Origin of the sequence: Acinetobacter pittii (assembly GCF_034064985.1) — a bacterium.
GTDB classification, from domain to species: Bacteria; Pseudomonadota; Gammaproteobacteria; order Pseudomonadales; family Moraxellaceae; genus Acinetobacter; species Acinetobacter pittii_H.
This window is the reverse complement of record NZ_CP139249.1, coordinates 747621-805291: the sequence shown is the minus strand read 5'-3', so window position 1 is coordinate 805291 and position 57671 is coordinate 747621. Positions and strand designations below refer to the sequence as shown.

Sequence of the window (57671 nt, the reverse complement as noted above, 5' to 3'; positions counted from 1 at the left end):
AGCTGTCGGCATTGATCCAACAAAAACGACCATTTGTGTTCAATCTTGCTTGCCAGCACTGAATGAGCTCACAATGCTCTATCTTAACTTCGTAACTGTTGCTCGCTTAGAACGTAACCCAACCATTAAATCTGAAATTCAAATGCGTGGTTTCGAGCGTGATATTCCAGCTGGTTTCCTCTGCTACCCTGTTGCACAAGCGGCTGATATTACTGCTTTCAAAGCGACTGTCGTTCCGGTAGGTGAAGATCAGATTCCAATGATTGAACAAACGAATGAAGTGGTACGCCGTGTAAACCGTCAAATTGGTCAAGATCTTTTGCCTGAATGTAAAGCTTTGCTTTCTAACATGGCACGTTTACCTGGCTTTGACGGTAAAGCAAAAATGTCTAAATCATTAGGCAATACCATCGTTTTAAATGCTTCTGATAAAGACATCAAAAAAGCTGTAAATGCGATGTACACCGATCCAAATCACCTTCGCATCGAAGATCCAGGTCAAGTTGAAGGAAATATTGTATTTACTTATTTAGATGCATTTGATCCAAATAAAGAAGAAGTTGAAGAGTTAAAAGCTCATTATCGTCGTGGTGGTCTTGGTGATGGTACGGTTAAAAAGCGTCTTGAAGGTGTGTTAAAAGAGTTAATTACGCCTATTCGTGAACGTCGCGAAGAACTTGCTAAAGATCCTGACTATATTATGGATGTTTTACGTCAAGGTACAGATAAGTGCCGTCTTATTACTCAACAGACTTTAGACGAAGTTAAAGATGGTTTAGGTTTATTTAAATTTTAATCCTTTTTGAAAACTAAAAGCCCTGCGGGGCTTTTTTTATTTATTAGATTCATAATATTCATTTTTTAGAATTACTAATGTATTGATAGCCATTCACAGGCTTTTACCCTATTAACGTGAAGTAACACTTATTAACGCTAATAGCGATGAAGGATATCTTAACTTTATCTATTATTCTCTATGTAGGTTACATCATATGAGCCTCACGACATTTCTCCTTAAACCGAAACTGTTTTTACAGATTCGTTGTTCTACGCAATGATCACCCCAATCATTGCGTATTTTTTTGCCTAAAAATTTTATTTATGAATTAGCTATACTTATAAAAACTCTTATTTTTCTTTAATAAATAAAAAAGCACCGCATCATTTTTCAGATGCGGTGCTTTTTAAGATTCAGGGTAAAGCGATTAAGCTAAACCTTTCTCTTTTAAAACTTGCAACATAGTTGAACCAAGCTCAGCTGGGCTACGAGTGTAAGCCATACCTGCTTTTTCAAATGCAGCGAATTTCTCTTCAGCAGTACCTTGACCACCAGAAATGATCGCACCAGCGTGACCCATACGCTTACCTTTAGGAGCAGTTACACCAGCAATGTAACCTACTACAGGCTTAGTCACGTTAGATTTGATGAATTCAGCAGCTTCTTCTTCCGCTGTACCACCGATCTCACCGATCATGATGATTGCATCAGTATCTGGATCGTCTTGGAACAATTGAAGCGCTTCGATTTGGTTCATACCTGGGATTGGATCACCACCGATACCGATACAAGTAGACTGACCTAAACCAAGCTTAGTTGTTTGAGCAACAGCTTCATAAGTCAATGTACCTGAACGTGAGATGATACCAATACGACCTGGTTGGTGAATGTGACCAGGCATAATACCAATCTTACATTCGCCTGGAGTGATCACGCCTGGACAGTTAGGACCAACTAAACGAGTACCGTTACCGTTAGTTTCTAAATAGCGTTTTGCTTTAAGCATGTCGATTGTTGGAACACCTTCAGTGATCACAACGATTAGGCCAACACCTGAATCAACTGCTTCAACGATTGAGTCTAAAACGAATGGAGCTGGTACATAGATTACAGATGCATCTGCATTTGTTTCACGTACAGCTTCTTTCATTGTGTTAAATACTGGTAAGTCAAGGTGAGTAGTACCACCTTTACCTGGAGTAACACCACCAACAACTTTTGTACCGTAGTCTAAAGCTTGTGCAGAGTGGAAAGTACCGTTTTTACCAGTAAAACCTTGTACCAATACTTTAGTGTCTTTATTAATTAATACGCTCATGATTGATACTCCCCTTACGCTTTAACTGCAGCTACAACTTTTTCTGCGGCATCAGACAAGCCGTTTGCAGAAATTAATTTCAAACCAGATTCATCAAGTAATTTAGCACCTAACTCAGCGTTGTTACCTTCTAAACGAACAACAACTGGAACAGTTACGTTTACTTCTTGAACCGCTGCAATAATCGCTTCAGCAATCATGTCACAACGTACGATACCACCGAAGATGTTGATTAAAACACCTTGTACAGACGTATCAGCAAGGATGATTTTGAACGCTTCGATTACGCGCTCTTTAGTTGCGCCGCCACCAACGTCAAGGAAGTTTGCAGGCTGACCACCATAAAGTTTAATGATGTCCATAGTTGCCATTGCAAGACCAGCACCGTTAACCATACAACCGATGTTACCTTCTAAAGCAACATAGTTAAGATCAAATTCAGATGCTTTTAATTCACGCTCATTCTCTTGAGATTTGTCACGTAAAGCAGCAACTTTAGGTAAACGGTAAAGCGCGTTAGAGTCGATACCTACTTTCGCGTCTACACATAAAATTTCGCCATTTTCACGAACTGAAAGTGGGTTAATTTCAAATAAAGCAAAATCATTTTCAACAAATGCTTGGTAAGCAGCTGTCATGATTTTTACGAATTTACCGATTTGCTTGTCTTTCAAACCTAAAGCAAACGCAACTTCACGTGCTTGGAATGGTTGTAAGCCAACTAATGGATCAACTTCAACTTTGATAATTTTTTCTGGAGTTTCTTCTGCAACTTTCTCGATTTCTACACCACCTTCTGTAGAAGCCATGAAAGTAATACGACGGCTAGAACGGTCTACAACCGCACCTAAGTAAAGCTCACGCTCAACTGGGTATACGTCTTCAGCAACAATAATGCTGTTTACTGGTTGACCATTTGCATCTGTTTGATACGTTACAAGACGAGTACCAATGATATTGTTTGCAAATTCGATAACGTCTTCTTTAGATTTTGCAACTTTAACGCCACCAGCCTTACCACGACCACCAGCATGAACTTGCGCTTTCATTACCGCGAATTTACCACCAAGCTGTTCAAATGCAGCAACTGCTTCGTCTGCATTGGTAGCCAAGATACCTTCTTGTACTGGCATACCATATTCTTTCAATAACGCTTTAGCTTGATACTCATGTAAGTTCATTTAGTTACCTACTTAACTTTGTTTGTTGTCTTCAATTTGCGCAACATTCTCATGTTGCATATGCAAATTGCTGTCTACGTCTTTCACCTTGATGCTTTTTTAATCACACCATCGAATGTGAAAAAGAGCGGAGAACCGCTCTTTATTTTATTTACGCTTACGTTGAATCGCGTGAATTGCACGACCATCTACAGCAAGTGCAGCTTCATGAACAACTTCAGAGAATGTTGGATGACCAAATGTCATTAACTGAAGATCTTCAACAGAAGATACAAATTCAAGAGCGATCATACCTTGGTGTACGATATCAGATGCTGCAGGTCCAATAACATGCATACCTAATAAACGGTCAGTTTTTGCATCAGCAACAAACTTAACAAAACCAGCGCCTTCACCCGCCGCTAAAGCACGACCATTTACAGCAAAACCGAATTGACCAGTTTTAACTTCATGACCTTTTTCTTTAGCTTGTTCTTCAGTTAAACCAACCCAAGCCGCTTCCGGATGTGTATAGATAACAGAAATGATTGTGTCATAGTTCACTTGAGCTGCATGACCGTGGATACGTTCAACAGCCATTACACCTTCTTCCATTGCTTTATGAGCAAGCATTGGACCGCGAACCAAGTCACCAATCGCATATACACCTTCTACAGAAGTTGCACAGTGATCGTTTACTTCAACTAGACCGCGTTCAGTCAATTTAATGCCTGAATCATCTGCCAATAAACCTTCTGCATAAGCTTTACGGCCTACACAAACGATTAATTTGTCAAAAGTCTGAGTTTTTTCTTCGCCGCCTTGAGTGTATTTAACAGTCACTTCACGACCATTAATTTCAGTACCAGAAACTTTAGCACCGATACGAATATCAAGACCTTGCTTAGTTAAAAGTTTTTGGTAGTCTTTTGCCAAAGCTTTATCAGCCATTGGTAAGAATGCATCCATTGCTTCAAAAACAACAACTTCAGCACCAAGACGACGCCAAACAGAACCAAGCTCTAAACCGATTACACCAGCACCAATAACACCTAAACGCTTAGGTACTTCTGGGAAGTTCAATGCACCAGTTGAATCAACAATAATATCTTGATCTACAGGAGCTACAGGAATATTTACAGGTACAGAACCAGACGCAAGAATAACGTATTTAGGTTCTAAAACTTGAGTTTCACCTTCATGAGAAACAAACTCAACTTTTTTACCAGCAAGTAATTTACCAGTACCTTTTAACCACTCAATACCATTGCCTTTAAGCAATTGATCGATACCACCAGTTAATTGGTCAACAATTTTGTCTTTACGAGCAAGAAGCTTAGCAAGATCAAAATTCACTTCACCTGTAGTGATACCGTGATCAGCTAAGTGATGTACTGTATCTTCATAACGGTGAGAAGAGTCAAGTAATGCTTTAGAAGGAATACAACCCACGTTTAAGCATGTACCACCTAAAGATGGTTTACCGTTGTGAATACGTTTTTCGATACAAGCGACTTTAAAACCTAGTTGAGCAGCGCGAATCGCAGCTTCATAACCACCAGGACCACCACCAATAACAACAAGATCAAATTGTTGAGACATTGTTTATCTCCATGGTCCGAGATAGAGGATCACTCTACCTCGGTAATATTATTCGAAGAAATTAAAGATCAAGGATGAGTTTAGCTGGTTCTTCTAACAATTCTTTGATTGCTACCAAGAAACCTACAGCTTCTTTACCATCGATCATACGGTGGTCATAAGAAAGTGCTAAATACATCATTGGCAAGATTTCAACTTGACCATTTACAGCCATAGGACGCTCTTGGATTTTGTGCATACCCAAGATACCAGTTTGTGGCTGATTCAAAATAGGAGTTGAAAGTAATGAACCGAAAGTACCACCGTTAGTGATTGTGAAAGTACCACCAGTCATTTCTTCGATAGATAATTTACCATCACGTGCTTTACCAGCATAAGCAGCAATACCTGCTTCAACTTCTGCGTAGCTCATACGGTCAGTATCACGCAATACTGGTACAACAAGACCACGATCAGAAGATACTGCAACACCGATGTCATAGTAACCGTGATAAACAATATCATCACCATCAATTGAAGCATTTACCGCTGGGTAGCGTTTAAGTGCTTCAGTAGCAGCTTTAACAAAGAATGACATGAAGCCTAAACGAGCACCATGGCGTTTTTCAAACGCATCTTTATATTGCTTACGTAATTCCATGATTGGCTTCATGTTAACTTCGTTGAATGTAGTTAACATTGCTGTTTCTTGAGTAGCAGCAAGAAGACGCTCAGCTACACGCTTACGTAAACGAGTCATTGGAACACGTTTTTCGATACGCTCACCAACAGCTACGCTTAACGGAGTAACGTTAGCAGCTGGTTTAGCTTGGTGGTTTGCCACATCTTCTTTAGTGATACGACCACCACGACCAGTACCTTGTACGTCAGCAGCAGCAATACCAGATTCAGTTAACGCTTTACGAACTGCAGGAGCTTGGTCAGATACAGTTTCTGTACGCTCAACAACAGGAGCCGCACCAGCTTGAGTTTGAGCAGCCGCTTGCTCTACTGCAGGAGCAGCCGTCGCTGCACCAGCACCAGCTTCAAACTGAGCAATCACTTCGTCAGAAAGAACTGTATCGCCTTCATCTTTAATGATCGCAACTAAGCTACCATCAGCAGGAGCAACAACTTCTAAAACAACTTTGTCGGTTTCAATATCACAGATCACTTCGTCACGTGATACAGGTTCACCCACCTTTTTATGCCAAGTTGCGATGGTTCCATCTGCAACAGACTCTGGGAATACCGGCGCTTTAATTTCGGTTGCCATTATTGAGAATCTCCTGATTGTTCAGCTTCGATTGCCAATGCATCATTAATTAGCTGAGCTTGTTGTTTTGCATGCAAGTACGGTGAGCCACAAGCTGGTGCAGCAGAAGCTTCACGACCTGCAAAACTGATACGGATTTGTTTGCCAGATTTTAAGATATCGTCATATAAACGCGGTGCAATAAATAACCATGCGCCTTGGTTCTTCGGCTCTTCTTGTGCCCAAACAAGTTCTTTCACGTTTGGATATGCAGCCAAGATTTCTGCAAGACGTTGCTCTGGATATGGATACAACTGTTCAATACGCACAATTGCGACATTAGTTAAGTTTTGTTCACGACGTTTTTCGAGTAAGTCGTAATAAACTTTACCGCCACAAAGTACAAGACGAGTTACATCTGACTTGTTAATTTGATCGATTTCGTCAATTACAGTTTGGAATGAACCATTTGCAAGCTCTTCTAAAGTAGAAGTCGCAAGTTTATGACGAAGTAAAGATTTTGGTGACATTACAATCAATGGCTTACGAATTGGGCGTACAGCTTGACGACGTAATGCGTGGAAAATCTGTGCAGGTGTCGTTGGAGTGATCACTTGCATGTTGTCTTCAGCACATAACTGTAAGAAACGTTCTAAACGAGCTGATGAGTGTTCTGGACCTTGGCCTTCGAAACCGTGTGGTAACAACATTGTTAAACCACAAACACGCTCCCACTTAGTCTCACCAGAAGCAATGAACTGGTCAATTACAACCTGAGCACAGTTTACGAAGTCACCAAATTGTGCTTCCCAAATAATTAAGCTCTTAGGAATTGTGGTTGCATAACCATATTCGAATGCAAGGACAGCTTCTTCAGATAATAAAGAATCGTAAATTGCAAAACGTGGTTGGTTCTCTTTAACATGACAAAGAGGAATGTAAGTTGAACCATCAGCTTGGTTATGCAATTTCGCATGACGGTGTGAGAAGGTACCACGACCCACGTCTTCACCAGTAATACGAACTAGATAGTCTTCATCTAATAAAGTTGCATAAGCTAAAGTTTCTGCTGCACCCCAGTTTAAAGGAGTTTCACCGGTTTGCATTTTTACGCGATCTTCAATTACTTTTTGAACCTGACGCTGCATTACAAACCCTTCAGGAAGTTTGCTCATGCCCTCGCCTAATTCTTTTAAGCGATTTAAGTCAAATGAAGTATCCCAATCGTCTGTGTAGTCATGGCCCAAATATGGAGTCCAATCTACAAACATTTTGGTATTTGGTTCAAGAATTAACGCATTTGCTACATGATTACCCGCTTCTAAATCAGAACGATAATCTTCAACCATTTGGTCTGCTTCAGCACGATCAATTACTTTTTGTTGAACAAGTTGATCAGCATAAAGTGTACGAGTAGTTGCCTTCTTAGCAATTACTTGATACATCAATGGTTGTGTACCAGATGGCTCATCTGCTTCGTTATGGCCACGACGGCGATAACAGAACAAATCGATAACAACATCTTTACGGAATTCGTGACGGAAATCATGTGCTAATTGAGTAGCAAAGATAACAGCTTCAGGATCATCACCATTTACATGGAAAATTGGTGCCTGAATCATTTTAGCAACGTCTGTACAGTATTCCGTAGAACGTGCATCACGAGGGTCAGAAGTTGTGAAACCTACTTGGTTGTTCACAATAATATGAACTGTACCACCAACCGTATAGCCACGAGTTTGTGACATTTGGAAGGTTTCCATGTTCACGCCTTGACCTGCAAATGCCGCATCACCATGAACAATCACTGGTAAAACGTCATCACCGCCAATGTCTCTACGACGTACTTGACGTGCACGTACAGAACCTTCAACTACAGGCCCAACAATTTCCAAGTGAGATGGGTTAAATGCCAATGCCAAGTGAACTTCGCCACCTGGAGTCATTACATTACTTGAGAAACCTTGGTGGTATTTAACGTCACCTGAACCTTTTTTATGAATTGATTTACCTTCGAACTCACCAAATAAGTCCGCAGGGTTTTTACCCATAATATTCACAAGAAGGTTTAAGCGGCCACGGTGTGGCATACCAATAACAACTTCTTTACATCCTACAGCACCAGCACGCTGGATAATCTCGTTTACCATAGGAATAAAAGACTCGCCGCCTTCAACACCAAAGCGTTTAGCACCGACGTATTTATTACCAAGATATTTTTCAAGACCTTCTGCAGCAGTTAAACGCTCTAAGAAGCCTTTCTTTTGATCATTTGTGTAATTGAATTTACCACGAGCACTTTCAAGACGCTGTTGAATCCAACGCTTTTCTTTTGTGTCCACGATATGCATGTATTCAACACCGATTGAACCACAATAGATTGCCTCCATTGCTTCAATCATTTCAGCAAGCGTTGCTTCACTTTTGCCGATTTCAAGATTGCCGGTATTGAATACAGTATCTAAATCTGATTTGGTTAAACCGTGAGCTGAAAGATCTAAATCTGGAATCTCTTCACGCTTAGCAAGACCTAATGGATCTAATTTAGCTTTTTGATGTCCGCGATTACGATAAGCAGCAATAAGTTGTAAAACGCCAATTTGACGACGCTCATGCTCAGTACTTACCGTACTTTGTACAACAGGTTGAACACGATTAGCATTACGTCCTAGTAATAGGAATTGCTCACGCACAGCGCTGTGTGGTTGGTCACCCTTTGGATATTTATCGAAATATTGGCGCCAGTCCTCAGCTACAGAGGTTGGGGAAGTCAGGTACTGCTCGTAAAGTTCTTCAATATACGCTGCACTATCAGCGGAAAGTTCAGTGTCAAGACGCAATGCGTCAGCAACTTCTTGCATTTGTGGACCCATTTCCTATTGCAAAAAATATTACAGGCTGCCTTTTAAGCATACCCATGATGCATAATGCCAAATTGGTAAAAAAGGCATTACTTACCCAACAGGTCTTTAAGACCATGGGGCGTCATACTACCTAGAGAGAAAACTCCATAGGTAATTAATGAATCACAACGCCCTCAATGGCATCATCACTCACCTTATACTCGATTAAAACCGAGCAATTTTTTGCAAATCTTTTTAGAAAAATTAACTTTAAAATTAACTTTTCTAAAATGACTTTAACCATAAAAATTAAGCACAGATCCAAGATCGTGCCGCTTAAATTAATTCTACTAGTATACGCTTTTTTCACCTATAACTTTGTGGCAAATCGTATCATGTTCTTAAACAACGATTGATTTTTTTGACACATACCACCTATAAATTGGCGAAATACATAAGCGATTTTATCTTTTAATATATGGTGCAATATATAAAATCCTCGCTCTTTTCGACCAAAGTCTAAAGTTTACATTATAAAATTAAAAAAAAACGCACATCAAGGATGCGCGTTTTCCATTTGTGCAGAATTAACCCGCTTGATCTAATAGCATATTACGGATGTGACCGATTGCTTTTGTAGGGTTTAGACCTTTAGGACATACTGACACACAGTTCATAATACCTTTACAACGGAACAAACTGAACGGATCGTCAAGACGAGCCAAACGGTCTGCAGTAGCAGTATCACGAGAGTCGATAATAAAACGGTATGCATTCAACAATGCTGAAGGACCCAAGAATTTATCAGGGTTCCACCAGAATGATGGGCATGAAGTTGAACAACATGCACAAAGAATACACTCATACAGACCATTTAAGTGTTCACGCTCCTCAGGAGACTGCAAACGCTCTTTAGGTGGAGCTGGCTGGTTATTGATCAAGAATGGCTGAATTTTGTCATATTGATCATAGAATTGGTTCATATCAACAACCAAATCTTTAATAACCGGCAAACCTGGTAATGGACGAATTACAATTTTCTCAGGCAGGTCGTTTAAATTCCATAAACAAGCCAAACCATTTTTGCCATTAATATTCACACCATCCGAACCACAAATACCTTCACGGCAAGAACGACGGAATGTTAATGTTTCGTCTTGAACTTTCAATGCAAGCAATGCATCAAGCAACATACGGTGCTTATCAGTCAATTCAAGCTTGAAAGTTTGCATGTACGGCGCTTTATCCTTATCAGGATCATAGCGGTAGATTTCGAATGTACGAGTACCTCTACTCATCTTTATACTCCCGATTAGAATGTACGTGGCGCTGGTGGAATTGCATCAACAGTCAACGGTTTGAAGCGCACTGGCTTATATTCCAAACGGTTGTCTGATGAATACCATAAAGTATGCTTCATCCACTCATCATCACGGCGACCGTATGAATAAGTTGGGTGATCAGCTGGTAATTCATAATCAACTACCGTATGCGCACCACGACATTCTTTACGCGCAGCAGCTGAAATTAATGTAGCTTTCGCAACTTCATATAAGTTTTCAACTTCAAGCGCTTCAACACGTGCAGTGTTAAATACTTTAGATTTATCTTTCAAGTGAATATTACGTACACGTGGCTCAAGAGCAAGAATCTCTTTTACACCTTTATCAAGCAAAGCTTGAGTACGGAATACACCAGCGTGGTCTTGAACGATATCACGAATTGCATCAGCAACTTCTTGAGCATTTTCACCAGAAGTTGACTCATCCAACTTACGTACGCGATCTAATGTTTGCTCTAATACGTTTGTTGGAAGCGGTGCATATTCATCACCATGATGCTTAGTTACGTAGTCGATAATGTGCTCACCAGCAGCTTTACCAAATACAACCAAGTCAAGAAGTGAGTTAGTACCTAAACGGTTTGCACCATGTACTGATACACAAGAACATTCACCAATTGCATAGAAACCTTTTACAGGTTTAGTGTAGTTGTCTGTACCTGCTTCAGGTAAGCACACTTGACCATGCATATTCGTAGGAATACCACCCATTTGATAATGGATTGTTGGTACTACAGGAATTGGTTCTTTAGTGATGTCAACGTTTGCGAATTTTTTACCGATCTCAAATACAGATGGTAAACGCTTCATGATTGTATCAGCACCCAAGTGAGTCATATCAAGTAAGATATAATCACCTTTTGGACCACAACCACGACCTTCTTTAATTTCTTGGTCCATAGAGCGTGATACGAAGTCACGTGGAGCCAAGTCTTTTAAAGTCGGTGCATAACGTTCCATGAATGGTTCGCCGTCTTTATTACGAAGGATTGCACCTTCACCACGACAACCTTCAGTCAACAATACACCAGCGCCCGCAACACCTGTCGGGTGGAATTGCCAGAATTCCATATCTTGTAATGGAATACCAGCACGAGCAGCCATACCAAGACCGTCACCAGTATTGATATAAGCATTTGTTGATGCACGGTAAACACGACCAGCACCACCGGTCGCAAACAATGTCGCTTTTGCTTGGAATACTGCGATATTACCAGTTTCTTGGTCAATCGCTGTTACACCAAGAACATCACCTGCTTCGTTACGGATCAAATCAAGCGCGATCCATTCAACGAAGAACTGAGTACCCATTTTCACGTTGCTTTGATAAAGCGTGTGCAATAATGCGTGACCAGTACGGTCAGCAGCAGCACAAGCACGTGGAACTGGTTTATCACCATAGTTCGCAGAGTGACCACCGAACGGACGTTGGTAAATTGTACCATCAGCGTTACGGTCAAACGGCATACCCATGTGTTCAAGTTCATACACAACTTTTGGTGCTTCACGACACATAAATTCAATTGCGTCTTGGTCACCTAACCAGTCAGAACCTTTTACCGTATCGTAAAAGTGGAAATGCCAGTTATCTTCTTGCATGTTACCTAACGACGCACCAATACCGCCCTGAGCAGCAACTGTATGTGAACGTGTTGGGAAAACTTTAGTAAGTACTGCAACTTTCAAACCTGCTTGAGCAAGTTGGTAAGATGCACGCATACCAGAACCGCCACCACCAACGATAACTGCATCGAAAGTGAGGTTTTGAATATTTGAATAATCTTCTTTAGGGGTTATCGCGCCCATGATATCTTCCTATCAATTCGCCCAGAAAATCTGGATACCCCAGATTGCGTACACAAACACTGCAATAATGACAGCCGTCGTCAGTACAAGGCGTAAACCTTTCGCTGAAGGACCCATTTGACGAGTAGTGACATAGTCAGTGAAAACTTGCCACATACCAATCCATGCGTGTGCGATAAGCGATAAAATTGCCAATAAAGAAAAAATCTTCATTGGTAATGTCATCATGAAACCAGCCCACTGTTGATAGTCAAATCCACCTTTGCAGAGAATCCAACCAAAAAGAACAACAGTATAAGCTGCTAATACAACCGCACTTACACGCTGGATAAACCAATCACGAGAACCTGAACCAGTTAAACCTGTAGCACTTTTCATTAGAACATAATCCATACAAAGGCTGCGATAATGGCTACCACAGATAAGATCAATGAAATTGTCGCTGCAATACGACCACTTTGCAGTTCTTCAGCAAAACCTAAATCTGCAAGTAAGTGCTTAACTCCAGCAATAAAGTGGAATATCAAGCCGGCTGCAAATACCCAAACAACAAAACGTACAAGGATATTTCCAAAAACGACATTTTTAACGTAGTCAAATCCTTCTGGTGAAGATAATGATTTATCTAGAATCCATAAGAGAACTGGTACTAATAAGAAAACGATGACACCTGATAAACGGTGTAAAATTGATGCAATAGCCACGGGTGAGCGTAAATTTACCGCTAACACCTGACCCATGGACAAATTGACAGGTCTGTTGCTTTTCACAGCGGGCATCCTGTAGGTAGAAACTCCGACCGGAGTTTGTTGAATTAATTCCAAGGAAAGCTGGCATTGTTAGGCAAGCACAGCTCATGCCTAACCTATAAACGACACTGAATTATAAAACGCGAAGTATCAAAATACAAACGATCCACTTTGCCTTTTCAGGAAAAAATCATTAAATAAGAATCATTCATAACAATATTCCTTCACTACTTCTATAAAAAGAAGAAGTTCCTATACATCATGTCATTGTTTAAAATAACTTTTTATTTAATTTCATTTTTTCTGAAATTTCTTTTAAATAAGTCTACTTTAGACTAAAGATAAAGTTATAAATTCCTCATATAAATAGAAAAATGATTGTCATACCTCATATTTTGTACTTAGGCCCCAATTCAAATATATATTAAAGAATCTGCCCTACTTTTTAAAAAGTTAAATTTCTTTTAAAAAACTTCCTATCATTTCAAACACGTCTGATAAGCTATTTTTTATACAATTAAACTTAAAAAAAGAACAATATTATTTGTTACAACTAAATAAAAATACATTATTTTTTGATTAGCAATTTGAAATTACATCATGAGTTTTATGATATTTTTAATTAGATTGGCATTTTCTACCGTCTTATTATTTTGAATTTCAATTTAAAAATTTGCTTACAATTGTACTCACCCTTCATTTTTTTTCTGCACGTTCCTGTTGAATTGACTTATTATACCATCCCGATGCAGTGATTTTACTGACTTTTTTGCTCGGGTCTTGATGACTAACTCTCTGTGGGAACGTCATTTTTTATCCATAAGTATAATTGACAAAATTTCAGTACTCACTAATCTTATAGCAAATTTTGACACCGTCTGATTCGCACATGAGAACATTAGGATTTCGAGTCAGATCAACATTCACCAGGACAGGAGATCTATTGAATGTCTGAAGCAAATGGCAAAAAAGCCGTATTACATCTTGATGGCAAAGAAATTGGTTTACCAATCTACAGTGGCACTTTAGGTCCAGATGTAATTGATGTCAGCAGCATACTGAAAGAAGGTCATTTTACTTTCGATCCTGGTTTTATGGCGACAGCCGCATGCGAATCTAAAATTACTTTCATTGATGGTGACAAAGGTATTTTATTACACCGCGGTTACCCAATTGACCAGTTAGCAACTCAAGCAGACTATCTTGAAACTTGTTATTTATTATTAAATGGCGAGCTCCCAACTGCTGAGCAAAAAGTTGAGTTTGATACGAAAGTTCGTGCTCATACTATGGTTCATGATCAAGTTAGCCGTTTCTTCAATGGTTTCCGTCGTGACGCTCACCCAATGGCGATCATGGTAGGTGTTGTAGGTGCATTATCTGCGTTCTATCACAACAACCTAGATATTGAAGATATCAACCACCGTGAAATTACTGCAATTCGTTTAATTGCAAAAATTCCAACACTTGCTGCTTGGAGTTACAAATACACAGTAGGTCAACCATTCATCTATCCACGTAATGATTTAAGTTATGCGGAAAACTTCTTGCACATGATGTTTGCTACCCCTGCCGACCGTGATTACAAAGTAAATCCTGTTCTTGCTCGCGCAATGGATCGTATTTTCACGCTTCATGCTGACCATGAGCAAAATGCTTCTACATCTACAGTACGTCTTGCTGGTTCTACTGGTGCAAACCCGTATGCATGTATCTCTGCTGGTATCTCTGCACTTTGGGGACCTGCTCACGGTGGTGCAAACGAAGCAGTTCTTAAGATGCTTGATGAAATCGGTAGCGTTGAAAACGTTGCAGAGTTCATGGAAAAAGTTAAACGCAAAGAAGTTAAACTTATGGGCTTCGGTCACCGCGTTTACAAAAACTTCGATCCACGCGCTAAAGTGATGAAGCAAACTTGTGATGAAGTTCTTGAAGCTTTAGGTATCAATGATCCTCAATTAGCACTTGCTATGGAACTTGAGCGTATCGCATTGAACGACCCGTACTTCGTTGAGCGTAAACTTTACCCTAACGTAGACTTCTACTCAGGTATCATCCTTAAAGCGATTGGTATCCCAACAGAAATGTTTACTGTAATCTTCGCTCTTGCTCGTACAGTTGGTTGGATCAGCCACTGGTTAGAAATGCACAGCGGTCCTTACAAAATCGGTCGTCCTCGTCAGCTTTATACTGGTGAAACTCAACGCGACATCAAACGTTAATATTCGAAAGAAAATTAATGAAAAAAGCTGCCTTCTGGCAGCTTTTTTATTTACGTCTTTTTCTACTCTAGACTTATTCTTCTTCATACATAGTTAATAAGTGATGGCTAATTCCATCTGCTCGCAACCAAGCCAACTCATAGCTCGCTTTAGCCAAAGCTAAAACACGTCTTTCAAACTCAACCCATATCGTTTTGACTTGAGACTCCGAAATACCCAAACCACTCTCGTGTGCTAGATGTTTATTTTTTTCACATATTTTTAAGGCGTGGTAAAGCTTACGGCCTTGGCTCGCCCCTTCCATTAACCGAACACGCTTACTTAAAATAAAGCCCTCAACATGCTGCAAGTCTGCATGAGGCAACATCGGCACTAAGATTTGATTCAACTGATCGTCTAAACGCTTCCACACAGCCAAACGCTGCTCTGCTGTATAAGTGTTCCATTGAATCACCTCGTGGTTAAAACGACGACAACCACGACAAACTTGATCACCAAAAACTGTTGAACAACGCCCTGCACATGGGGTGAGAGAGAGCGTTCGATGATCATTACTCAAAACAAACTCCTTAAATAAACCATATACTTTTTATGGTTTTCTCGCTTATTACAAATTTTCGCGCTAAAATATGCGCCTTAAATTTCTATCTTAATACATTTGGAGTTTTCCATGAACGCTACTGTAGAACAGCTTGCACCTGTAGAACAGCAAGCGACCGCAGGTTGGGTTGTTGCCGCACTATATCAATTTAAAGAAGTTCAAGATCCTGCCGATCTTCAACAACGTTTATTAGACTTAGTGAAAACAATTAACCTCTGTGGAACTCTGATTGTAGCAGGTGAAGGAATTAATGGTACTGTTGCTGGTGATCGCGTAGCAATCGATACATTACATCAATTTTTGCTCAATGAAGGCTTTGGCGCTATGGAATACAAAGAATCCCATAGTTCTGACAAACCTTTCCGCAAAATGAAAATTAAACTTAAAGAAGAAATTGTGACTTTAGGTGTTGAGGTTAAACCTCGTGACTTAGTCGGTCACTATCTTGACCCTAAAGAGTGGAATGATTTAATCGCACGTGATGATGTAATTTTAATCGACACACGCAACGATTATGAATACAAAGCAGGTACGTTCAAGGGTGCAATTGACCCTAAAACAGAAACATTCCGTGAGTTTCCAGAATACGTTAAGAAAGAATTAGAGCAACATAAAGACAAAAAAATTGCGATGTTCTGTACTGGCGGTATTCGCTGCGAAAAATCAACTTCTTTACTTCTTCAAGAAGGATTTAAAGAGGTTTACCATCTTAAAGGCGGTATTCTTAAGTATTTAGAAGAAACCCCAGCTGATGAAAGTTTATGGGAAGGTGAATGTTTCGTATTTGACGGCCGTACTGCTGTAACTCATGGTGTAGAGGAAGGCGTGAATATTAAATGTCATGCTTGTGGTTGGCCTTTAACTCCTGAAGAGTCTGCTCTACCAAGTTATGAACATGGTGTTTCTTGCGTTTATTGCATCGACAAGACCACCGAAAAGCAAAAAGCTGGTTTCCGCATGCGCCAATCACAAATTGCTGCTGCAAAGCGTAAACGCCTATAAAACTATAATATACTTTTTAAAGGGCATTTAGATTTCTAACTGCCCTTTTTTATTTATACCACTAATTTTTTTACAATAAAAAACGCCCTAGAAAGGACGTTATTTATTATTTCTTCTAATAAATTAATTTGGCGTATGATACATCAAGTATAATTCATTCAAATTATCTGGGATTTCTTCTGCCAGCTCATCCATTAACTGTCCATTACGACGGAAAGATTCCATCTGTGGATCTTCTTCATCAATTCCACTAAATACCATCATTGGTAAAGTTAAATCAATTAGTTGTTCTTCGTATTCAGGTGCAAACCATGCATCTTCATTTAAGAACATTGCATCAACAAATCCAACACTCCAGTCGCCTAAGCTAGACTCGACATCGGCTTCTTCAATTTCAAACGGAAATTCAATCCCATTTTCATTTGCTAAGTCTTGTCGAATAGACTCTAACCATGCTTTGATCTGCTGAATAATTTCGGCAGGAACCTTTTTATGGTTATTATCAAATAATTCATCTAACCAACGATCAAACTGAGGGCCTACTGCAATTGCACACAGAAAACCATGAGTTGCAGCGAAATCTAGACCATACTCATTGTGGTCTCCATCTAGATATTCACTTAATTGGTCTAAATCTAACGCACTCATTGTGTTACCTGACTATAAAAAAGAAATCTACGATAGCATAGCACCTAAGCTGACGATGCCCTATTCAGATTTGATTAGTCTTCATCATCAAGATCATCATCGTCTAAATCGTAATCAAAATCTTTTAACTCACGCTCTAAACGACGTTGAGCCAATAGATCATCAATTAATCTACGTTTTTCTAATGATTCTTTCGCAGTGATTTTGCCTGATGACTCATCAAAACCGACATCATCATCATCACCGTAGTTATCATCTAATTCAAAATCTGTAGAAGACACTAAAACTACCTCTAATGAAAAAATGTGAATGGGTCTAGCCGCTATTTATCTTGCTTATTTACCCGTGTCAAGTTTTATTTATATTTTTTTCATTAAACTGCATATTTGTACTTTTTTTCACCCAAAAAATTGTGTATTTATAAACCTGAACTATTTTTTTGATCAAAAAAAAATTCTATGATCTTTTCGATGATTTAAGCTTGAAAAAAATGATTTTAGCCCAATATTCAAAAAACAGACGTGAATTCAAAGATATTTTTTATTTAACGGTTACTGATCAAAGCCAAAACATTTCAAGCAAATTGTGCTATCATGCACGGTTTTTCACTGCCACAGATTCAACAAAGAGTAAGCAAAGATGAGCGATATGCATTCCCCTACTTCTCAAGTAGCGGCTCTGATTAGCCGAGGCAAAGAACAAGGTTACTTAACTTACGCTGAGGTTAACGATCATCTGCCGGACTCGATTACTGAAAGCGAACAGATTGAAGACATTATTCAAATGCTTCAAGACGTTGGTATTCCTGTACACGAGCGTGCACCTGAATCTGACGATACCATGTTCGGTGAGTCGGCTGAAGCAACTGATGAGGTTGCTGAAGAAGAAGCTGCTGCCGTACTTGCATCGGTTGAAAATGAGCCTGGACGTACGACAGACCCTGTACGTATGTACATGCGTGAAATGGGTACAGTTGAGCTGTTAACCCGTGAAGGTGAAATCAGCATTGCCAAACGTATTGAAGAAGGTATCCGTGATGTCCTTAATTCAATCGCTTACTGGCCAAATGCTGTTGAAGTTGTATTAAAAGAATATAATGATTTCTTAACTGGCGAACGTCGTCTTGCCGATATTTTATCTGGTTATCTCGATCCTGAAACTGATGAAGATATTCCAGAAGTTTTAGAAGAAGTTGAAGAGCTTGAGGAAGAAGACGAATCATCTTCAAAATCAACTAAAGAAGTTAAGCTTGATGATGACGATGAAGAAGAAGAGTCTGAAGGTGATGATGACTCTGAAGGTGATTCAGGTCCAGACCCTGAAGTAGCGAAAGTTCGTTTTACTGAACTAGAAGCTGCTTGGGCTAAAACAAAAGCTGCAGTTGAAAAACATGGTCGTAACAGTCCTGAGGCAGAAGAAGCTTTAGAAGCTTTAGCTACTGTGTTCATGATGTTTAAATTTACACCACGTTTATTCGATATCATTTCTGAAATGATTCGTGGCACACATGAGCAAATTCGTGCGAATGAACGCGAAATCATGCGTTATGCAGTACGTCGTGGTCGTATGGACCGTACTCAATTCCGTACATCTTTCCCTAAACAAGAATCTAATCCAGCTTGGTTAGATGAACAAATTGCTAAAGCTCCTGCTGAAATCAAGGCACATTTAGAAAAAGTTCGTCCTGATGTTTTAGCATTCCAGCAAAAGATTGCAGATATTGAGAAAGAGCTTAGTTTAAGCGTTGCTGAAATTAAAGATATCTCTAAACGTATGGCAATTGGCGAAGCGAAAGCACGTCGCGCCAAGAAAGAAATGGTAGAAGCCAACCTTCGTTTGGTAATCTCGATTGCGAAGAAATACACTAACCGTGGTTTACAGTTCCTTGACTTGATTCAAGAAGGGAACATTGGTTTGATGAAAGCTGTAGACAAGTTTGAATACCGTCGTGGTTATAAATTCTCGACTTATGCAACTTGGTGGATTCGTCAAGCAATTACTCGTTCGATCGCAGATCAGGCTCGTACAATTCGTATTCCAGTACACATGATCGAAACAATTAACAAGATCAACCGCGTATCTCGTCAATTGTTACAAGAAATGGGCCGTGAACCAACACCTGAAGAATTAGGTGAACGTTTAGAAATGGATGAAGTTAAGGTTCGTAAAGTACTTAAAATTGCGAAAGAACCGATCTCAATGGAGACACCTATTGGTGATGATGAAGATTCGCATCTTGGCGATTTCATTGAAGATCAAAACATCACTTCTCCAATTGATGCTGCGACTTCAGAAGGCTTAAAAGAAGCAACACGTGAAGTATTGGAAAACTTAACTGAACGTGAAGCGAAAGTATTGAAGATGCGTTTTGGTATTGATATGCCAACCGATCACACCCTTGAAGAAGTAGGTAAGCAATTTGACGTAACACGTGAACGCATTCGTCAGATTGAAGCGAAAGCATTGCGTAAATTACGCCACCCTTCTCGTTCTGAACATTTACGTTCTTTCTTGGAAAATGACTAAGTTTTGAAAACTTGAAATTTCAAAACCAAGCCCCATTTAATAGAAAGAGCTATAAACGCCTGCGATAATGCAGGCGTTTCAAATCATGAGGTAACTTATGTTAGACCGCACTCCATCTCGCGAACTACAAGAACATCTTTGGGTATTTCCGATGGATTATCCAATTAAACTTATTGGCGATGCGGGTGAAGAATTACGTGTTGCTGTAGTCGATATTTTGGTGAAACATTTCCCAGACTTCGATGACTCAACATTAAAAGTTCAAGAATCTCGCACCGGCAAGTATCATTCTTTAACAGCACAATTGCGCTTTGAAGAATTAGAACAAGTTCATGCACTTTATGCTGACTTGGCTGCTTGTCCGCAGATTAGAACTGCGCTTTAATTTTAAGTTCTTCAATCAATACCACAGTTAGACATTCTTACTGTGGTATTTTTTTTGGAAATTTTAAAGTTAACTAGCCACGAAAAGCCCAATAAATATTTAGAATTCCTTTTATAAAATCCTTTAAACTTACAAAGTTTTCGGCTTCTATCTAGTAGATATTAACTGAGTGCCGCATAAACTAACTTATAGGAAGATATTGTGATGAGCCTTGATAAACCCAACTTGATCATTCGGCAATGGAACGATTTACAAGATTATCAAAGCAAGTTTGAAAACATGAAACTCTTAACAAACGAGCGTGATCAAGATACGCCTGATGAGTTATGGTTACTTCAACATCATAATGTCTTAACCCAAGGTCAAGCTGGTAAACCTGAACACATCCTAATTTCATCAGATATCCCAGTAGTACAAACTGACCGTGGTGGGCAAGTAACTTGGCATGGACCAGGTCAACTTGTTGCCTACTTTATGTTTGATCTTAATCGTCTAAAATGGAACGTACGTACGTTGGTCAGTTTTGCTGAACAATTCATGATAGATATTTTGAAAAAATACGAAATTGAAGCATATGCCAAGCCCGATGCACCTGGGGTATATGTGGAGGACCGTAAAATTGGTTCTTTAGGTTTTAAAATTCGTCGTGGCCGTAGCTATCATGGATTAGCATTAAACTTGGACTGTGCTTTAGATGGGTTCCAAACTATTAATCCTTGCGGTTACGCAGGCTTAGAAATGGTTCGTATACAAGATTTAGTGACTCCCTATCCATCATTCACTCAACTTTGCCAAGACTTTATTGAGTATATTAAGAATACTGGGTACTTTAATGACCTAGAAGTCAAATCTGAATAAATCGCTTTGCGATGAAATAAAAATGGATTAGAGTAATTACTCTAAATTTGCTTTTGCATAATTTTAACAAGGGATACGCGAGTGATTTCGACAAAAGCTGTAAAGCCTACTCTGCAACTTGCCTACGTTAAGCTCATGATGGATGTTATTGGTCGTGGCTTAGTCATGGCGAGTCAAGTGGACAGTGAAATACAAGAGGAAGTATCTAAATTTCCTGTTCACTTTGTACTTTCAATGAATGTTTTCCCAAATGGACCAGCATTTTTTGCTCGAGTCACAGAAGACAAACAGTTAGAGCTACTCAAAAGAGCTGAAAGAAAGCCGGACTTAACCATTACCTTCAAACATGTAACTCATGCATTTTTAGTGTTTTCTTTTCAAGAAAGTACTGCTCAAGCATTTGCTAATGACCGCATGATTGCTGATGGCGATGTATCTGCTGCCATTCGCTTAGTACGCTGTCTAAATAAAATGGAATCTCTTATTTTACCTAAATTGGTTGCTTCACTTGCAGTCAAAGAATATCCAACCGAACTTACCCTAAAAGAAAAATTCAACGAAGCTGCGAATATTTACTTAAAAGTAGCTAAGTCCTATTTCAAGCGGAGCGCATAACATGGCTAAACCATACTACGAATTCTTTTGTCCTGTAAAAGTCATTGCTGGTAATGCTGCGTTAGAACATATTCCGTTTGAACTGGCGACCTTAGGTGCAAAACGCCCTCTTATTATTACAGATAAGGGTGTACGCGCAAATGGTTTACTCAACCCGATTGAAGCTGCATTCAGCACGACTGATGCTGTTATTGGTCACGTTTTTGATGATGTTCCACCAGATTCGAGTTTAGAAGTCGTTCGTCTTGCGGCAGAAGCTTATCGTGCAAATAAATGTGACGCGATTATTGCTGTCGGTGGCGGCTCAGTTATTGATACCTCTAAAGCCACTAACATTTTAGTATCTGAAGGTGGAGATGATCTGCTTCAATATGCGGGTGCGCATAACTTACCAAAACCCTTAAAACCATTTTTTGTAATTCCAACAACTTCAGGAACTGGTTCTGAAGTGACTATGGTTGCTGTGGTTTCAGATACTCAAAAGAATGTTAAGTTAGCGTTCGCTTCTTATTACTTAATGCCACATGCAGCGATTTTAGATCCACGCATGACCCTTACACTACCACCTCATTTAACTGCAATGACAGGTATGGATGCTTTAACGCATTGTGTTGAAGCCTATACATGTCTGGCTGCTAATCCATTAAGTGATGCGTATGCAAGTGCTGGCATTAAAAAAATCAGCGAAAACTTATTTAATGTCTTAGAAAATCCAAATGACTCACAAGGTCGTTTAGAACTAGCGCAAGCCTCTACAATGGCAGGTATTGCATTTTCTAATTCAATGGTAGGACTTGTACACTCTTTAGGGCATGCTTTAGGTGCTGTTGCTCACCTACCCCATGGGTTATGCATGAATTTATTCTTACCTTATGTGCTTGAATATAATAAGCAGGCAAATGGACAGAAAGTTGGTGAGTTACTATTATCATTAGCTGGTGCGGATATTTATGCTCAAACTCCAGCAACTCAACGCGCAGATAGAGCAATTGCTACGATTTTGGCAATGCGTGATCGTCTATTTACTTTAACCAAGTTACCACGCACCTTACGCGAAACAGGTAAAGTAACTGAAGCACAGCTCGATGAAATTGCAGAAAAAGCACTAAATGATGGCTCAATTATTTACAATCCTAAAGAAGCTAGCTTAAAAGATATTCGAGATATCTTACAAAAAGCATGGTAATTCGATAAGTTAAATTTAAACCCCAATTCTAAAGGTCTGATTTTTAAATGAAATCAGACCTTTTTTATAGTCATGAATTTTTGTTCATCATTTTATTTGGAAATATGGCAAAAAATTTGCTAAAAAATCGATGAAAGTACTGACAATTTGCATCAATTTAGGATAGATTGGCGCACTTTATCTTTTTCTGTAGGGGGGATCGTTCGTCTCAAACGATCCTTAACACCAAGCTGATCCTTGATCAACGATTATGAGGATAACGCCGTTGACAAATTTATCTGGGACTAAACCAACAGCTAAACTTCAAAAGAATCTTGTGCTTTGGCACATTATTATTATTGGTTTAGCTTATATTCAGCCATTAACGTTATTCGATACTTTTGGTTTAGTATCAGAGCGAAGTGGCGGTCATGTACCAACTTCCTACATCTTTGCATTAGTCGCAATCTTATTAACATCGATCAGTTATGGACATATGATTAAACGCTACCCTTCTTCTGGGTCAGCTTATACTTATGCTCAAAAATCAATTCACCCTAATGTTGGTTTTATGGTGGGTTGGTCTTCTTGGTTAGACTATTTACTGTCACCGCTTGTTAATATTATTTTGGCAGATATTTATCTAAGAGCTCTTTTTCCAGAGGTAAATAACTGGTTATGGGTAATTGGTTTAACCACCCTAATGACTGTTATTAACTTATTTGGTGCACGATTTGTCGCGCGCTTTAACAGCACGATCGTTATTATTCAGCTTGGCGTAATTTTTTATTTCGTTTATCAGGTATACATTTTACTCACTCAAGGTGTATATGCAGATGGAACTTTAAATCCGGATAAAGCTGCCTTGTGGTCATTAACTCCTTTTTGGAACGACATGACATCCGTAAGTGCTTTAATTGCTGGTGCAACTGTACTCTGCTTCTCTTTCACAGGGTTTGATGCTTTATCTTCTCTTGCTGAAGAAACAAAAGATGCAGAGAAAACGCTTCCAAAAGCTATTTTTACGACAGCATTACTTGCAGGTATTATTTTCATTGTAAGTACTTACTTCATCCAATTATATTTCCCTAGTAACCCAAATACTTACTTTAATCCTCTGGATGAATCACAGCCTGTGATGGTTGCTGCGATTGGTAGTATTGCATTTAAAACTTTGGTTTTATATTTTGCTGTAGTTGCTGTTATGGCATCAGGTATTTCTGCTCATGCAGGTGTGTCTCGTTTAATGTATGTAATGGGACGTGACGGCGTAATCAACAAGAAATTATTTGGACATATTAGTCCAAAATTGCATACTCCAACTTACAACATTCTTATTGTGGGTGTAGTTGCTTTATCTGCTGGTTTCTTAGATCTTGAGCATATTGTCAACTTGATTAGTTTTGGTGCTTTAACTGCTTTTAGTTTTGTTAACTTCTCTGTTATTTCTCGCTATGCATTAAGAGATGGCAAGAACAAAACGTTTAAAGACATCATCAACTATATTGTTATACCAACACTTGGTTTTGCCAGTGTGTTTATGATGTGGCTAGAGATTGATAAGCTTGCCTTACAAATTGGCTTAGCTTGGGCTGTTATTGGTGTAGGTTATTTGGCCTACAAAACCAAAGGTTTCAAATATAATGCTCCACAGCATAATGAACACGAATAATAAAAAAGGCGCTTAAAGCGCCTTTTTTTATGATCACATCAACCAAAAATTTTGTTCACAATATTTTGTACACGTTGAGCATAGAGTTTCGCTGTTTCAAGGTCTCCAGCAGGAACTTCCTCTACACTTGCATCAGAAGGTGATTGAACCAAAAGCCCAACTGAACCGCCTAAGTTATTTACATCTTCGCGTGTTGCATCTTTTGTATTCGCTGGTAATAAACCAAGGCTTACCCAAATTCCACCATGTTGCGATGCTAAAGTCTGTAATTGAATAAGAGTAACCTGCTTATCCCCATTTAAGCTCGCGCTGTTTGTGAAGCCTGCAAATACTTTATCTTGCCAACCCCGTGTAAACCAAACTTTTGAAGTTGCATCAGCAAACTTTTTAAACTGCCATGGTGCTGTACCCATATAAGTCGGAGCACCAAAAACAATCCCCTCCGCATCATTTAATGTCTGCCAATCTTGCTCAGTAATATTACCTTCTTGATCAATTTGGATGAGCTGAGCATTAATTTCGTTTGCAAACGTTTCAGCCACGACTTTGGTATGGCCATAACCAGAGAAATATACAACCGCGATATTAGAGTTAGACATGGGAGCAAACCTTTGTTTTATTAAATTCTACTTTATGATATATTTTAGAAACTAGGTGTCAATTAGTTACTAATTGGTAACTATGGTAATTTTTTAAGAAATTAGCAGGTAAATAGTATGAATGAATGTCTAAAATATAATGTTTTTCAACAACATTGCCCTGCTCGTTTATTTTTTGAAAAAATTGCAGATAAATGGGTTTTATTGATTTTAAATGTGCTTGAAGAGGAAACTCAGCACTTCAATTTGCTCAAAAAGAATATACAAGGCATCTCTCCTAAAGTCTTATCACAAAAACTAAAGATGTTAGAAAGAGATGGTTTTATTGAGCGTAAAATTCAGAATACGTCTCCTATTCGTGTTGATTACTCACTCACTTCTCTGGGGCAAAATGTCGCTTCAATGGCGTTCCAATTAAAGGAATGGGCTGAAACCAATATTGAACAGGTTTTAGCAGCCCAAATGACTTATGACGAAAAAGTGCTAGAGCAAGCTTAAATGAATTTATATAAAAAAATAAGGCCACAACTGTGGCCTTACTTTTATTTAAAAACTATTAACTTATCCTAAGTTTTTAAAACCCTGCTGACGCCATGCTTCATAAACAATCACAGCCGTTGCATTAGATAAATTTAAACTTCTTGAGTTTTCTGCCATCGGCAAACGAATCCACTGTTCTTGTGGAAACATCAAGCGAACATGCTCAGGCAAACCGCGTGTCTCTGGCCCCATCAGTAAAGCCACAGGTCGATTCAAATCAACCGTATGTGGAGTTGCAGAACCTTTAGTGGTGAGTGGAAAAACATGTTCGACACCTTTAGCTTTCAAGTCAGCAAGGCAAAGTTCTATGTTGTCCCAAATTTGCATACGTGCCCATTCATGATAATCAAGACCTGCACGCTTGAGCTTTTTATCATCCAATTCAAAACCTAAAGGCTTGACCAAGTGTAACTGTGCACCAGTATTAGCACATAAACGAATGATATTGCCTGTATTGGCAGGAATTTCAGGCTCGTATAGGACAACATGAATCACAAATTTTCTCGACTTTAATAACCAGCAATAAACTCAAATGAACTTATTGCCATTTTAACTGTTCACGTAAATTCACCACTTCACCAATAATGGTTAAAGTCGGTGCTACAATATGATGTTCAGACACTTTTGTTGCGATATCAGCTAATGTTCCAACTACAACTTTCTGGTCTGGTGTGGTTCCTTTAGAGATTAAAGCTACCGGCATATCAGCACGTTGACCATGAGCAATAAGTTGCTCACAAATGTGTTCCAAACCAATTAGCCCCATATATAAAACCAAAGTTTGTTTTTCATAAACCAGCTCATTCCAAGGAAGTTCAGGTGAACCTTCCTTTAAATGCCCAGTCAAGAAACGAACACTTTGTGCATAATCACGATGTGTTAGTGGAATACCCGCATAAGCTGAACAGCCTGATGCTGCTGTTATACCTGGTACAACTTGGAAAGTGACATTCGCCTCAACGAGCTCTTGAATCTCTTCACCACCACGTCCAAAGATAAACGGATCACCACCCTTTAAACGACAAACACGCTTTCCTTTTTGAGCATACTCAACCAGTAAAGCATTAATACCATCTTGGGGAACGGAGTGATTTGAACGCGCTTTACCGACATAAATTTTAGTCGCATCACGACGGCAAAGCTCTAAAATGGGCGTAGAAACAAGACGATCATAAATCACAACATCAGCTTGCTGCATAAGACGTAATGCTTTTAATGTCAGTAACTCGGGATCACCCGGACCAGCGCCTACCAAATAAACTTCACCTTTAGGTGCAGTCCATTCTGTTAAGGCTTGCTGAATCAAACCATTCGCAACTTCTAAATTGTCATTGAAAACTTGTTCTTTCAATGGGCTAGCGTAGAGATTTTCCCAAAAAATCCGACGCTCATCTGGATTAGAAATTTTTTCTTTTACCTGCTTACGCCATTGACCAGAAAACTCAGCCAACTTACCCATGCCATGCGGAACAATTGTTTCTATTTGAGTACGAAGCTGTCTTGATAAAACTGGTGATGCACCATTTGAGGCGACAGAAATAATTAACGGAGAACGATCAATAATAGCTGGAACCATAAAACGACAATGTGGAATATCATCAACACTATTGACCAATAAATTACGCGCTTCACATTGCTCAAAAACAGCTTTGTTCACTTGCGCATCATTAGTTGCAGCAATCACTAATCGATATGGTGTATTTAATATTTTTTCAGCAAAGGACTCGGCAAAATACTCTCCGCCTGTCGTTTTGACTAACTGTAAAAGCTGCTTTTCAATTGCAGGAGCAATAATATCGATTACAGCTCCTGCTTTAGCTAAAAGGTTTGCTTTGCGCAATGCAATATGCCCACCACCCACAATCAGACAATGTTGCTGTTGCAACTTTAAAGAGATTGGAAAAATATCCACCTTAAACCTCTACGTTAATCATCTGATTTGGGTTAAGCAAAAACCGTGCACAATTTAGATGCAAAGCTTAGTCAATAAACGTTGCACCACCCATATATGGGCGTAATACTTCTGGAATCTCAATAGACCCGTCTTCACGCTGGTAATTTTCCATTACAGCAAGCAAAGTACGGCCAACTGCCAGACCTGAACCATTCAAAGTATGCACCAATTCGGTCTTCTTTTGATCCATTCTGTAGCGTGCTTTCATGCGGCGTGCCTGAAAATCACCCATATTAGAGCAGCTAGAGATTTCACGATAAGTATTTTGGCTTGGAACCCAAACTTCTAAGTCGTAAGTCTTAGTTGCACCAAAGCCCATGTCACCACCACAAAGCAAAATCTTGCGGTATGGCAAACCTAGTGCCTGTAAAATGCCCTCAGCATGTGCAGTAAGCTCTTCAAGTGCTTGCATAGATGTTTCAGGTTTAACGATTTGCACCATCTCAACTTTATCAAATTGATGCTGACGAATTAAACCACGGGTATCACGACCATAAGAACCAGCTTCACTACGGAAACATGGCGTATGCGCTGCATATTTTAAAGGCAAACGTTCGGTATCAATAATCTCATCACGAACGAAGTTAGTAACAGGAACCTCTGCTGTAGGGATGAGGTAATATTCTTTTTCACCTTGAAGTTTGAACAAATCTTCTTCAAATTTTGGCAACTGACCAGTTCCACGAAGTGAATCAGCATTTACCAAATAAGGCACGTAAGCTTCTGTATAGCCATTCTTTAAAGTATGAGTATCAAGCATGAACTGCGTTAACGCACGTTGTAGGCGCGCTAAAGAACCTTTCAATACGCTAAAACGTGAACCAGTCAATTTAGTAGCAGTTTCAAACTCTAAACCACCCATCCACTCACCTAAATCAGTATGATCTTTGATTTCAAAATCAAACTGACGAGGCGTACCCCATTTTGAGATTTCAACGTTATCATCTTCATCTTTACCAGCAGGAACAGACTCATCTGGTAAGTTAGGAATGCTCAACGCTTTTTGTTCAATCTCGTTTTGTAACTCTGACAAAGCAACTTCAGCAGCTTTAATTTCATCACCAATGGCTTGCATACGCGCCATGATTTCAGAAGCATCACCACCGGATTTTTTAATCTGACCCACTTGTTTTGCACCGGCATTACGTTCTGCCTGCAATTTTTCAGTTTTTGATTGCAAGTCTTTACGGCGATTTTCTAAAGAAGCCCATTCTTGAACATCTAATTGAACACCGCGTTTTGCCAAAGCCGCATTAACGGCTTCAATATTATTTCTGAGTAACTTAGGGTCGATCATAATCAATCATAATATGGGTAAAAAACTGGCTATAGTGTAAGGCCTTAACACTAAAAAATATAGTGATCATCTTCATAACGAATAGCTTTCACACAATTCTTAGAAGAGATCACTTATTTTAAAAGTTATAGTTTGGCACACTTGGCAAATACTCAGGTTTAATGAACTTACCCGCTTCAAAATATGGCAGCGTTAATTCAGACATTCCCTCTGCATATGAAGCTAGCTCATAAATTGGATAGACAAATACAATGCCATTAGCACCATAGTAGAAATTATCGCTTAGCTGAAGTTTTTCACGGCTAATATTATGTGCTTGAAGCCAATTTGTATTTGCTTCAAAAAGAGCATCAACCAACTGTTTTTCAACATCTGACTGAATAAGTTCAGCAACAGTAATGTGCTTTTTATTTAATAAATCAAAATTTACAAATTCTTGATGAGACATGCCGTGTGCAGCACCAGCTGAGTACGAATAAGTCTGTAATGCAAAGGTGGCAAGGTTATAGTTTTGCCCCAAATAGCGAACATAAATTGCACTCTGACTTGAACTTGGTTCACCTTCAGGTACTTCAACTGGTTGATCGGCTAAATTTGCAAAAGCATTCGGATCTGCTTTCTTTATACGATTGGTGAAGTAATCATTAATCCATTTTTGATTGGTCTGTACTGTTTGAAAATCATACTCAGTACAACCATCTTCTAAGCAAACTTTTGATTTTGGCAATTTTACTGGGATTACTTTTGCTTGAATTACAGGAACACCAGCCTCTTTCGTTTCTTTAACTTTTGCAGTCGAAGCAGCCTGCTCTTCTTTGGCTGCCGACTTTGGTTGGCAACCAGTCACCATTGCCATTGCAGCCATTAATGGAAGAATACAAATAATTTTCTTATCGTAAAGTCGCATAATAATCCCCATGAATTTACCTCTAACACTATACAAAGCGTAAGAATAAGACGGGGTTAAAAAATGTATCTGTCTTTCTTATATAAAAAAAGCTACCTTTTACGGTAGCTTTTTTGAAGAGGCTTTAATTATTGGTCAATAACATCCGTACCTTTTGGCGGCGTAAAGTTAAAGACTGATGGCGGAATTGAAGCATTTACTTTAACGTTCTTAAAGCGTACATAGGTGGTTTGACCTAATGAGTCTTGTAATACCATAAGTGTAGGCGCTTTATTTGCTCCGAAGCTAATTGTTAAGCTTTGGAATGCCCCATCTTCTTTTTTAGGGAATAATGTGAAATAAAGTTTAGATTTATCGGGTTGTGTTACACGATAAGACTTCATGATTTGGTTGGTGTTACCAGAGAGTAATAATGCTGGTGTATCTGCAATCTGATCATCTAAGCTTTGGCGGACCGCTTGTTGTAAATCCGGATCATAGATCCAAACTGTTTTCCCGCTTGTTACAATGGTTTGTTTAGCAGGACTTACTGTTTCCCAATAAAATTTCCCCGGACGCTCAACTTTCATTGAGCCTTTAAATGTCTGGTTCATATGCTGTGCACTTAAACTCTTTTTCTGTGCCACAGTTTTTGTATTGGCTTTAGTTGTTTGTTCAAAGTCGGCAGTCAAACGCTGTAAACCTGATAACTGATTAACCAGGTTCCCAATTGCCTGTTGCTCCGGTGCTGCTACAGGCGCAGCAAACACTGTAGTACTCATTACAGGAGCAAGCACTGACGCGCTAAGTGTAATAGCACACATAGTTTTACGAAGCATATTCATGTCATCACCTTTTTAGTTGCTGTAAGACAACTTACTCTCTTTAAAAGTTATGAAGCTGAGTAAGCTCTTAATTCAAGACTCATATTAACCGACAAACTCTGTGCTAATCATTGAGAAAATAAGATATTTTGTTATGTTATTCATGTTGTTTGTAGAATTTCATTCATCATGATGAAGATGAATAAAAATAAATGCCATAAAAAAAGCCCACAAAATGTGGGCTTTTTTCGAGCTAAAACTTATACAGTTTCAACTTTTACGTAGCGACGGCCAAATTGACCTTTCACTTCGAATTTTACTACGCCGTCAGCAGTAGCAAATAAAGTATGGTCACGGCCCATACCAACATTTGCACCAGCGTGGAACTCTGTACCACGTTGACGAACGATGATGTTACCAGCAGTTACAGCTTGACCGCCGTAAACTTTAACACCTAACATTTTTGGGTTTGAATCACGACCGTTCTTCGTCGATCCACCGGCTTTTTTAGTTGCCATGTCTCTTACTCCTCGTGATTAGCCTGAAATACCAGTAATTTTCAACTCAGTGAACCATTGACGGTGACCTTGTTGTTTACGGTAGTGTTTACGACGACGCATTTTGATGATGCGGATTTTGTCGTGACGACCATGACCAATCACTTCTGCAGTTACTTTAGCGCCAGCTACAACTGGAGCACCGATTTGAATGTTGTCACCGTTTACAACCATTAATACATCATCAAATGTAATAGTCGCACCAGATTCAGCTTTCAATAATTCAACTTTAAGGGTTTCGCCCTCAACTACACGGTGCTGTTTACCACCGCTTTGGATTACTGCGTACATAATGTACTCCAATCAGCCCGTGTCGTCGTGTCGATAAAGGGATATATCGATCTTAAAACGATCGCCACTGGGGTTATACAAGGCGACAGATTTTAAGTGAAATTTGATCAAACGACAAGTATTTTCTATCTATCAGTAAAGCATGATCCCCTATTCTTACAAAATCAAACAGCTTGGACTGGAATTTAGCAGTTTTCATTGATTCTGAATGAAAATTAAAATACAGTTCCAAACACAAATTGCGTCAAGAACAAGTTGTATTAATGCTGATGTCATTAAATTTATTGTTTTGCCGAAAACATCGTATTTTGCTTAAATAAAGAACAAAAAACGCTTAAAAACAATAGAAATGATTAATATCAGCCACTTGTTAACCTGTGCAACACATCTTTAATTGATACACTAACGCCACTTATCTACCAATACGGGGTTTTTCTTCATATGGTCATCGATTTCAAGCAAGACATTCTTGCGCCTGTTGCTTCAGACTTCGCTGCGATGGATCACTTGATTAATGAAGGAATTAGCTCAAAAGTCGGTTTAGTCATGTCTGTCAGCAAACACGTCGTTGAAGCTGGCGGAAAGCGTATGCGCCCAATCATGTGTTTGCTTGCAGCACGTGCTTGTGGTTTAGATAACATGGCAAATGCACAGCGTTTAGCTGCAATCATTGAAATGTTACATACCGCGACACTGGTCCATGATGATGTGGTAGATGAATCTGGGCTTCGTCGTGGTCGCCCTACAGCAAATGCGACATGGAACAATCAGACAGCTGTTTTAGTCGGAGACTTCTTGATTGCTCGTGCTTTCGATTTACTAGTCGATTTAAACAACATGACTTTATTGAAAGACTTTTCAACAGGTACATGTGAAATTGCTGAAGGTGAAGTGTTACAACTTCAATCACAGCATCAACCAGATACAACTGAAGAAACTTATTTAAAAATTATTCATGGTAAAACGTCTCGCCTGTTTGAGCTGGCTACAGAAGGTGCTGCTATTTTGGCAGGGCAAGAAGCGTACCGTGAACCATTAAGATTGTTTGCTGGTCATTTTGGTAATGCATTCCAAATTATTGATGATATTTTAGACTACACCTCTGATGCTGAAACATTAGGTAAAAATATTGGTGATGATTTAATGGAAGGTAAACCAACTTTACCGTTAATTTCTGCATTAGCAAACTCAACAGGTGAAGAGCATGCGATTATTCGTCGCAGTATCGCAACCGGTGGAGTAGACCAACTATCTCAGGTCATCGAAATTGTACAGAAGTCTGGTGCTTTAGATTATTGCAACCAACGTGCCCAAGAAGAAACAGAAGCAGCACTGCAAGCTTTATTAAACCTACCCGATACACCGTATCGTCAGGCTTTGATTAACTTAACTCAGCTTGCGTTACATCGAATACAATAGATATTATTTTGCCTATGCATATAAATTTTTCAGATCTTTTTTTAAAAATAGAGAAGCAGCTTGAGGATCCTCAAGCTGTCATTGATGAAAATCTACTGATTGAACTCGTCAATGTCATCCGACCATCCAACCCACAAGATACGGATGAAATTAAGAAAAAAATACAGGCTTTTATTGAAAGTCTTTTGCGCACACCTACAGCGCCCTTCTTACTACAAACTTTTTTATTACGTTTAATTAATCGCTATAAGCAAGTTAGTTTATATGCTGATAGTGGAATTTTGTCTTTAGATGGTTTCTGGAACCAGCTTGGGCAAAGACTCGGAGCACATTTTTTACCGCTAATTGAAGACTCAAGCCAACTCAAAATATTAATTGGTAAAATTTTCTATTTAGAAAGTGACAAAATCTGGCTCAATAATATTGATGATGAAGATTGGGCAAATTTATTTAGTCTTATTGGGCAAAGCCAAAGTAATGTCGATGAGAAGTTAGTCATTCAAAATGAAATGATTAAAGCCATTACAGTCTTATCTTATCGAATTAGTGGAATTGGTCTTTATCCCGAATTTATTAATGCTCAACCAGAATTAACAGAATATGAGTCACCGTTTTTAGTTCAGAACCGTGAAATTATTGAGTTTATTGAAAAGTATAAAAAACAAGAAATTTCCGAACATGAGATTGCGGTTATTTCCCCGCCCGATGCATCACAAGCATTTGTTATGTTGGAACAGTGCCGAGATGTGGTTTTAAAGATTCGTCGTGCGACCAAAAGAATTGGTGTCAGCTTAAGTTTGACTTACTTACTGTCATTACTTGAGCAATGTCTTGATCGAATTGAGTTATTACTTTATCTGGTCGTAGATAACACTAAAGGAAAATATGTTTCTTTAGGACATCTGATTTCCGATTTAACCAAAGCACATTACAGCGAAAAAAGTGTTCGCTCATTACTCAGTACGACCAGTGAACTCATTGCTTTTCAGGTAACAGAAAATGCTAGCCGAACAGGTGAACATTACGTAAGTACAGATACCAAAGGCTTCTGGGGAATGTATAAAGCTGCCGCTGGTGCAGGTGTCATTATTGCCTTTATGGCATCTTTAAAAATTCTTGCTGCAAGAATGACAATGGCCCCGCTCATGCAAGCCTTTACTTTCAGTATGAATTATTCCCTAGGTTTCATTCTGATTCATGTTCTGCATTTTACAGTTGCGACCAAGCAACCCGCTATGACAGCGGCGGCTCTTGCTGCAACAGTACAGCAACGTAAAGGCTCTAAAACAGCTCAAATTGCAGAGTTAGCGGCGCTTATTATTAATATTATCCGAACGCAATTTATTGCTATTTTGGGCAATATTTCAATTGCGATTCCTACTGCTGCACTCATTACTTTTGCTTGGCAGTTTTACCTTGATGAACCGTTATTAACCCATACTAAAGCAACTTATCTTCTACACAGCTTAAACCCCTTTACTTCATTAGCAGTTCCACATGCAGCAATTGCTGGAGTATGTTTGTTTTTGTCAGGTCTCATTGCAGGATACTTTGACAACATGGCTGTTTACCGAAAAGTCGGCCCGCGCCTAAGAGCACATCGCCGTTTAGCTAGCTGGTTTGGGCAAGATCGCCTTAACCGTTTTGCTGAATATATTGAACGTAATTTAGGTGCGTTAGCCGGTAACTTCTTATTCGGTATTATGCTAGGAAGTATGGGGACCATAGGCTTTATCCTAGGTCTACCTTTAGATATCCGCCATATTGCCTTTGCATCCGCTAACTTTATTCAGGGTTTAATGACTATTAACGGCAGCCCAGATATCGGACTGATTATCGTGTCCTTTCTCGGTGTGTTATGTATTGGTCTCACCAACTTATTTGTGAGTTTCACCTTAACAATTATTGTGGCATTACGAGCGCGTCGAGTCCGCTTTGAACAATGGAAACCTTTAGCCAAATTGGTCATGACTCATTTTTTAACTCGTCCAAGTGATTTTTTCTGGCCACCAAAACAACCATTAGAACTTGAAGAAAACACTTCAACAAATAACGGGAAAAAAGCAGACCACTAAGAATTTTGCTTTGTACACAAAATGTGATTTTCGTCAATTTTGTTGTGATTGTTTTTCCAAATGTTAAAAAATTTTCAAAATGAATTTACGATGATCTATCAGGCTTGAAAAAAAGTGTACTGGCAAGTACACTTTTAACGGCTTTCAGTAGTAGACACTGCTTGAACAAGCAAAGGTATATACATGCCCTATTTATTGCTTTTTATTGGTTGTATTTTTTTAGGATTAGGTGTTCTTGGTCTTTTTGTACCAAGACTTCAATCTTTGGATCTTCTCACCGTTCAAATATTGAGTGAAAATCGATCAGATTATCTTAACTCTATTACGACCTTTCTAGCACGTGTAGGTGGTATGCCTTTTGTATGTTTTTTATCCTTGTTGGTGTGTATATATCAAGCATGGTATAAAAAATATATTACTGTTATTTTCATTAGCGTGGGTGTTCTTGGCAGTATCATCACGGGTTGGCTGCTCAAGTGGTGTGTTGACCGTCCAAGACCTCCACAGGTATATCATATTGTCGAAAGTTATGGTGCATCGTTCCCAAGTGCACATAGTGTTTATGCATCAACACTGGCTTGTATGGCAATGATAATGTTATGCCATAGGCCCAACATTAACTCTCCTTATATCATTTTGATCTCCTGTTTTTGGTTTATCTGCATGGGGCTTTCAAGAATATATGCTGGAGTTCATTTTCCAACAGATGTACTCGCCGGTTGGGGCATAGGTTTTATTTGGATTGCACTGCTTTGGCTCTGGTTATTACAAACACAAAGTAGGTTAAGTAGAAAACAAATATATTTTTAGATTTTATCTAAACGAGGTGGAACAATGATGTCGGCTAAGCTTTGGGCTCCTGCCCTTACTGCTTGCGCATTAGCAACAAGTATCGCACTTGTTGGTTGTAGCAAAGGCTCCGATGAGAAACAGCAAGCTGCTGCTGCTCAGAAAATGCCGCCTGCAGAAGTAGGTGTTATTGTTGCTCAACCACAAAGTGTTGAACAAAGCGTTGAGCTTTCTGGCCGTACTTCAGCATATCAAATTTCTGAAGTTCGCCCTCAAACAAGCGGTGTGATTTTAAAACGCTTGTTTGCTGAAGGAAGCTATGTTCGTGAAGGTCAGGCGCTTTATGAGCTCGACTCTAGAACGAACCGTGCAACGCTTGAAAATGCAAAAGCTGCTCTTTTACAACAACAGGCAAATCTAGCTTCACTACGTACCAAGCTAAACCGTTATAAGCAACTTGTTTCAAGTAATGCTGTATCTAGACAGGAATATGACGACTTACTTGGTCAGGTTAATGTTGCCGAAGCACAAGTTTCTGCAGCAAAAGCTCAAGTAACGAATGCAAATGTTGATCTTGGCTACTCTACAATTCGTTCACCAATTTCTGGTCAGTCTGGACGTTCTTCTGTCACAGCAGGTGCTTTAGTTACTGCAAACCAAACTGATCCTTTAGTGACGATTCAGCAGTTAGATCCGATCTACGTTGATATTAACCAGTCTAGTGCCGAGTTATTGCGTTTACGTCAACAACTCAGCAAAGGCAGTTTAAACAATAGTAACAACACAAAAGTGAAATTGAAGCTCGAAGATGGTTCAACTTACCCAATCGAAGGACAACTTGCTTTCTCTGATGCTTCGGTCAATCAGGATACAGGAACGATTACTTTACGTGCCGTATTCTCAAACCCGAATCATCTGTTACTTCCGGGCATGTATACCACTGCACAGATTGTTCAAGGTGTAGTGCCTAATGCTTACCTGATTCCTCAAGCTGCAATTACGCGTTTACCTACAGGTCAAGCTGTAGCAATGCTTGTTAATGCCAAAGGTACTGTTGAGAGTCGTCCTGTTGAAACCTCTGGTGTTCAAGGACAAAACTGGATTGTGACTAACGGTCTTAAAGTTGGTGATAAAGTGATTGTTGATGGTGTTGCCAAGGTTAAAGAAGGGCAAGAAGTTTCAGCAAAACCTTACCAAGCTCAACCAGCAAATCCACAAGGCGCAGCTCCAAATGCGACAAAACCGGCTCAATCAGGTAAACCTCAAGCAGAACAGAAAGCATCTTCAAATGCATAAGGGGTAGATTGAATGGCACAATTTTTTATTCATCGCCCCATTTTTGCGTGGGTGATTGCATTAGTCATTATGTTGGCGGGTATTCTCACGCTAACAAAAATGCCTATTGCACAGTATCCGACGATTGCACCGCCGACAGTTACGATTGCTGCAACTTATCCTGGTGCATCGGCTGAGACTGTTGAAAACACCGTAACCCAGATCATTGAACAACAAATGAATGGTCTAGATGGTTTACGTTATATTTCATCTAACAGTGCGGGTAACGGTCAAGCCTCTATTCAATTAAACTTTGAACAAGGTGTTGACCCAGATATTGCACAGGTTCAGGTTCAAAATAAACTGCAATCTGCAACTGCACTTTTACCTGAAGATGTACAACGTCAAGGTGTAACTGTTACTAAATCTGGTGCAAGCTTCTTGCAAGTTATTGCATTTTATTCACCAGATAACAACTTGTCTGACTCTGACATTAAAGACTATGTAAACTCGTCTATTAAAGAACCGCTTAGCCGTGTGGCTGGTGTTGGTGAGGTAACGGTCTTTGGTGGTTCATACGCAATGCGTATCTGGCTTGATCCAGCTAAGTTAACAAGTTACCAGCTTACACCTAGTGATATTGCGACAGCTTTACAAGCGCAAAACTCACAAGTAGCTGTAGGTCAATTAGGTGGTGCACCGGCTGTACAAGGTCAAGTGCTTAACGCAACAGTAAATGCACAAAGTTTACTGCAAACTCCTGAACAGTTTAAAAATATCTTCTTAAAGAACACTGCATCTGGTGCTGAGGTTCGATTAAAAGATGTTGCTCGCGTAGAATTAGGTTCTGATAACTATCAATTCGACTCGAAGTTTAATGGTAAACCAGCAGCTGGTCTTGCAATTAAGATTGCAACTGGTGCCAACGCACTTGATACTGCCGAAGCAGTTGAACATCGTTTATCTGAATTACGTAAAAACTATCCAGCGGGTCTTGAAGATAAACTGGCTTATGACACGACTCCATTTATTCGCCTTTCAATTGAAAGTGTTGTACACACATTAATTGAAGCGGTAATTTTGGTATTCATTGTCATGTTCTTGTTCTTACAGAACTGGCGTGCAACGATTATTCCAACACTTGCTGTACCAGTTGTTGTATTAGGTACATTCGCTGTTATTAATATCTTTGGCTTCTCAATTAACACCTTAACCATGTTCGCTATGGTGTTGGCAATTGGTCTTCTGGTCGATGATGCCATCGTTGTCGTCGAGAACGTCGAACGTGTTATGAGTGAAGAGCATACCGATCCGGTCACGGCGACTTCACGATCAATGCAACAGATTTCTGGCGCGTTAGTTGGTATTACGAGTGTATTAACAGCTGTATTCGTACCAATGGCATTCTTTGGTGGTACAACTGGTGTAATTTACCGTCAGTTCTCGATTACCCTTGTAACAGCAATGGTTCTATCGTTAATTGTGGCGTTAACATTCACACCAGCACTTTGTGCAACCATTTTAAAACAGCATGATCCTAATAAAGAACCAAGTAATAATATTTTTGCTCGTTTCTTTAGAAGCTTTAACAATGGTTTTGACCGCATGTCGCATAGCTACCAAAATGGTGTTAATCGCATGCTTAAAGGCAAAATCTTCTCTGGCGTACTTTACGCTGTGGTTATTGCTTTATTAGTGTTCTTGTTCCAAAAACTCCCATCTTCATTCTTACCAGAAGAAGATCAGGGTGTGGTAATGACACTTGTTCAATTACCACCAAATGCAACGCTTGACCGTACAGGTAAAGTGATTGACACCATGACAAACTTCTTCATGAATGAAAAAGACACTGTGGAATCTATTTTCACCGTTTCAGGCTTCTCATTCACAGGTGTTGGTCAAAATGCTGGTATTGGCTTCGTTAAATTGAAAGACTGGAGTGAACGTACTTCACCAGAGTCTCAAATTGGCGCTTTGATTCAGCGTGGTATGGCATTGAACATGATCGTTAAAGACGCATCATACGTTATGCCATTGCAGCTTCCAGCAATGCCTGAATTAGGTGTAACAGCCGGATTCAACTTGCAACTTAAAGATTCAAGTGGTCAAGGCCATGAGAAACTTATTGCTGCACGTAATACGATCTTAGGTTTAGCTGCACAAGATAAACGTCTTGTGGGTGTTCGTCCTAATGGTCAAGAAGATACACCTCAGTATCAAATTAATGTAGACCAAGCTCAAGCTGGTGCCATGGGTGTGAGCATTGCCGACATTAACAATACGATGCGTATTGCATGGGGTGGCTCATACATTAACGACTTCGTTGACCGTGGACGTGTGAAGAAAGTTTATGTTCAAGGTGATGCGGGTACCCGTATGATGCCTGAAGACTTAAATAAGTGGTATGTACGTAATAACAAAGGCGAAATGGTTCCATTCTCTGCATTTGCTACTGGCGAATGGACATATGGTTCTCCACGTCTTGAACGTTATAACGGCGTGTCATCGGTTAACATTCAAGGTACACCTGCACCTGGCGTGAGCTCTGGTGACTCGATGAAAGCGATGGAAGAAATTATTGCTAAGTTACCATCTATGGGCTTACAAGGTTTCGACTATGAATGGACAGGTTTATCACTTGAAGAACGTGAGTCTGGTGCTCAAGCTCCATTCTTATATGCGCTTTCATTGTTAATCGTTTTCCTTTGCTTGGCTGCATTGTATGAAAGCTGGTCTATTCCGTTCTCGGTTTTACTTGTAGTACCACTCGGTATTATTGGTGCAATCGTATTAACTTACTTGGGTATGATTATTAAAGGAGATCCAAATCTCTCAAATAACATTTACTTCCAAGTAGCGATGATCGCGGTAATCGGTCTTTCTGCAAAAAATGCGATCTTAATTGTTGAGTTTGCAAAAGAGCTGCAGGAAAAAGGTGAAGACCTGATTGAGGCAACTTTACATGCCGCAAAAATGCGTTTACGCCCAATTATCATGACTACCCTTGCCTTCGGTTTTGGTGTACTCCCGCTTGCCCTTTCAACAGGTGCTGGTGCAGGAAGTCAGCACTCTGTCGGTTACGGTGTACTCGGTGGCGTACTCAGTGCAACGTTCTTAGGTATCTTCTTTATCCCTGTATTCTATGTGTGGATTCGTAGTATCTTTAAGTACAAACCAAAAACCATAAACACTCAGGAGCATAAATCGTGATGCAAAACGTATGGTCTATTTCAGGTCGTAGCATTGCGGTATCTGCACTTGCGCTTGCTTTGTCAGCTTGTCAAAGCATGCGCGGCCCAGAACCAGTCGTGAAAACCGATATTCCACAAAGCTATGCATATAATAGCGCTTCTGGTACGTCTATTGCTGAACAGGGTTACAAACAGTTCTTTAGCGACCCTCGTTTGCTCGGAGTGATTGATTTGGCACTTGCCAACAACCGCGACTTACGTACAGCAACGCTCAATATCGAACGTGCTCAACAGCAATATCGAATTACACAGAATAACCAGCTTCCAACAATCGGAGCAAGTGGTAGTGCAATTCGTCAGGTTTCTCAAAGCCGTGATCCGAATAACCCCTACTCTACTTATCAAGTAGGTTTGGGTGTAACTGCCTATGAGCTTGATTTCTGGGGCCGTGTACGTAGCTTAAAAGATGCTGCATTAGATAGTTATCTTTCAACGCAAAGCGCACGTGATTCGACTCAAATCAGTCTGATTAGCCAAGTTGCTCAAGCATGGTTAAATTATTCGTTTGCAACAGCAAACTTAAGACTGGCAGAGCAAACGCTTAAAGCACAGTTAGATTCTTACAATCTCAACAAAAAACGTTTTGATGTGGGCATCGATAGTGAAGTTCCACTACGTCAGGCACAGATTTCTGTAGAAACTGCGCGTAATGATGTAGCGAACTACAAAACTCAAATTGCTCAAGCGCAAAACTTGTTGAACTTATTAGTAGGTCAATCAGTTCCACAAAACTTGTTGCCAACCCAACCTGTAAAACGCATTACGCAACAAAATGTATTTACAGCGGGTTTACCAAGCGACTTGCTTAACAACCGTCCAGATGTAAAAGCTGCTGAATATAACTTAAGCGCTGCTGGTGCGAATATTGGTGCTGCAAAAGCACGTTTATTCCCAACCATTAGCTTAACGGGTTCTGCAGGTTATGCATCAACTGACTTAAGTGATCTATTTAAGTCTGGTGGTTTTGTATGGTCAATTGGACCAAGCTTAGACTTACCAATCTTTGACTGGGGCACTCGTCGTGCCAATGTAAAAATTTCTGAAACTGATCAGAAAATTGCATTGTCTGATTATGAAAAATCAGTTCAGTCTGCGTTCCGTGAAGTTAATGACGCGCTTGCAACTCGTGCCAACATTGGTGAGCGTTTAACAGCTCAACAACGTCTAGTAGAAGCAACTAACCGTAACTACACACTTTCAAATGCACGCTTCCGTGCCGGTATTGATAGTTACTTGACGGTTCTTGATGCACAGCGTTCATCTTATTCAGCAGAACAAGGTTTGTTATTGCTTCAACAAGCAAACTTAAACAACCAAATCGAGTTATACAAAACTCTAGGTGGTGGTTTAAAAGCAAATACTTCAGATACAGTGGTTAATCAACCATCTAGTGCTGAACTTAAAAAGCAATAAGTTTTAAATAACTTATTCACAAAAGCTCACTTCGGTGGGCTTTTTTATTGCAACTCATCTGAATATTTTTTATCTTGAAACCTTAAGAATTTAGATTGATAAAAAACAATGTTATTGAGTAATTTAGAAAGTGTTCCAGGCCACCAGATTGTAAAGCAGCTGGATGTTGTTTACGGAAGTACCGTTCGTAGTAAGCATGTTGGCCGTGACCTGATGGCGAGTTTAAAAAATATTGTAGGTGGTGAACTTACTGGTTATACCGAATTATTAGAAGAATCTCGCCAAGAGGCTATGCAACGTATGATTGTAAAAGCCCAGCAACTTGGTGCCAATGCAATTGTGGGTATTCGTTTTTCTACCTCAAATATTGCCCAAGGTGCTTCTGAGTTATTCGTATATGGCACAGCAGTGGTTGTGCAGCCTCAAGCACCTCATCTGCCCGATCCATTTAATGCATAGGTAGAAAATGGACAATCTTATTTTTCAGCTTGTTATTTTTCTCATTCTTTTCAGTATTGGTTGGGCTTTTGGCCGCCATATTGAACAAAAACATTTAAATGAACTTCTAGAAAAAGAGCAACAATTTGCCCATATCAGAATTGATACCAATCGTTTTGCCACAAGTGATCAGTTAGGCCATTTTATTAGCAGTAATGTAGTTATTTCGCATGACTACTTTAAATATGTACTGGCCTCTATAAAAAATATTTTAGGCGGTCGGCTGACCAGCTATGAAAGTATTGTTGAACGTGCTCGCCGCGAGGCGATTGTACGACTAAAACAACAAGCTCAAAGTGTCGGTGCCAATCACATTATGGGAGTTCGGCTGAGTACAACCGAACTGGGTATGCAAGGTGGAATGGTAGAGGTATTTGCCTACGGAACAGCAGTCAAAGATTAACACTGCCCCATAGCAGAAAAATGTATACGCGGATTGCCAATATTTTTAGTTAAGTGTTGGCAAATTCCGGTAATTTTCCATATGCCCTGTTGTTTTGCCAGAGTAAAATAATAGCGACCAAAAGAATGAAAATAATCATTTTCCGAAAAACGATAAATTTGATAATTACATTCTAACCATGCTCGGTCTTGTTCAATCCGAATAAGAGGATTGCTTAAATTGTGCTGTAGTCGCAAATGTGACAAAGCTTGTTGCCGTGAACCTTTATATTCATGACAAGACACCACACATAAAGGTTCCCCTCTAAACTGCAAATAGTCCACCTCAAGTTGATCGGCCAACAACTCATCAAACGCATCCCAATTTTTCTGGTCAAAAACCAATTGAAAACGCGTAATGACCTCTAAAATACGATGGTAGTCTTGATCCATGGTGAACCTTCTATGCGGGTTTTTCCATCAATTTAGCACGGCAAAATCACTTTTTTATTTTACTTTTGTTTTCCGAATCATTTTATAAAGAAGTTTTGGTGACATCCGAGAAACCATCACACCCAGTTTTTCTTTTGCTCCACCAACAACAATATATTCTTGCCCCTGCATTAATGCTTTTACAGATTGCTCTGCAAATACATCAGCCTCTAAACCATTCTCGATAGCCTCATCTTGATGACCTTGAGGTTGCCCAGCACCATTTAGCGCATTGAACGAAACGTTAGTTTTTACGAAGCCTGGGAAAATAACTGAAACTTCAACACCTTGATCGGAGACTTCAGCACGTAAACTATTTGCCCACATGTGAATTGCCGCCTTAGCAGCAGAGTAGCTTGCACGGTACTGAGTGCCTAATAAACCCGCTACACTCGACACAAATACAACTCGACCAGACTTTTGTTTTAGCATGGTCGGCAGCACAGTTTTGGTTAATGCCACTTGAGAGAAATAGTCGACTTCCATAATGGCCCGTTCAGTTGCCATTGTCGTATCTTTAATTAAAGCACGTTGGCTTAAGCCAGCATTATTGATAAGCCAGTCAATTCGCCCTTTCGCTTTTAAAATCTGCTTATAAGCTTCGTTTACTTGTTTTTCATCAGTAATATCGGCAACCACCGACAAATGACGGTCAGCGTTTAATAAGCCAACCCGAACTTCTTCTAATTCTTCAAAACGACGCGAGGTCAAAATCACTTCGGCCCCTTGCAAAGCCAACTCACCTGCTAAGGCCTTACCCAGACCAGAAGATGCTCCCGTAATCCATACCACTTTATTTTGCAAAGTATCAAGTTTGGCCATGCTTTATATTCCTATTATCTTTTTAAATTATGCTGCTTGATGCATGAAGGCCAAAAAGTGGTTGATATAATGAGTTGCTGTGGTCTGATCGACCTGTGTACCTAACTTTTCCAAACGTTTATAGCCTAAATGCGTCGTCATGTTGATTACTCCGTTAAGAGTTTTATCGACAACTAAATTAAATTTTAAACGCTTTTTAGGCTCACGTACTAGGCTTGTTACGCCTAAATCTACAATTTGTATTAATGTTTCAAAAGCAGCTGCAATACTTTGCATATTACCGTCACGAATTTGCTGCGTAAGGTTTTGAGCTTGTTGTACGAGTTGCAGGGTAACTGGATAGGTAATATAAATTTGCTGCCCCTGTTCTTTCATCAGAGATGTCATGTAATCGACTAAAGGCAAAAGACGCTCATTTCCAAAAAATGAAACTGACCAAGGCATATATTTTCGAAAAGTCTCTAAGACCTGCTGAATAACTTTTTCAGACTCAGCTTGTTGTTTTGGAGACATAGTTGCACTTCCTGACTGTAAAAGCACAGAAAAAACCTGCTCAATAATTTCACAAGAAAGATCAGAGAGTACATCGCCTAAAGGTTTTGCCTGACTTTGACTTACCCCATCATGCAGTTTCTGCCGAATGGTCTCGAATTGTGTATAAGTTGAATCGGAAATTTTCAAAAAAACTTCATAACTCATGAGCAACATCCTTTTTCAATTCGTTTGTAATTTTTGTGCCGTGTGTCTACACGATTAAATTGTGATCCATCTTTCATAAATCTACCGTTTTTTGAAAAAAATACAAAACCGTTTATCTGTTTTCAGCACATTAATTTCGAGGCATTTTTTTGCTACAATAGGTGCAATTTTTTATGCATATTCGATCTAAGCTACTATGACTGACGCTCAAACCGCTCAAAATATTGCGACCACATACGATCCAACCGAGATCGAAAAGAAGTGGTACCAAACGTGGGAAGAACAAGGTTACTTCAAACCTTCTGGTCACGGTGAATCATTCTGTATCATGATTCCACCACCAAACGTCACAGGTAGTTTGCACATGGGCCATGGCTTTAACAATGCCATTATGGATGCCCTCACCCGTTATAACCGTATGATGGGTAAAAATACTTTGTGGCAACCGGGTACTGACCATGCTGGTATTGCAACGCAAATGGTTGTTGAGCGTCAACTTGGCTTACAAGGTGTGACTCGTCATGACTTGGGTCGTGATAAGTTCATCGAAAAAGTTTGGGAATGGAAAGAACAATCTGGCGGCACAATTACGAAACAAATTCGTCGCTTAGGTTCATCTGTAGACTGGTCACGTGAACGCTTCACGATGGACGAAGGTTTATCAAACGCAGTTAAAGAAGTATTCGTTCGTTTGCACGAAGATGGTTTAATTTACCGTGGTAAGCGCCTTGTAAACTGGGATCCTAAACTTCAAACTGCTCTTTCTGACCTTGAAGTAGAAAGCAAAGAAGAAAAAGGCTCACTTTGGCACTTTAAATATTTCTTTGAAGATAAATCAGTTAAAACTCAAGATGGCAAAGACTATTTAGTCGTTGCAACGACTCGTCCTGAAACTTTACTTGGTGATACTGCGGTTGCCGTTCACCCTGAAGATGAGCGTTATGCACACCTTGTTGGTAAAAACATTGTATTGCCAATTACAGGTCGTTTAATTCCGATTGTTGCTGACGACTACGTTGAAAAAGACTTCGGTACTGGCTGTGTAAAAATTACCCCTGCTCATGACTTCAATGACTATGACCTAGGTAAACGCAATAGCTTGCCAATTATTAATATCTTCAACAAAAATGCCGAAGTTTTAGGTGAGTTTGAATATATTGCAAAAGCTGGCGAACAAATTTCTAAAACCATTACTGCACCTGCGGACTATGCTGGTTTAGAACGTTTTGCTGCACGTAAAAAATTAGTTGCTCAAGCTGAAGCTGAAGGCTGGTTAGATCAAATCCAACCGTATGACTTAAAAGCTCCACGCGGTGACCGTTCTGGCGTGATCATTGAGCCGTTACTTACTGACCAATGGTACGTAAAAATTGCGCCGCTTGCGGAGCCTGCAATTGAAGCAGTTCAAGATGGCCGTATTAAGTTTGTGCCAGAGCAGTACAGCAACATGTACATGGCATGGATGCGTGACATTCAAGACTGGTGTATTTCACGTCAGCTTTGGTGGGGTCACCGTATTCCAGCTTGGTACGATGCAAATGGCAATATCTATGTTGGCCGTAACGAAGAAGAAGTACGTGCGAAAAACAACATCGCTGCTGACGTTGAACTTAAACAAGACGAGGACGTTCTTGATACATGGTTCTCATCTGCACTTTGGACATTCTCAACTTTAGGTTGGACTGGCGACGCACAAAAAGACGCAGCAAATGATTTCTTAAAAACCTTCCACCCAACAGATGTGTTGGTGACTGGTTTTGACATCATTTTCTTCTGGGTTGCCCGTATGATCATGATGACCCTGCACTTCATGAAAAATGAAGATGGTTCATCGCAAGTTCCATTTAAGACTGTTTACGTTCACGGCTTGGTACGTGATGGTGAAGGTCAAAAAATGTCGAAGTCTAAAGGTAACGTGCTTGATCCATTAGACTTGATTGACGGTATTGATTTAGAAAGCTTAGTTGCAAAACGTACAACTGGCTTAATGAACCCGAAAGATGCTGCGAAGATTGAAAAATCAACGCGTAAAGAGTTCCCAGAAGGCATTAATGCTTATGGTACTGACGCAGTTCGTTTCACGTTCTGTGCGCTTGCAAACACTGGTCGTGACATCAAGTTCGACTTAAAACGTGTTGAAGGCTACCGTAACTTCTGTAACAAAATCTGGAACGCAACTCGTTTCGTTCTCATGAATGTTGAAGGTCAAACTGTTGGTCAAGAAGCGCGCCCTGATCTATGGGAACTTCCAGAACAATGGATTATGAGCCGTCTGCAAAAAGCTGAAGCTGCTGTACACCAAGCGTTTGCAACTTACCGTTTAGACCTTGCTGCTCAAGCGATTTACGACTTTATCTGGAATGAGTACTGTGACTGGTACGTTGAGTTAACTAAACCAGTTCTAAACGATGCAGAAGTTTCAGAAGAGCGTAAAGCTGAAGTACGCCGTGTATTGCTTGCAGTCATGGAAGCTTCTTTACGTTTGGCTCATCCGTTAATGCCGTATTTGACAGAAGAAATCTGGCAGACTCTTGCACCAATGCTTGGTCAAGGTGGCCCAACGATTATGACTGCTCAATACCCTATTCCTGAGCAAGCAAAAATCAACGAACAAGCTGAAGCAGATATGCAATGGCTTCAAGGTTTGATTGGTGCAGTACGTAACATTCGTGGTGAGTTGGGCTTAGGTAATGCACGCTTGTTGCCAGTATTACTTCAAAACACTTCTGACGCTGAACGTGAACAAATTATTCGTATTGAAGCATTGTTCAAAGCCTTGGCTAAAGTTGAAAGCATTGAGTTCTTGAATAAAGACCAAGAGCCACCTTTATCTTGCTCTAGCGTTGTTAGCCATGCATCGGTATTTGTACCAATGAAAGGCTTAATTGACCCTAAAGCTGAGCTTGCTCGTTTGCAAAAAGACCTGGATAAAATCCAAAAGCAACACGACCAAATCGCAGGCAAACTTGCAAACGAAGGCTTTGTATCTAAAGCACCAGCAGCAGTTGTTGAAGGTGAAAAAGCGAAGCTTGCTGAATTTGCTGCTCAGTTAGAGAAAGTTAAAGCGAATATGGAGCAAATTGCTGCACTGTAATCTTTAAAGTTTATGATTTAATGTGTAAGATAAAAGGTCGAATTATCGGCCTTTTATTGTTTTTAAATTATGGAAAATCTTTATATAAAAAACTTTCTAGTTATCAAAGAAGCTGAATTAGAAGTAAAAAAAATAAATGTTATTATTGGTTCTCAAGGTACAGGTAAAAGCGTAATAGTTAAGGCTCTTTATTTTTTTCAAGAAATAGGATCTATTTTTAGAAAATGTCTAACTCAGGAAAATTCTCTAGATAAAGTTTACAAAGGTATAAAAGAAAAATTTATAGAAATTTTTCCTGAGTATGCTTGGAAAAATCAAAATTTTGAAATTGTTTATACTAAAAATGATATTAAAATTGATATTAGTAATTTAAATAATGATTTTCAAACTAAATTATCAGGAAAATTAGCAAGTGACTACAATATCTCACTATTAAAATTTTTAGATGTAAAAAATGAATTAGATAGCTCACAAATTAATGATAATGAATTATTTAAATTTCCAAAACATTTTTTATATAAAAGAGCAGCAACTAAAATATTAGAAGAATCAAGTATAAATCAAATTATTAGCTCTCCCACTTTTATTCCTGCTACAAGGGCTTTTTTCTCACTTTTTCAAGAAAACCTATTTTCATTTATTAATACCGCTCAACAAAATTTAGATCCATTTATTAGAGATTTTGGACAAATGTATGAAGGATACAGAGGATTTTATAATAAAAATAAAGAAAAAATTTATAATAACTTTCCTATTCAATTTATCCAAGAAATAATGAAAGGTGAAATTATTGAAAAAGATAATCAACTATATATTTTAGACAAGAATAATCGTGAAATAGCCTTAGCTCAAGCTTCTTCTGGACAACAAGAAGCTCTACCCATGCTATTAACTCTTTCAGTATTATCTTTTTTTTCTGAAACTAAAAAAGACTTAATCTATATAGAAGAACCTGAAGCCCACTTATTCCCAATTTCTCAAGCATTAACTATTAAAATTTTATCTTATCTATATGGGAAAGACCTAAATTTTATTTTAACAACTCATAGTCCTTATGTTTTAAGTGAATTTAACAATTATCTATATGCTGGTAGTTTAATAAAAAGGAATCTATTAACACAAAATGATTTCCAAGAAATTTTACCTAATACAACAGCCATCCATAGCAACAATCTTTCTGCTTATAAAATAGAAAATGGATATTTAACTAGTATTATTGATCATGAATTTGATATTATTGACTCTAATGAAATAGACAAAGCATCAGAACATTCTCAAGATATTTTTAGTAAGTTACTTGCTTTTGAAAAAGAAATTTAATAATTAAAGGGAGGTTAAGAGTTAAAATTATGTGTAGATTTGAAGACTGTGGAACAAAAAAAATTTTTCCAATTAGAAAAGAACTTAATAATTCATTTCAAGTAATTAATCCTAATTTCCAGTATTTATGTGAGGTTAAAGTAGATGGTGGTTTAATAAATACATCAGAAATAAAAAAATGTGATTGGATGTATAAAATTTTAGATACAAAAAATAAAGCTCTAGAATGTTATTTTTTATTTAAACTTAAAGGTAAAGGGAAGTTTGATGATGTTTTTGAGCAGTTTGAATCTACTTATAATTATCTCAAAAGTCTCGATCAAGTACACAGTAAGGTTCCTAGAATTGCTTTTGCGGTATCTACTGGAATACCCAAAAAAAACTCACAAACAGATAAATTATCTATTAGACTAAAAAGAAATACTGGAATTGATGTTAAACCAATACGTTCTGGAATACAAATTGATTTGGCTAATCACTATTAATAATCTTTTTCCCAGTCATAGGATATGAGAATATTCCGTTGAATTTAATTACTATTTAATCCAGAAAATGCTTTCTCCTTGTAAAATATATGTAAAGCTTATTGTCAGAGAAAAAGGTGCTTTTTAAAATTAAAGCACCCCATGCCCCAACAACATCTCTATCCCACTCACCTTTTTCATATGCTTTAAGCGTTCCTTTTCCCACTTCAACTGCTGCTTTAATTCAGCACAATCAGCATCGACAGCTTTATAAACATCACTAATATGCACATTCTCTGCTTTTACATTCTTGGCTAACTGAAACGAATCCAAAATCTCAGCAATTTGACTTTCAAGCTGCTGACTTTGTGCATCCAAAGCCAGTTTATAAAACCGTAACTGCTCGGCAGATAATTCTTTAGCGCCTAGCCCTTTATTCTGTTCAAGCTGTAACTGGAGTTTGAGTAAATAAAACAAATCCTGCTTTTCGTAGGCCTGACTTGCCTGTTGGAACAGCTCAGTTTTTTCCTGTTTTTTTGTTTCATCTTGCTCACGATCTGGGTGAATCATCGCGGCAATTTTTAAATAGACTGTTTTAAGTGACTGCGCTGCCATTTGCTCTGCTTGTTCACGTTTTTGTTGCTGTCTTTGTTGTTTAGCCTGTTCTCGCGCTTGTTGTTGCTCGGCTGCATACTGTTCAAAGTCTTCTTCAAACTCTAAACCTTGATCAGCACTTTCTTCATATCCAAATTCTATTGGTTGAGCTTTTTTATTCTTTTTTACCGACTCTTGTGCATGTTGCTGATAAAAGGTATCAATCTGCTTTACCAACTCCAACTGTTCAGTAGATAACATTTTTGAGCGCTTCAACATTTGGGCAAGCTGGGCAATTTTTTCGTCTAGTTGTTGCATGTCTGCTTTGGAAAACTCATGGCTATGCAACATATTCCAAAGTTGATCCAACTGCTGAAATAGCACGGCATGTAAATCGCTATACACAGGCATCAGTTTTTGCCGTATGTGCTGTTGAATCTCAGCTTGTGCATTTTGCCATGTGCTCAGGCTAACTTTTTGCTGCTCTATTTTATCAATCAGGCGATTCAGTTTTTTCTGCTGTGCAGACGGTTCAGACCTTTGCTGCAAGCTCACTTTGAGATCAAAGGACATACTTATCCACCTGAAAAAGAAAAAAGTGTAGCAATAATTATATGAGGAAGGTAGCTAAGCATTCTTTAAATATGAGTCAGCCTAAAGATTTATATCTTAAGAAATCCACCAAATCACTAATGGCAAAGTCACGGCAGCACATAAGGTTTGAAAGCTAATCACGGCAGCCATGAGCTGACTATCGCCACCCAAAACCTTAGTTAAAATGTAGGAAGCGGAAGCAGTCGGTAGCGCAAAGAAAATAACTAAAATTTGTGTTTGTAAACTTGATAAACCAAACCACATGCAGACCGCGTAAGCAAAGGCAGGCACTGCTAAAAGTCGTGCGAACGTGTCTGCTGCCAATACCACAATGTCCTTTTTAATTTGCATAAACTGTAAAGCTGCGCCAACACATAACAAACCCAGTGGCAAACTCGACACTGAAAAAAGCTTGATAAAGTGAGTAAAGCCTTCCCAAATCGGGATTTGAAGTGCATTGACTGCTGCCCCTACTACACACGATGCAATTAAAGGATTTTTAAGGAGTGCAATCAAAACAGGTTTAATTGCCATGTGTTCTTTAGAGGTTAGAGCAAGCACCGAAATAACATTTACCAGTGGAATGCAAAGCGCCAATAAAATTGCCAGTATTGCCATTCCTTCACTTTTAAAAAGTGAAGTCACTAATGCCAAACCAATATAGGTATTAAAGCGAACCATACTTTGTACGTGCACACCAAAACGTGCAGGGGGTATTTGCCAAAACATTCGGAGGATGTATAAAAAGGCGGTGACTGCTAAAACCACAATCAACATCGCAATGATGGCTGTACTCAAGCTTTGTAAGTCAATTTTCGCGGTCGATAACGTACTGAAAAGCAAAGCAGGAAATAAAATATAGTAATTCAGCTTCTCAGCCCCAGCCCAAAACTCATCGCTAAAAAAACGATATTTTTTAAATAAGTATCCCGATGCAATTAATGCAACTAAGGGAAATAGAGATAAAACAATACTATTCATTTCTTTACTCGAGTTTTGTTGAGGCTTGCTGTTTTGACAATTAGCTTGGCTTACTCATATATTAAAGATAATGAAAACTCATGATAAAATGAGTTTTTACTCATAATAAATACAACATGACCTTTACCCAACTTGAAATTTTTGCACTCATTGCTGAACTAAAAAGCTTTACTGCTACAGCAGAAAAGCTGGGAATTTCACAATCGGCAGTTTCCCATGCGCTTAAATCATTAGAACAACAATGGGGCATTAACCTGATTTCAAGAACTCAAAGTGATATTGAGCTGACGACGACAGGTCAGCAGCTACTTACTCATGTAAAAGAGCTATTGAGTATTTCCGATACCTTAGAAAAAGAAGTGGCTGCAATCCATGGTTTAAACGAAGGCACACTACGTATTGGATCTTTTGGGGCTTCATCCTCTATTTATCTATTGCCTGAAATTTTAGAAACCTTTCGGCAACGCTACCCAAAAATTGAAATTTATATCGATGAAGGTGAAGATAAAGAAGTTGCTCAGTGGTTATTGGAACGGCGCATAGAAGTCGGTTTTTTGATTATGCCAGATGAGCGTTTTGATACATTCCCATTAATTGAAGATCGTTTTGTGGCCCTAATTCCGAGTGGTTACCCGCTCGCGCAGCAACTCTATATTGATCCAGCACAGCTAGAAAATTGCCCATTTATTATGACAATGGCGGGTAGTAGACATCAGGTCGAATTAATTTTAAAAAACTTTAATGTGAAACCAGACATCAAATTTTATGTTTCACAAATTCTAAGTATAGTCAGCATGGTCCATAACCAGTTAGGGATTTCGATTGTCTCTGATATGGTGCTCACCAAAGAATTACTGTCACTCTATCCAAATGTAGTTAAACGCCCTTTTAAACCGAACCTTAAACGTTCTATTGGTCTAGCAGTCAAGAATAAAAAGCACATGAGTCCCGCTGCAAAAGCTTTTATTGAAGTCGCACAATCGGTTTGGTCAGATCATTAATAAAAATGGATGACTCTTTTTAAACTTTGAGAACGAACTCTTTCAGGTCAATTTATAAGCGCATTAGATGACTTGTAACGTAAAAAGCGCCAAAACTGCCCCTCTTTAACTAGATCAATGCACCATTTATCGCCAAAAAATCCCTATTTAATCCAAATTGGTGCGCTTATTGCATATTCATTTTTATGCAATTGAGTTTGTTTCGACAAGCTTAGGTTTTTAGATTCCTTAAATCTATTTTGGTGCAATTTACAGACCTAGATTTGTTCCAAAATGGAATTTAGCACTTTTTTCGAGCATGCTATGCAAAATGTAGATCTATTTTTCTTATTACTTGGTGCAGTTTTGGTTCTTGCCATGCACGCAGGTTTTGCATTCTTGGAACTTGGTACAGTTCGCCACAAAAATCAGGTGAACGCACTTAGTAAAATTCTGACTGACTTTGCCCTTTCTGCAATCGCATATTTCTTTGTTGGCTACTACATTTCTTATGGTCAGCACTTCTTCCATGATGGTACGGTTTTATCAAGTGATCATGGCTATAACCTCATGCGTTGTTTCTTTTTACTCACCTTTGCTGCGGCAATTCCTGCCATTATTTCGGGTGGTATTGCTGAACGTGCAAAAATGCGTTCACAAGCAATTGCCACCCTCGCTTTAGTTGCGCTGGTATATCCATTTTTCGAAGGTATGGTCTGGAATGGTAACTATGGTCTGCAAAAGTGGTTAGAAACAACCTTTGGCGCAGCTTTTCACGACTTTGCAGGTTCAGTCGTAGTTCATGCCATGGGCGGTTGGATTGCACTTGCTGCTGTCATTTTATTGGGTGCCCGTTCTGGTCGTTATAAGAAAGATGGTCGTGTAAGTGCTCATCCCCCTTCTTCTATTCCATTTTTGGCACTTGGCTCATGGATTTTAATTGTCGGCTGGTTTGGCTTTAACGTGATGAGTGCTCAGCGTGTTGATGCTATTTCTGGCTTAGTTGCTATTAACTCCCTCATGGCAATGGTTGGCGGTACGATTACAGCCAATGCGATTGGGAAAAATGACCCAGGTTTCTTACACAACGGCCCACTTGCTGGTTTAGTCGCAATCTGTGCAGGCTCTGACATTGTTCATCCAATCAGTGCACTTGTGATTGGTGGTGCAGCTGGGGCTATGTTTGTGTATCTATTCACTTATACTCAAAACAAACTTAAAGTTGACGATGTGTTAGGTGTGTGGCCTTTACACGGCGTATGTGGCGCATTTGGTGGTATTGCAGTAGGTTTATTTGGTCAACAATGGCTTGGTGGCTTAGGAGGTGTATCGTTTGCCTCACAACTCATCGGAACAGCACTCGCGATTGCTATTGCACTGGCTGGCGGCTTTATTGTTTACGGTTTACTTAAAGCGACGATTGGCATTCGTTTATCTCAAGAAGACGAGTTTCGTGGTGCAGATTTGTCTATTCATAAAATTTCGGCAAACTCTGAAGAGGGTATGTTTTAATACTTTCTAAAGTGCTCAGGGCGACGATACTTCTCGTCGCTTTTTTTATTTTTTAAAGAAAATTGAACTTCTTTCTTCAGTATAGTTTAAGAGCAATTTAAGCTTAATTTTATGTAATGCCTTTACTCACGATCTAATTGATGTTGCATGGCATGAATCAACAAAAACAATTTTTCCAGATTAATATCATTCTTCTGTTTTTCAGTTTTTTTCTGCTTTTAATCGTTTTTCCAGTGGGTGGGAAAATTGATATGTACTTCATCCAGCCTTGGATCGATTCAACGGGTCATTTTTTCAATCGAGACAATTGGTATCTAGAAAGACTTAATCATGAAATTGTAAAACAGATCATTACTGGCATTTATGTCATCTTTTTTGGTCTATGGCTTGCATCATTTAAAGTTGAGAAATTAAAGCTTTACCGCTGGCAATATGGGTATATGTTTTTTGTGAGCATGATTGGTAGCGCACTGGTTGGTCTCTTAAAATCACAATCTGCTCATGCCTGCCCTTGGAATATGGCTCATCCTAACAGCTTAGGTGGCTATATTTGGGATTTTACTGCGAAACATGGGCATTGCTTTCCGGGTGGACATGCAAGCGCTGGCTTTATTTTAATGACAGGTTATTTTGTTTATCGTCTTGAACAACCCAAACGTGCCTATTTTTATCTCATTTCAGGCATTTTATTAGGATTTATGATGGGATGGGCACAAATGATGCGTGGAGCACATTTCCTGAGTCATAATTTATGGACAGGTTGGGTAGTTTGGGCGGTAAATATCTTATTTTATGCCGTTTGTATTCACCGCTTTGAGTTTGAAAAACGAATCAAACAAGAACTTATCTAACTCAAGTCCTTGTTTCGTGAACATGTAAAATCTTTGGAAGTTTAACCAAAACCGAAAGTCCACCCAGCTCTAAACTTCTGTCTAGTGTCAAATTCCCACCTAAACGTTGAGTTGCTCGATCAACAATGGATAGACCTAAACCACTCCCCACTTCAAGATGGTGATGTACACGGTAAAAACGCTTTAGGACTTTATCATAATGTTCTGGGTCGATTCCCGCGCCGCTATCTTCAATTTGTATACATGCATCGCCATCTGTCGCAGTGAAAACAGAAATATTAATCATCCCCTCATGAGGTGTATATTTGATTGCGTTATCAATTAAGTTAAAAATAATTGAATGAACTGTTGGTTCGACACTGTGCATTTCAATTGGCTCGTTACGAACAAAACCCAAGTCGATTTCTTTTTGCATAGCTAAATTGACAAGCTGCTCAACACAATTCAAAGCGACATCATTAAGCTGAAAAGCCCTCGTCGGTTCAATCACACTTAAAGAAACATCCTGCTTAGCCAGCGCTAAAAGCTGTGTCACCAAATGCTGAATACGTGCTAATCCTTTACTCAAATTTTGCAGCGATTCCTGCTCAGGAAATTGGCTAATTAAAATTTTAGTTTGTAAATTCAGAGCAGTCACAGGAGTTCGAAGTTCATGGGCTGCATCTGCAATAAACTGTTTCTGCTCGTTTTGTGCCTTAGAAATGCGCTCAAAAAGTCGGTTCATTTCATCAATTGTGGGTAACAATTCTTGAGGATAATCTACAACTTCAATAGGTGTTAGTTCTTCTGAATCACGATGAGTCAGTTCATTTTTAAAGTCATCGATCGGCTTCAGCCCACGACGAATAATTGCAGCTAAAGCAAAAATCGCAAATGGTAAGATAATCAAATATGGAATGAACATGCTACCTGCAAGTTCCCAAGCAAAAGCCTCACGAACCTTTTCTTGCTGGCTAATCTGAATCTGGTAATCCTTTAACGGTAAAACATAGGTACGGATTAAGCCGTTACTGGTTTTATGTGAGTAAAAGCCAGCTTGTGTAACAGGTGGAACCAATAAATGGAGATGGTGTGATAAATGGGCTTGATCTTTATAAGCCCAAATATCTACAAATAGATCTTCTTCATGATAAGTTTTATGAAAATCAAACTCACTGCTTACCGTTTTTAATGGATATTCAGCTGTTCGCTCAGCTAAATAACGCATTTGCGTATCTAAAATTTCATCGACTTCTTGCAGTGCAACTTTATAAGCACTAAAAATTAATATACAACCTAAAATGACACTGAAAACTGAGGTGCCCCAAATCAGTCGTTTTTTTAATGAATAATGCACTGTTATGAAGTTCCAAAATTTAAATTATGATTGCCCTAAACGATAACCCAGCCCTCGAATCGTTCGAATAAAGTCTTTCCCGAGTTTAGCTCTCAAGTGATGCACATATACTTCAATCGTATTACTGGTTACATCACTATCGAAATCATATAACTTATCTTCAAGATTTGCTTTAGAAAAGATTTTATTTGGGTGGCTCATCAAAGGAATAAGAATTGCCCATTCACGATTGGACAAATCAATACGTTGACCTTTAAAAGTAGCAATGTGCTGTTCAACATTTAAAACCAGATCACCACTTTGTAATAGCTGCTCATGATTGGCAAGCTGAGCCTCTACCCCGCTACGGCGTAATAGTGCATGAATACGAGCAAGTAACTCATCAAACTCGTATGGTTTGATCAAGTAATCATCTGCACCATGGTTTAAGCCATCAACACGGTTTTGTAACTGATCTCGCGCTGAAATAATTAAGACGGGAGTTGCTGCTCTTTGGCGAATTTGCTTTAAGACTTGCATACCATCCATCATCGGTAGTCCTAAGTCTAAAAGAATTAAATCAAACTTATTTTTAGCCAACTGAGCCAGACCGTCTAAGCCATTATTGACCCACTCCACTTCAAATTGATGATATTGCAGCAACGTTATTGTTGACTCTGCAATCATAAAATCATCTTCAATCATCAAGATTTTTGTCATGTTCTAGGCTCGCTTTAATTCACATGGGCACAAGAGTGCAGCATATCCAGTTGAGGGTTGATGACCTGAGTTTTTACACCTAACAAACTCAGTAAGCTTGGGAATAAATTATCCTGACTTAACTTTTCTTTAGTCTGTTGGCCTAAACAACTTACTTGTGCAAGGTTGTGTTGTTTCCATTTATCAGAGAACCACATAATCATTGGTACATGTGTTTGTTGACTCGGTGCAATTGCATATGGTGAACCATGTAAATATAAACCATGTTCACCCGTTGATTCACCATGATCAGATAAATACCATAAACCTGTTTGATATTTCGATAATTCTTTTAGGTTATTAATGATCTGACTTAACACATGGTCTGTATATAGAATTGTGTCATCATAACTATTTAATAACTCTGTTTGAGAACAACCCTGTATCGCATTAGTATCACAAGTCGGTTTAAACGGTTGATATTGGGCAGGTGCACGCTTGTAATAAGCTGGACCATGACTTCCGACTTGGTGTAAAACAATGAGTCGCGGACGAGTATCTTCTTTAGGAATAGTCGCTAAATACTCATTTAAGCTATCAATTAAAATATCATCATAGCATTCGCCATCTTTACACCATTTTTGCTTTAACTTTTCAGGTGTTTTGTACTGTTCAACAC

54 protein-coding genes (2 of these 54 cut by a window edge) are annotated in these 57671 nt (G+C 39.1%); 25 read left to right on the top strand and 29 right to left on the bottom strand.

The window, feature by feature from the left end; genetic code table 11:
• Nucleotides 1–796, top strand: partial view of a tryptophan--tRNA ligase gene (trpS, locus tag SOI76_RS03885; protein ID WP_032056127.1) — the 3' portion only. 218 nt of this gene lie to the left of the window's left edge; only the last 796 of its 1014 coding nucleotides appear in the window; the start codon falls outside the window, past its left edge; its stop codon occupies nucleotides 794–796.
• A 409-nt stretch (nucleotides 797–1205) separates the two neighbouring features.
• Here the strand turns inward: trpS and sucD are convergent, their stop codons facing one another.
• From sucD to sdhC, 10 genes are all read right to left on the bottom strand, one after another.
• On the bottom strand, nucleotides 1206–2096 hold the full coding sequence (gene sucD / locus SOI76_RS03880; RefSeq protein ID WP_000114637.1) for a succinate--CoA ligase subunit alpha: 891 nt from the start codon (nucleotides 2094–2096) through the stop codon (nucleotides 1206–1208).
• A gap of 14 nt (nucleotides 2097–2110) precedes the next feature.
• Nucleotides 2111–3277: an ADP-forming succinate--CoA ligase subunit beta gene (sucC, locus tag SOI76_RS03875; protein WP_104079836.1), complete on the bottom strand. Its 1167-nt coding sequence runs from the start codon at nucleotides 3275–3277 to the stop codon at nucleotides 2111–2113.
• Nucleotides 3278–3424: 147 nt separating this feature from the next.
• The gene (gene lpdA / locus SOI76_RS03870; RefSeq protein ID WP_002116053.1) at nucleotides 3425–4858 is read right to left on the bottom strand and encodes a dihydrolipoyl dehydrogenase; all 1434 of its coding nucleotides are present in this window, start codon (nucleotides 4856–4858) and stop codon (nucleotides 3425–3427) included.
• Between the two features lie 61 nt (nucleotides 4859–4919).
• Entirely contained in the window at nucleotides 4920–6113 is a 1194-nt protein-coding gene (gene odhB, locus SOI76_RS03865; RefSeq protein WP_104079837.1) for a 2-oxoglutarate dehydrogenase complex dihydrolipoyllysine-residue succinyltransferase, read from the bottom strand.
• Nucleotides 6113–8953: a 2-oxoglutarate dehydrogenase E1 component gene (gene sucA, locus SOI76_RS03860; protein ID WP_016143215.1), complete on the bottom strand. Its 2841-nt coding sequence runs from the start codon at nucleotides 8951–8953 to the stop codon at nucleotides 6113–6115. The genes odhB and sucA overlap by 1 nt, the downstream gene beginning before the upstream one ends.
• A gap of 157 nt (nucleotides 8954–9110) precedes the next feature.
• A complete protein-coding gene (locus SOI76_RS03850; protein WP_002116082.1) occupies nucleotides 9111–9239 on the bottom strand; it encodes a hypothetical protein in 129 nt (42 codons plus the stop codon).
• Nucleotides 9240–9522: 283 nt separating this feature from the next.
• Complete coding sequence (gene sdhB, locus SOI76_RS03845; protein WP_004705893.1) at nucleotides 9523–10233, bottom strand: succinate dehydrogenase iron-sulfur subunit; 711 nt, start codon at nucleotides 10231–10233, stop codon at nucleotides 9523–9525.
• 14 nt (nucleotides 10234–10247) lie between these two features.
• Nucleotides 10248–12083, bottom strand: a complete 1836-nt coding sequence (sdhA, locus tag SOI76_RS03840) for a succinate dehydrogenase flavoprotein subunit (RefSeq protein WP_002116225.1) — start codon at nucleotides 12081–12083, stop codon at nucleotides 10248–10250.
• A gap of 12 nt (nucleotides 12084–12095) precedes the next feature.
• Nucleotides 12096–12461 (bottom strand): succinate dehydrogenase, hydrophobic membrane anchor protein, encoded by a 366-nt coding sequence (sdhD, locus tag SOI76_RS03835; RefSeq protein WP_000833672.1) that lies wholly within the window; start codon nucleotides 12459–12461, stop codon nucleotides 12096–12098.
• Nucleotides 12461–12862 (bottom strand): succinate dehydrogenase, cytochrome b556 subunit, encoded by a 402-nt coding sequence (gene sdhC, locus SOI76_RS03830; RefSeq protein WP_075384165.1) that lies wholly within the window; start codon nucleotides 12860–12862, stop codon nucleotides 12461–12463. Before sdhC ends, sdhD begins: the two co-directional genes overlap by 1 nt.
• A gap of 448 nt (nucleotides 12863–13310) precedes the next feature.
• On the opposite strand from sdhC, the gene SOI76_RS03825 reads away from it, so the two are divergent.
• Together SOI76_RS03825 and gltA are read left to right on the top strand one after the other, a co-directional pair.
• Complete coding sequence (locus SOI76_RS03825; RefSeq protein WP_079284422.1) at nucleotides 13311–13415, top strand: hypothetical protein; 105 nt, start codon at nucleotides 13311–13313, stop codon at nucleotides 13413–13415.
• A 364-nt stretch (nucleotides 13416–13779) separates the two neighbouring features.
• Entirely contained in the window at nucleotides 13780–15054 is a 1275-nt protein-coding gene (gene gltA, locus SOI76_RS03820) for a citrate synthase (RefSeq protein ID WP_002116327.1), read from the top strand.
• A gap of 73 nt (nucleotides 15055–15127) precedes the next feature.
• On the opposite strand, the gene SOI76_RS03815 is transcribed toward gltA, so the two are convergent.
• Entirely contained in the window at nucleotides 15128–15613 is a 486-nt protein-coding gene (locus SOI76_RS03815) for a DUF1289 domain-containing protein (protein WP_005064555.1), read from the bottom strand.
• Between the two features lie 111 nt (nucleotides 15614–15724).
• Between SOI76_RS03815 and SOI76_RS03810 the strand changes: the two genes are divergently transcribed.
• Entirely contained in the window at nucleotides 15725–16657 is a 933-nt protein-coding gene (locus SOI76_RS03810) for a rhodanese-related sulfurtransferase (RefSeq protein WP_005064553.1), read from the top strand.
• Nucleotides 16658–16780: 123 nt separating this feature from the next.
• Here the strand turns inward: SOI76_RS03810 and SOI76_RS03805 are convergent, their stop codons facing one another.
• The gene (locus SOI76_RS03805; RefSeq protein WP_002116105.1) at nucleotides 16781–17305 is read right to left on the bottom strand and encodes a YecA family protein; all 525 of its coding nucleotides are present in this window, start codon (nucleotides 17303–17305) and stop codon (nucleotides 16781–16783) included.
• A gap of 74 nt (nucleotides 17306–17379) precedes the next feature.
• A complete protein-coding gene (locus SOI76_RS03800) occupies nucleotides 17380–17586 on the bottom strand; it encodes a PA3496 family putative envelope integrity protein (protein ID WP_002116495.1) in 207 nt (68 codons plus the stop codon).
• A gap of 358 nt (nucleotides 17587–17944) precedes the next feature.
• Between SOI76_RS03800 and rpoD the strand changes: the two genes are divergently transcribed.
• The 6 genes from rpoD (at nucleotide 17945) to yeeF (ending at nucleotide 24526) form a co-directional block, all read left to right on the top strand.
• Complete coding sequence (rpoD, locus tag SOI76_RS03795) at nucleotides 17945–19831, top strand: RNA polymerase sigma factor RpoD (RefSeq protein WP_016143211.1); 1887 nt, start codon at nucleotides 17945–17947, stop codon at nucleotides 19829–19831.
• Nucleotides 19832–19928: 97 nt separating this feature from the next.
• Nucleotides 19929–20216, top strand: a complete 288-nt coding sequence (locus SOI76_RS03790; protein ID WP_016143210.1) for a YbeD family protein — start codon at nucleotides 19929–19931, stop codon at nucleotides 20214–20216.
• A 204-nt stretch (nucleotides 20217–20420) separates the two neighbouring features.
• On the top strand, nucleotides 20421–21074 hold the full coding sequence (gene lipB / locus SOI76_RS03785) for a lipoyl(octanoyl) transferase LipB (RefSeq protein ID WP_104079838.1): 654 nt from the start codon (nucleotides 20421–20423) through the stop codon (nucleotides 21072–21074).
• A gap of 81 nt (nucleotides 21075–21155) precedes the next feature.
• Nucleotides 21156–21689 (top strand): hypothetical protein, encoded by a 534-nt coding sequence (locus SOI76_RS03780; RefSeq protein WP_057075058.1) that lies wholly within the window; start codon nucleotides 21156–21158, stop codon nucleotides 21687–21689.
• Nucleotide 21690: 1 nt separating this feature from the next.
• Nucleotides 21691–22875 (top strand): iron-containing alcohol dehydrogenase, encoded by a 1185-nt coding sequence (gene dhaT / locus SOI76_RS03775; protein ID WP_104079839.1) that lies wholly within the window; start codon nucleotides 21691–21693, stop codon nucleotides 22873–22875.
• A 265-nt stretch (nucleotides 22876–23140) separates the two neighbouring features.
• The gene (gene yeeF / locus SOI76_RS03770; protein ID WP_014207482.1) at nucleotides 23141–24526 is read left to right on the top strand and encodes an APC family permease; all 1386 of its coding nucleotides are present in this window, start codon (nucleotides 23141–23143) and stop codon (nucleotides 24524–24526) included.
• Nucleotides 24527–24564: 38 nt separating this feature from the next.
• On the opposite strand, the gene SOI76_RS03765 is transcribed toward yeeF, so the two are convergent.
• Nucleotides 24565–25125: a flavodoxin family protein gene (locus SOI76_RS03765; RefSeq protein WP_104079840.1), complete on the bottom strand. Its 561-nt coding sequence runs from the start codon at nucleotides 25123–25125 to the stop codon at nucleotides 24565–24567.
• 117 nt (nucleotides 25126–25242) lie between these two features.
• Between SOI76_RS03765 and SOI76_RS03760 the strand changes: the two genes are divergently transcribed.
• Complete coding sequence (locus SOI76_RS03760; protein ID WP_002116344.1) at nucleotides 25243–25623, top strand: winged helix-turn-helix transcriptional regulator; 381 nt, start codon at nucleotides 25243–25245, stop codon at nucleotides 25621–25623.
• A 63-nt stretch (nucleotides 25624–25686) separates the two neighbouring features.
• Here SOI76_RS03760 and SOI76_RS03755 read toward each other — a convergent pair whose 3' ends face one another.
• From SOI76_RS03755 to rplU, 7 genes are all read right to left on the bottom strand, one after another.
• Complete coding sequence (locus tag SOI76_RS03755) at nucleotides 25687–26160, bottom strand: tRNA (cytidine(34)-2'-O)-methyltransferase (RefSeq protein ID WP_002116042.1); 474 nt, start codon at nucleotides 26158–26160, stop codon at nucleotides 25687–25689.
• A 43-nt stretch (nucleotides 26161–26203) separates the two neighbouring features.
• Nucleotides 26204–27577 (bottom strand): siroheme synthase CysG, encoded by a 1374-nt coding sequence (gene cysG / locus SOI76_RS03750; RefSeq protein ID WP_104079841.1) that lies wholly within the window; start codon nucleotides 27575–27577, stop codon nucleotides 26204–26206.
• A 67-nt stretch (nucleotides 27578–27644) separates the two neighbouring features.
• Nucleotides 27645–28916 carry a serine--tRNA ligase gene (gene serS, locus SOI76_RS03745; RefSeq protein WP_104079842.1) on the bottom strand — a complete coding sequence of 424 codons (1272 nt, stop codon included), beginning with the start codon at nucleotides 28914–28916 and terminating at the stop codon, nucleotides 27645–27647.
• Between the two features lie 118 nt (nucleotides 28917–29034).
• The gene (locus SOI76_RS03740) at nucleotides 29035–29835 is read right to left on the bottom strand and encodes an RsiV family protein (protein ID WP_104079843.1); all 801 of its coding nucleotides are present in this window, start codon (nucleotides 29833–29835) and stop codon (nucleotides 29035–29037) included.
• 116 nt (nucleotides 29836–29951) lie between these two features.
• Nucleotides 29952–30647, bottom strand: a complete 696-nt coding sequence (lolA, locus tag SOI76_RS03735; RefSeq protein WP_205668424.1) for an outer membrane lipoprotein chaperone LolA — start codon at nucleotides 30645–30647, stop codon at nucleotides 29952–29954.
• Between the two features lie 239 nt (nucleotides 30648–30886).
• Nucleotides 30887–31144 carry a 50S ribosomal protein L27 gene (gene rpmA / locus SOI76_RS03730; protein ID WP_002116037.1) on the bottom strand — a complete coding sequence of 86 codons (258 nt, stop codon included), beginning with the start codon at nucleotides 31142–31144 and terminating at the stop codon, nucleotides 30887–30889.
• 18 nt (nucleotides 31145–31162) lie between these two features.
• On the bottom strand, nucleotides 31163–31474 hold the full coding sequence (gene rplU, locus SOI76_RS03725; RefSeq protein WP_000271409.1) for a 50S ribosomal protein L21: 312 nt from the start codon (nucleotides 31472–31474) through the stop codon (nucleotides 31163–31165).
• A 441-nt stretch (nucleotides 31475–31915) separates the two neighbouring features.
• Here rplU and sdsA point away from each other — a divergent pair, with 441 nt between their 5' ends.
• The 8 genes from sdsA (at nucleotide 31916) to SOI76_RS03685 (ending at nucleotide 42597) form a co-directional block, all read left to right on the top strand.
• Complete coding sequence (gene sdsA, locus SOI76_RS03720; protein WP_104079844.1) at nucleotides 31916–32893, top strand: All-trans-nonaprenyl-diphosphate synthase; 978 nt, start codon at nucleotides 31916–31918, stop codon at nucleotides 32891–32893.
• Between the two features lie 14 nt (nucleotides 32894–32907).
• On the top strand, nucleotides 32908–34968 hold the full coding sequence (locus SOI76_RS03715; protein WP_104079845.1) for a site-specific recombinase: 2061 nt from the start codon (nucleotides 32908–32910) through the stop codon (nucleotides 34966–34968).
• Between the two features lie 183 nt (nucleotides 34969–35151).
• The gene (locus SOI76_RS03710; protein ID WP_104079846.1) at nucleotides 35152–35778 is read left to right on the top strand and encodes a phosphatase PAP2 family protein; all 627 of its coding nucleotides are present in this window, start codon (nucleotides 35152–35154) and stop codon (nucleotides 35776–35778) included.
• Nucleotides 35779–35802: 24 nt separating this feature from the next.
• Nucleotides 35803–37053: a multidrug efflux RND transporter periplasmic adaptor subunit AdeI gene (gene adeI / locus SOI76_RS03705; protein ID WP_016143195.1), complete on the top strand. Its 1251-nt coding sequence runs from the start codon at nucleotides 35803–35805 to the stop codon at nucleotides 37051–37053.
• A gap of 12 nt (nucleotides 37054–37065) precedes the next feature.
• Complete coding sequence (gene adeJ / locus SOI76_RS03700; RefSeq protein WP_104079847.1) at nucleotides 37066–40242, top strand: multidrug efflux RND transporter permease subunit AdeJ; 3177 nt, start codon at nucleotides 37066–37068, stop codon at nucleotides 40240–40242.
• The gene (gene adeK / locus SOI76_RS03695) at nucleotides 40242–41696 is read left to right on the top strand and encodes a multidrug efflux RND transporter outer membrane channel subunit AdeK (protein WP_104079848.1); all 1455 of its coding nucleotides are present in this window, start codon (nucleotides 40242–40244) and stop codon (nucleotides 41694–41696) included. Before adeJ ends, adeK begins: the two co-directional genes overlap by 1 nt.
• Nucleotides 41697–41804: 108 nt before the next feature.
• Complete coding sequence (locus tag SOI76_RS03690) at nucleotides 41805–42155, top strand: YbjQ family protein (protein ID WP_002116377.1); 351 nt, start codon at nucleotides 41805–41807, stop codon at nucleotides 42153–42155.
• A gap of 7 nt (nucleotides 42156–42162) precedes the next feature.
• On the top strand, nucleotides 42163–42597 hold the full coding sequence (locus SOI76_RS03685; RefSeq protein ID WP_000369283.1) for a YbjQ family protein: 435 nt from the start codon (nucleotides 42163–42165) through the stop codon (nucleotides 42595–42597).
• Here SOI76_RS03685 and SOI76_RS03680 read toward each other — a convergent pair.
• From SOI76_RS03680 to SOI76_RS03670, 3 genes are read right to left on the bottom strand one after another with little or no spacing between them, the layout of a single operon-like run.
• Nucleotides 42594–43028 (bottom strand): nuclear transport factor 2 family protein, encoded by a 435-nt coding sequence (locus SOI76_RS03680; protein ID WP_000371759.1) that lies wholly within the window; start codon nucleotides 43026–43028, stop codon nucleotides 42594–42596. The two genes, SOI76_RS03685 and SOI76_RS03680, sit on opposite strands and share 4 nt — an antisense overlap.
• A gap of 54 nt (nucleotides 43029–43082) precedes the next feature.
• Nucleotides 43083–43889 carry an SDR family NAD(P)-dependent oxidoreductase gene (locus tag SOI76_RS03675; protein WP_005309982.1) on the bottom strand — a complete coding sequence of 269 codons (807 nt, stop codon included), beginning with the start codon at nucleotides 43887–43889 and terminating at the stop codon, nucleotides 43083–43085.
• A gap of 27 nt (nucleotides 43890–43916) precedes the next feature.
• A complete protein-coding gene (locus SOI76_RS03670) occupies nucleotides 43917–44588 on the bottom strand; it encodes a hypothetical protein (protein WP_104079849.1) in 672 nt (223 codons plus the stop codon).
• Between the two features lie 196 nt (nucleotides 44589–44784).
• On the opposite strand from SOI76_RS03670, the gene valS reads away from it, so the two are divergent.
• The 3 genes from valS (at nucleotide 44785) to SOI76_RS03655 (ending at nucleotide 49487) form a co-directional block, all read left to right on the top strand.
• Complete coding sequence (gene valS, locus SOI76_RS03665; RefSeq protein ID WP_104079850.1) at nucleotides 44785–47682, top strand: valine--tRNA ligase; 2898 nt, start codon at nucleotides 44785–44787, stop codon at nucleotides 47680–47682.
• A 69-nt stretch (nucleotides 47683–47751) separates the two neighbouring features.
• Nucleotides 47752–49002: an AAA family ATPase gene (locus SOI76_RS03660; RefSeq protein WP_104079851.1), complete on the top strand. Its 1251-nt coding sequence runs from the start codon at nucleotides 47752–47754 to the stop codon at nucleotides 49000–49002.
• 29 nt (nucleotides 49003–49031) lie between these two features.
• A complete protein-coding gene (locus tag SOI76_RS03655; RefSeq protein WP_104079852.1) occupies nucleotides 49032–49487 on the top strand; it encodes a hypothetical protein in 456 nt (151 codons plus the stop codon).
• A 129-nt stretch (nucleotides 49488–49616) separates the two neighbouring features.
• Here SOI76_RS03655 and SOI76_RS03650 read toward each other — a convergent pair whose 3' ends face one another.
• A complete protein-coding gene (locus tag SOI76_RS03650; RefSeq protein WP_205668425.1) occupies nucleotides 49617–50633 on the bottom strand; it encodes a molecular chaperone DnaJ in 1017 nt (338 codons plus the stop codon).
• 96 nt (nucleotides 50634–50729) lie between these two features.
• Nucleotides 50730–51635: an AEC family transporter gene (locus SOI76_RS03645; protein WP_104079853.1), complete on the bottom strand. Its 906-nt coding sequence runs from the start codon at nucleotides 51633–51635 to the stop codon at nucleotides 50730–50732.
• Nucleotides 51636–51751: 116 nt separating this feature from the next.
• On the opposite strand from SOI76_RS03645, the gene SOI76_RS03640 reads away from it, so the two are divergent.
• From SOI76_RS03640 to SOI76_RS03630, 3 genes are all read left to right on the top strand, one after another.
• On the top strand, nucleotides 51752–52636 hold the full coding sequence (locus SOI76_RS03640) for a LysR family transcriptional regulator (RefSeq protein ID WP_104079854.1): 885 nt from the start codon (nucleotides 51752–51754) through the stop codon (nucleotides 52634–52636).
• Nucleotides 52637–52939: 303 nt separating this feature from the next.
• Entirely contained in the window at nucleotides 52940–54127 is a 1188-nt protein-coding gene (locus SOI76_RS03635; RefSeq protein WP_025466615.1) for an ammonium transporter, read from the top strand.
• A 140-nt stretch (nucleotides 54128–54267) separates the two neighbouring features.
• Nucleotides 54268–54978: a phosphatase PAP2 family protein gene (locus SOI76_RS03630; RefSeq protein ID WP_104079855.1), complete on the top strand. Its 711-nt coding sequence runs from the start codon at nucleotides 54268–54270 to the stop codon at nucleotides 54976–54978.
• 1 nt (nucleotide 54979) lies between these two features.
• On the opposite strand, the gene SOI76_RS03625 is transcribed toward SOI76_RS03630, so the two are convergent.
• The 3 genes in view from SOI76_RS03625 to yjdB are tightly spaced (at most 24 nt apart) and all read right to left on the bottom strand, a layout consistent with a single transcriptional unit that may run on beyond the window.
• Complete coding sequence (locus SOI76_RS03625; RefSeq protein ID WP_104079856.1) at nucleotides 54980–56314, bottom strand: ATP-binding protein; 1335 nt, start codon at nucleotides 56312–56314, stop codon at nucleotides 54980–54982.
• Between the two features lie 24 nt (nucleotides 56315–56338).
• Entirely contained in the window at nucleotides 56339–57013 is a 675-nt protein-coding gene (locus tag SOI76_RS03620; RefSeq protein WP_002116411.1) for a DNA-binding response regulator PmrA, read from the bottom strand.
• Between the two features lie 14 nt (nucleotides 57014–57027).
• A protein-coding gene (gene yjdB, locus SOI76_RS03615) for a phosphoethanolamine transferase (protein WP_104079857.1) crosses the window boundary here: on the bottom strand, nucleotides 57028–57671 show its end. Its footprint extends 1006 nt past the window's final position; 644 of the gene's 1650 nt are visible here — the last part of the coding sequence; its start codon lies off the right edge, out of view; it ends in the stop codon at nucleotides 57028–57030.

Bases quoted from the DNA above. Each gene is read 5' to 3' on its own strand.
- sucD (WP_000114637.1), bottom strand. From the start codon at position 2,096: ATGAGCGTATTAATTAATAAAGACACTAAAGTATTGGTACAAGGTTTT.
- sucC (WP_104079836.1), bottom strand. From the start codon at position 3,277: ATGAACTTACATGAGTATCAAGCTAAAGCGTTATTGAAAGAATATGGT.
- lpdA (WP_002116053.1), bottom strand. From the start codon at position 4,858: ATGTCTCAACAATTTGATCTTGTTGTTATTGGTGGTGGTCCTGGTGGT.
- odhB (WP_104079837.1), bottom strand. From the start codon at position 6,113: ATGGCAACCGAAATTAAAGCGCCGGTATTCCCAGAGTCTGTTGCAGAT.
- sucA (WP_016143215.1), bottom strand. From the start codon at position 8,953: ATGCAAGAAGTTGCTGACGCATTGCGTCTTGACACTGAACTTTCCGCT.
- SOI76_RS03850 (WP_002116082.1), bottom strand. From the start codon at position 9,239: ATGGTTAAAGTCATTTTAGAAAAGTTAATTTTAAAGTTAATTTTTCTA.
- sdhB (WP_004705893.1), bottom strand. From the start codon at position 10,233: ATGAGTAGAGGTACTCGTACATTCGAAATCTACCGCTATGATCCTGAT.
- sdhA (WP_002116225.1), bottom strand. From the start codon at position 12,083: ATGGGCGCGATAACCCCTAAAGAAGATTATTCAAATATTCAAAACCTC.
- sdhD (WP_000833672.1), bottom strand. From the start codon at position 12,461: ATGAAAAGTGCTACAGGTTTAACTGGTTCAGGTTCTCGTGATTGGTTT.
- sdhC (WP_075384165.1), bottom strand. From the start codon at position 12,862: ATGCCCGCTGTGAAAAGCAACAGACCTGTCAATTTGTCCATGGGTCAG.
- gltA (WP_002116327.1), top strand. From the start codon at position 13,780: ATGTCTGAAGCAAATGGCAAAAAAGCCGTATTACATCTTGATGGCAAA.
- SOI76_RS03810 (WP_005064553.1), top strand. From the start codon at position 15,725: ATGAACGCTACTGTAGAACAGCTTGCACCTGTAGAACAGCAAGCGACC.
- SOI76_RS03805 (WP_002116105.1), bottom strand. From the start codon at position 17,305: ATGAGTGCGTTAGATTTAGACCAATTAAGTGAATATCTAGATGGAGAC.
- rpoD (WP_016143211.1), top strand. From the start codon at position 17,945: ATGAGCGATATGCATTCCCCTACTTCTCAAGTAGCGGCTCTGATTAGC.
- SOI76_RS03790 (WP_016143210.1), top strand. From the start codon at position 19,929: ATGTTAGACCGCACTCCATCTCGCGAACTACAAGAACATCTTTGGGTA.
- lipB (WP_104079838.1), top strand. From the start codon at position 20,421: ATGAGCCTTGATAAACCCAACTTGATCATTCGGCAATGGAACGATTTA.
- dhaT (WP_104079839.1), top strand. From the start codon at position 21,691: ATGGCTAAACCATACTACGAATTCTTTTGTCCTGTAAAAGTCATTGCT.
- SOI76_RS03765 (WP_104079840.1), bottom strand. From the start codon at position 25,125: ATGTCTAACTCTAATATCGCGGTTGTATATTTCTCTGGTTATGGCCAT.
- SOI76_RS03760 (WP_002116344.1), top strand. From the start codon at position 25,243: ATGAATGAATGTCTAAAATATAATGTTTTTCAACAACATTGCCCTGCT.
- serS (WP_104079842.1), bottom strand. From the start codon at position 28,916: ATGATCGACCCTAAGTTACTCAGAAATAATATTGAAGCCGTTAATGCG.
- SOI76_RS03740 (WP_104079843.1), bottom strand. From the start codon at position 29,835: ATGGGGATTATTATGCGACTTTACGATAAGAAAATTATTTGTATTCTT.
- lolA (WP_205668424.1), bottom strand. From the start codon at position 30,647: ATGAATATGCTTCGTAAAACTATGTGTGCTATTACACTTAGCGCGTCA.
- rpmA (WP_002116037.1), bottom strand. From the start codon at position 31,144: ATGGCAACTAAAAAAGCCGGTGGATCGACGAAGAACGGTCGTGATTCA.
- rplU (WP_000271409.1), bottom strand. From the start codon at position 31,474: ATGTACGCAGTAATCCAAAGCGGTGGTAAACAGCACCGTGTAGTTGAG.
- sdsA (WP_104079844.1), top strand. From the start codon at position 31,916: ATGGTCATCGATTTCAAGCAAGACATTCTTGCGCCTGTTGCTTCAGAC.
- SOI76_RS03715 (WP_104079845.1), top strand. From the start codon at position 32,908: ATGCATATAAATTTTTCAGATCTTTTTTTAAAAATAGAGAAGCAGCTT.
- SOI76_RS03710 (WP_104079846.1), top strand. From the start codon at position 35,152: ATGCCCTATTTATTGCTTTTTATTGGTTGTATTTTTTTAGGATTAGGT.
- adeI (WP_016143195.1), top strand. From the start codon at position 35,803: ATGATGTCGGCTAAGCTTTGGGCTCCTGCCCTTACTGCTTGCGCATTA.
- adeJ (WP_104079847.1), top strand. From the start codon at position 37,066: ATGGCACAATTTTTTATTCATCGCCCCATTTTTGCGTGGGTGATTGCA.
- adeK (WP_104079848.1), top strand. From the start codon at position 40,242: ATGCAAAACGTATGGTCTATTTCAGGTCGTAGCATTGCGGTATCTGCA.
- SOI76_RS03690 (WP_002116377.1), top strand. From the start codon at position 41,805: ATGTTATTGAGTAATTTAGAAAGTGTTCCAGGCCACCAGATTGTAAAG.
- SOI76_RS03685 (WP_000369283.1), top strand. From the start codon at position 42,163: ATGGACAATCTTATTTTTCAGCTTGTTATTTTTCTCATTCTTTTCAGT.
- SOI76_RS03680 (WP_000371759.1), bottom strand. From the start codon at position 43,028: ATGGATCAAGACTACCATCGTATTTTAGAGGTCATTACGCGTTTTCAA.
- SOI76_RS03675 (WP_005309982.1), bottom strand. From the start codon at position 43,889: ATGGCCAAACTTGATACTTTGCAAAATAAAGTGGTATGGATTACGGGA.
- SOI76_RS03670 (WP_104079849.1), bottom strand. From the start codon at position 44,588: ATGAGTTATGAAGTTTTTTTGAAAATTTCCGATTCAACTTATACACAA.
- valS (WP_104079850.1), top strand. From the start codon at position 44,785: ATGACTGACGCTCAAACCGCTCAAAATATTGCGACCACATACGATCCA.
- SOI76_RS03660 (WP_104079851.1), top strand. From the start codon at position 47,752: ATGGAAAATCTTTATATAAAAAACTTTCTAGTTATCAAAGAAGCTGAA.
- SOI76_RS03655 (WP_104079852.1), top strand. From the start codon at position 49,032: ATGTGTAGATTTGAAGACTGTGGAACAAAAAAAATTTTTCCAATTAGA.
- SOI76_RS03650 (WP_205668425.1), bottom strand. From the start codon at position 50,633: ATGTCCTTTGATCTCAAAGTGAGCTTGCAGCAAAGGTCTGAACCGTCT.
- SOI76_RS03645 (WP_104079853.1), bottom strand. From the start codon at position 51,635: ATGAATAGTATTGTTTTATCTCTATTTCCCTTAGTTGCATTAATTGCA.
- SOI76_RS03640 (WP_104079854.1), top strand. From the start codon at position 51,752: ATGACCTTTACCCAACTTGAAATTTTTGCACTCATTGCTGAACTAAAA.
- SOI76_RS03635 (WP_025466615.1), top strand. From the start codon at position 52,940: ATGCAAAATGTAGATCTATTTTTCTTATTACTTGGTGCAGTTTTGGTT.
- SOI76_RS03630 (WP_104079855.1), top strand. From the start codon at position 54,268: ATGTTGCATGGCATGAATCAACAAAAACAATTTTTCCAGATTAATATC.
- SOI76_RS03620 (WP_002116411.1), bottom strand. From the start codon at position 57,013: ATGACAAAAATCTTGATGATTGAAGATGATTTTATGATTGCAGAGTCA.